General features: G+C 62.2%; 44 protein-coding genes and 2 pseudogenes. 9 read left to right on the top strand and 37 right to left on the bottom strand.

Annotation, left to right across the window (positions count from 1 at the left end):
• The 4 genes from P7F60_RS27530 to P7F60_RS27515 form a co-directional block, all read right to left on the bottom strand.
• Positions 1-989, bottom strand: a 989-nt coding sequence (locus tag P7F60_RS27530) for a DUF4158 domain-containing protein (protein ID WP_277920798.1), incomplete at its 3' end; no start/stop codon positions are given.
• A 15-nt stretch (positions 990-1,004) separates the two neighbouring features.
• Positions 1,005-1,610, bottom strand: coding sequence for a recombinase family protein (locus P7F60_RS27525; protein ID WP_055971942.1), 606 nt, complete (start codon positions 1,608-1,610; stop codon positions 1,005-1,007).
• A gap of 254 nt (positions 1,611-1,864) precedes the next feature.
• The gene (locus P7F60_RS27520) at positions 1,865-2,842 is read right to left on the bottom strand and encodes an agmatinase (protein ID WP_259030773.1); all 978 of its coding nucleotides are present in this window, start codon (positions 2,840-2,842) and stop codon (positions 1,865-1,867) included.
• Positions 2,843-2,888: 46 nt separating this feature from the next.
• Complete coding sequence (locus P7F60_RS27515) at positions 2,889-3,053, bottom strand: hypothetical protein (RefSeq protein ID WP_259030772.1); 165 nt, start codon at positions 3,051-3,053, stop codon at positions 2,889-2,891.
• A 444-nt stretch (positions 3,054-3,497) separates the two neighbouring features.
• Between P7F60_RS27515 and traR the strand changes: the two genes are divergently transcribed.
• Positions 3,498-4,202, top strand: coding sequence for a transcriptional regulator TraR (gene traR / locus P7F60_RS27510; RefSeq protein ID WP_277920797.1), 705 nt, complete (start codon positions 3,498-3,500; stop codon positions 4,200-4,202).
• A gap of 3 nt (positions 4,203-4,205) precedes the next feature.
• On the opposite strand, the gene P7F60_RS27505 is transcribed toward traR, so the two are convergent.
• From P7F60_RS27505 to traA, 5 genes are all read right to left on the bottom strand, one after another.
• Positions 4,206-4,514, bottom strand: a complete 309-nt coding sequence (locus tag P7F60_RS27505) for a transcriptional repressor TraM (RefSeq protein WP_064334958.1) — start codon at positions 4,512-4,514, stop codon at positions 4,206-4,208.
• A gap of 321 nt (positions 4,515-4,835) precedes the next feature.
• Positions 4,836-5,456: a TraH family protein gene (locus P7F60_RS27500; RefSeq protein ID WP_064334956.1), complete on the bottom strand. Its 621-nt coding sequence runs from the start codon at positions 5,454-5,456 to the stop codon at positions 4,836-4,838.
• Positions 5,457-5,469: 13 nt separating this feature from the next.
• Positions 5,470-6,717: a conjugal transfer protein TraB gene (locus P7F60_RS27495; RefSeq protein WP_084438771.1), complete on the bottom strand. Its 1,248-nt coding sequence runs from the start codon at positions 6,715-6,717 to the stop codon at positions 5,470-5,472.
• A complete protein-coding gene (traF, locus tag P7F60_RS27490; protein ID WP_277920796.1) occupies positions 6,638-7,147 on the bottom strand; it encodes a conjugative transfer signal peptidase TraF in 510 nt (169 codons plus the stop codon). The genes P7F60_RS27495 and traF overlap by 80 nt, the downstream gene beginning before the upstream one ends.
• A gap of 17 nt (positions 7,148-7,164) precedes the next feature.
• Positions 7,165-10,467 (bottom strand): Ti-type conjugative transfer relaxase TraA, encoded by a 3,303-nt coding sequence (gene traA / locus P7F60_RS27485; protein WP_277920795.1) that lies wholly within the window; start codon positions 10,465-10,467, stop codon positions 7,165-7,167.
• Positions 10,468-10,714: 247 nt separating this feature from the next.
• On the opposite strand from traA, the gene traC reads away from it, so the two are divergent.
• The 5 genes from traC (at position 10,715) to P7F60_RS27460 (ending at position 14,072) form a co-directional block, all read left to right on the top strand.
• Positions 10,715-11,011 (top strand): conjugal transfer protein TraC, encoded by a 297-nt coding sequence (traC, locus tag P7F60_RS27480; protein WP_064334954.1) that lies wholly within the window; start codon positions 10,715-10,717, stop codon positions 11,009-11,011.
• Positions 11,012-11,015: 4 nt separating this feature from the next.
• Positions 11,016-11,231, top strand: coding sequence for a type IV conjugative transfer system coupling protein TraD (locus tag P7F60_RS27475; protein WP_064334953.1), 216 nt, complete (start codon positions 11,016-11,018; stop codon positions 11,229-11,231).
• On the top strand, positions 11,218-13,146 hold the full coding sequence (gene traG / locus P7F60_RS27470) for a Ti-type conjugative transfer system protein TraG (protein ID WP_064334952.1): 1,929 nt from the start codon (positions 11,218-11,220) through the stop codon (positions 13,144-13,146). The genes P7F60_RS27475 and traG overlap by 14 nt, the downstream gene beginning before the upstream one ends.
• A gap of 249 nt (positions 13,147-13,395) precedes the next feature.
• On the top strand, positions 13,396-13,653 hold the full coding sequence (locus P7F60_RS27465; RefSeq protein ID WP_064334951.1) for a WGR domain-containing protein: 258 nt from the start codon (positions 13,396-13,398) through the stop codon (positions 13,651-13,653).
• Between the two features lie 140 nt (positions 13,654-13,793).
• Positions 13,794-14,072 carry an HU family DNA-binding protein gene (locus P7F60_RS27460; RefSeq protein WP_064334950.1) on the top strand — a complete coding sequence of 93 codons (279 nt, stop codon included), beginning with the start codon at positions 13,794-13,796 and terminating at the stop codon, positions 14,070-14,072.
• Between the two features lie 41 nt (positions 14,073-14,113).
• Here the strand turns inward: P7F60_RS27460 and P7F60_RS27455 are convergent, their stop codons facing one another.
• The 7 genes and pseudogenes from P7F60_RS27455 to P7F60_RS27425 all read right to left on the bottom strand — a co-directional run bounded on the left by P7F60_RS27455 (position 14,114) and on the right by P7F60_RS27425 (position 18,341).
• Positions 14,114-14,284, bottom strand: coding sequence for a hypothetical protein (locus P7F60_RS27455; RefSeq protein WP_168169028.1), 171 nt, complete (start codon positions 14,282-14,284; stop codon positions 14,114-14,116).
• A 301-nt stretch (positions 14,285-14,585) separates the two neighbouring features.
• Complete coding sequence (locus tag P7F60_RS27450; protein ID WP_064334949.1) at positions 14,586-14,903, bottom strand: DUF736 domain-containing protein; 318 nt, start codon at positions 14,901-14,903, stop codon at positions 14,586-14,588.
• Positions 14,904-15,564: 661 nt separating this feature from the next.
• Positions 15,565-15,702: pseudogene (locus P7F60_RS27445) on the bottom strand (type II toxin-antitoxin system RelB/DinJ family antitoxin); the annotation flags it as partial.
• Positions 15,703-15,712: 10 nt separating this feature from the next.
• Positions 15,713-16,117 carry a type II toxin-antitoxin system VapC family toxin gene (locus tag P7F60_RS27440; RefSeq protein ID WP_064334948.1) on the bottom strand — a complete coding sequence of 135 codons (405 nt, stop codon included), beginning with the start codon at positions 16,115-16,117 and terminating at the stop codon, positions 15,713-15,715.
• Positions 16,117-16,359 (bottom strand): type II toxin-antitoxin system VapB family antitoxin, encoded by a 243-nt coding sequence (locus tag P7F60_RS27435; protein ID WP_064334947.1) that lies wholly within the window; start codon positions 16,357-16,359, stop codon positions 16,117-16,119. The genes P7F60_RS27440 and P7F60_RS27435 overlap by 1 nt, the downstream gene beginning before the upstream one ends.
• Positions 16,360-16,504: 145 nt before the next feature.
• A complete protein-coding gene (locus tag P7F60_RS27430) occupies positions 16,505-17,431 on the bottom strand; it encodes a zincin-like metallopeptidase domain-containing protein (RefSeq protein WP_277920794.1) in 927 nt (308 codons plus the stop codon).
• 322 nt (positions 17,432-17,753) lie between these two features.
• Positions 17,754-18,341 carry a hypothetical protein gene (locus tag P7F60_RS27425; RefSeq protein WP_064334945.1) on the bottom strand — a complete coding sequence of 196 codons (588 nt, stop codon included), beginning with the start codon at positions 18,339-18,341 and terminating at the stop codon, positions 17,754-17,756.
• A gap of 527 nt (positions 18,342-18,868) precedes the next feature.
• Here P7F60_RS27425 and P7F60_RS27420 point away from each other — a divergent pair.
• Positions 18,869-19,174: an alkylphosphonate utilization protein gene (locus tag P7F60_RS27420; RefSeq protein ID WP_064334944.1), complete on the top strand. Its 306-nt coding sequence runs from the start codon at positions 18,869-18,871 to the stop codon at positions 19,172-19,174.
• 9 nt (positions 19,175-19,183) lie between these two features.
• Here the strand turns inward: P7F60_RS27420 and P7F60_RS27415 are convergent, their stop codons facing one another.
• From P7F60_RS27415 to P7F60_RS27395, 5 genes are all read right to left on the bottom strand, one after another.
• On the bottom strand, positions 19,184-19,399 hold the full coding sequence (locus P7F60_RS27415; RefSeq protein WP_084438770.1) for a hypothetical protein: 216 nt from the start codon (positions 19,397-19,399) through the stop codon (positions 19,184-19,186).
• Positions 19,396-19,770, bottom strand: coding sequence for a hypothetical protein (locus tag P7F60_RS27410; protein ID WP_064334943.1), 375 nt, complete (start codon positions 19,768-19,770; stop codon positions 19,396-19,398). The genes P7F60_RS27415 and P7F60_RS27410 overlap by 4 nt, the downstream gene beginning before the upstream one ends.
• Positions 19,767-20,654, bottom strand: a complete 888-nt coding sequence (locus P7F60_RS27405) for a hypothetical protein (protein ID WP_064334942.1) — start codon at positions 20,652-20,654, stop codon at positions 19,767-19,769. The genes P7F60_RS27410 and P7F60_RS27405 overlap by 4 nt, the downstream gene beginning before the upstream one ends.
• Positions 20,651-21,124, bottom strand: a complete 474-nt coding sequence (locus P7F60_RS27400; protein ID WP_064334941.1) for a hypothetical protein — start codon at positions 21,122-21,124, stop codon at positions 20,651-20,653. The genes P7F60_RS27405 and P7F60_RS27400 overlap by 4 nt, the downstream gene beginning before the upstream one ends.
• A 101-nt stretch (positions 21,125-21,225) precedes the next feature.
• Entirely contained in the window at positions 21,226-23,070 is a 1,845-nt protein-coding gene (locus P7F60_RS27395; protein WP_064334940.1) for a ParB N-terminal domain-containing protein, read from the bottom strand.
• 354 nt (positions 23,071-23,424) lie between these two features.
• On the opposite strand from P7F60_RS27395, the gene P7F60_RS27390 reads away from it, so the two are divergent.
• Positions 23,425-24,537: a Fic family protein gene (locus tag P7F60_RS27390; protein WP_064334939.1), complete on the top strand. Its 1,113-nt coding sequence runs from the start codon at positions 23,425-23,427 to the stop codon at positions 24,535-24,537.
• A 30-nt stretch (positions 24,538-24,567) separates the two neighbouring features.
• On the opposite strand, the gene P7F60_RS27385 is transcribed toward P7F60_RS27390, so the two are convergent.
• From P7F60_RS27385 to P7F60_RS27360, 6 genes are all read right to left on the bottom strand, one after another.
• Complete coding sequence (locus P7F60_RS27385; protein WP_064334938.1) at positions 24,568-29,709, bottom strand: DEAD/DEAH box helicase family protein; 5,142 nt, start codon at positions 29,707-29,709, stop codon at positions 24,568-24,570.
• Positions 29,710-29,814: 105 nt separating this feature from the next.
• Positions 29,815-30,213 (bottom strand): DUF3085 domain-containing protein, encoded by a 399-nt coding sequence (locus tag P7F60_RS27380; protein WP_064334937.1) that lies wholly within the window; start codon positions 30,211-30,213, stop codon positions 29,815-29,817.
• A gap of 11 nt (positions 30,214-30,224) precedes the next feature.
• On the bottom strand, positions 30,225-30,827 hold the full coding sequence (locus P7F60_RS27375; RefSeq protein ID WP_064334936.1) for a DUF1419 domain-containing protein: 603 nt from the start codon (positions 30,825-30,827) through the stop codon (positions 30,225-30,227).
• A gap of 145 nt (positions 30,828-30,972) precedes the next feature.
• Complete coding sequence (locus P7F60_RS27370; RefSeq protein ID WP_277920793.1) at positions 30,973-31,932, bottom strand: DUF3991 and toprim domain-containing protein; 960 nt, start codon at positions 31,930-31,932, stop codon at positions 30,973-30,975.
• 218 nt (positions 31,933-32,150) lie between these two features.
• Positions 32,151-32,333 carry a hypothetical protein gene (locus P7F60_RS27365; protein WP_064334934.1) on the bottom strand — a complete coding sequence of 61 codons (183 nt, stop codon included), beginning with the start codon at positions 32,331-32,333 and terminating at the stop codon, positions 32,151-32,153.
• Positions 32,334-32,616: 283 nt separating this feature from the next.
• On the bottom strand, positions 32,617-32,883 hold the full coding sequence (locus tag P7F60_RS27360; protein WP_245337580.1) for a hypothetical protein: 267 nt from the start codon (positions 32,881-32,883) through the stop codon (positions 32,617-32,619).
• A 256-nt stretch (positions 32,884-33,139) separates the two neighbouring features.
• Here P7F60_RS27360 and P7F60_RS27355 point away from each other — a divergent pair, with 256 nt between their 5' ends.
• On the top strand, positions 33,140-34,678 hold the full coding sequence (locus P7F60_RS27355) for a Fic family protein (protein WP_064334933.1): 1,539 nt from the start codon (positions 33,140-33,142) through the stop codon (positions 34,676-34,678).
• A 333-nt stretch (positions 34,679-35,011) separates the two neighbouring features.
• Here P7F60_RS27355 and trbI read toward each other — a convergent pair whose 3' ends face one another.
• The 10 genes and pseudogenes from trbI to P7F60_RS27305 all read right to left on the bottom strand — a co-directional run.
• Complete coding sequence (gene trbI, locus P7F60_RS27350) at positions 35,012-36,322, bottom strand: IncP-type conjugal transfer protein TrbI (RefSeq protein WP_064334932.1); 1,311 nt, start codon at positions 36,320-36,322, stop codon at positions 35,012-35,014.
• Between the two features lie 11 nt (positions 36,323-36,333).
• A complete protein-coding gene (gene trbH / locus P7F60_RS27345; protein WP_064334968.1) occupies positions 36,334-36,807 on the bottom strand; it encodes a conjugal transfer protein TrbH in 474 nt (157 codons plus the stop codon).
• The gene (gene trbG / locus P7F60_RS27340; protein ID WP_064334931.1) at positions 36,807-37,661 is read right to left on the bottom strand and encodes a P-type conjugative transfer protein TrbG; all 855 of its coding nucleotides are present in this window, start codon (positions 37,659-37,661) and stop codon (positions 36,807-36,809) included. Before trbG ends, trbH begins: the two co-directional genes overlap by 1 nt.
• Before the next feature lie 16 nt (positions 37,662-37,677).
• Entirely contained in the window at positions 37,678-38,355 is a 678-nt protein-coding gene (locus tag P7F60_RS27335) for a conjugal transfer protein TrbF (RefSeq protein WP_064334930.1), read from the bottom strand.
• Between the two features lie 17 nt (positions 38,356-38,372).
• Positions 38,373-39,563: a P-type conjugative transfer protein TrbL gene (trbL, locus tag P7F60_RS27330; RefSeq protein WP_277920792.1), complete on the bottom strand. Its 1,191-nt coding sequence runs from the start codon at positions 39,561-39,563 to the stop codon at positions 38,373-38,375.
• On the bottom strand, positions 39,557-39,787 hold the full coding sequence (gene trbK, locus P7F60_RS27325; protein WP_084438769.1) for an entry exclusion protein TrbK: 231 nt from the start codon (positions 39,785-39,787) through the stop codon (positions 39,557-39,559). The genes trbL and trbK overlap by 7 nt, the downstream gene beginning before the upstream one ends.
• On the bottom strand, positions 39,784-40,593 hold the full coding sequence (gene trbJ, locus P7F60_RS27320; RefSeq protein WP_064334927.1) for a P-type conjugative transfer protein TrbJ: 810 nt from the start codon (positions 40,591-40,593) through the stop codon (positions 39,784-39,786). The genes trbK and trbJ overlap by 4 nt, the downstream gene beginning before the upstream one ends.
• Complete coding sequence (locus P7F60_RS27315) at positions 40,565-43,033, bottom strand: conjugal transfer protein TrbE (protein WP_064334926.1); 2,469 nt, start codon at positions 43,031-43,033, stop codon at positions 40,565-40,567. The genes trbJ and P7F60_RS27315 overlap by 29 nt, the downstream gene beginning before the upstream one ends.
• A 9-nt stretch (positions 43,034-43,042) precedes the next feature.
• Entirely contained in the window at positions 43,043-43,342 is a 300-nt protein-coding gene (locus tag P7F60_RS27310) for a conjugal transfer protein TrbD (RefSeq protein ID WP_064334925.1), read from the bottom strand.
• Positions 43,335-43,521: pseudogene (locus P7F60_RS27305) on the bottom strand (conjugal transfer protein TrbC); the annotation flags it as partial. The pseudogene P7F60_RS27305 and the gene P7F60_RS27310, both read right to left, overlap by 8 nt.

The following is a 43,521-nucleotide window of genomic DNA, read 5'->3' as shown; positions in this document are numbered from 1 at the left end:
ATGCTGGCCGGAATGAAATCGGAATGGGTGGCCGGCTTCGTTTCGGAATCAATGGCCGGCTTCATCGGAATACGCACAGCCTTGCGCCGGGTGCTGCCGATCAGTTTGCAGAACATGTCGATCGCAAGGTCGGTGATTGCCGCCTGCCTCTCGATGACGAACGCCGTCAGCGTGGCGTAGCGGCGCTCGGATGTAAGGCGTCGTATCTCACGGGCATGCAGAATGCGGGCGTCCCGGGCGATGATGCCATAGCGGTTGGCATGGATCGTTTTACGTCGCTCATCGGAAATCGCCGCCGAACGCAGAACCTCAAGCCGGGCAATCAGGCCCTTGAGGTTTTTCAGTTTCGTCCCCTCCGGCGCTTCCGCAATCCAGCCGAGATGGCTCCGATCACCGGACCGATCGATGAGAAGCTGATCAAGCGCCTCGATGGACGGTTGCTCCATGCCCCGGATCAAGCCGCGATAAGCCTGTCGTCGCGCTGCCGCCCGGCCCGCCATCGCCAGACGTATCAGCAGTTCCGGCACAGGAACGAGCAGCTTCCTCTCCTTCAGGGCTTCGATCACGGCCTTGGTGATCGGCTCGCCTTGTTCGGTAGCGGCTGCCTCGCGTGCCGCCGCGGTGATCAGGGATCGATAATCGCTCGCCCGGACGGGCCGGAGATCCAGTGCGACGACAATCTCCCGCGTATGTTCTCGACGGGTTTCCTCCCGCTGGGCATAGAGTGCGAACACCGCAGCGTCGATGCCCAACTGGTCGGCGACAACGGAGACGACTGCCTGAGGCGGAACTTCCCCAGCGCGGAGCGGACGACCGAGATCACGCACCAGGGCGAGTTGGATGGCAAAACCCAGACGATTATGCGATCGGCGATGCGCCCTGCCGAAAGCGATGTCCTCAGCGGACAGCGCATAGCGCGCGAGGGCCTCTTCATAAACATCGGGTGGGTCGAACAGAACGGTGCGCGACTGCGCGTCGAGGAAGGCCATCGGTCACACCCGCTCTCAAACTGGGGGAGCAGGCTCATCTTCTTTGCCCGGTCCGGTCCATCCGGTTCGCCGCAATGTATCGATGAGAGTCGAGCGCGGCACCTTGAATGTCCGACACACCGACGCCTTGCTGGCGCCGGCTTCCAGCGCCGCCAGAATCTGCTCAACCTTTTCGGTGTCAATCGTCGGTGGCCTACCGCCCTTGCGACCGCGCCGGCGTGCCGCCGCCAGTCCAGCGTTGACCCGCTCCGTGATCAGCACTCTCTCGTATTCGGCGAGCGTGCCAAACAGGTTGAACAGGAACGCACCGTGCGAATTCGTCGTGTCGATAGCTTCCGTCAAAGAGCGGAAAGCGACCCCGCGCATCTTCAGATCCTCAACGATTCTGATCAGGTGGGAGAGTGATCGGCCCAGACGGTCGAGCTTCCAAACGACCAGCACGTCACCCTCGCACAATTCCGCAAGGCAAGCCTTCAGCCCCGGCCGATCGTCGCGCGCGCCCGAAGCGCGATCCTGATGCAGGTGACGCTGATCGACCCCGGCCGCGAGCAGGGCGTCGCGCTGCAAGGCAACCGACTGCCGCTCATCACCGCTCGATACCCGCATGTAACCGATCAACATGCACGACAAACCTCAAATTCCGTGTTGCCGCACAGTCTCACATTCCGACAGGGTTTGTCGCGCAAATAATTGCCCAGTCACCCCGTCGATTTCGACCCGCCGAACCGCTACGCGGAAATCATCCGTTTTCCGTCACGCCAAAAATCTCTTAGCGGGTAATATTGCAGAGATTCCCACGGAGCCCCGCTATGGCCGCATTGTCCTTCCCGGAATCGCCGGAGTTCGGGCCCAAGGTCGTTTCGAGGTTCGTTGGCTCAGTCATGGTCATCGATCGAAGGCCGCGAGGCGTCGTTCAGGAAACGTGGGCTTCGGGCGAGAGCGCCCACTATCATGTTTATCACGCGGCCTGCCGCGATCGCGGTGACGTCGTTGACATCGCGGGAAGGTGTCATCTCCACGATGTCCATTCCCACGACACGCCCCTTGCGGACAAGGCCCTGCAACAGGGCACGAAGCTGATGGTAAAGCACGCCACCGGGCGCGGGAAAGGCGACAGCGGGCATTACCGAAGGGTCCATGCCATCGGCGTCCAGCGTGATATAGTAGTTCCCGCCATCGGGAATACGGTCGAGTACGCCCTGCATACCGACTTCGTGCAGATCGTACGCCGATACGATGTGGGCACCGTATTCGGTCGCGGCCCGAACCTCGCTGGCACCCGCGCTGCCTTGACCGCGAATGCCGATCTGGAACATCTCCCCGACATGCGCCATCTCCGAAGCGCGACGCATCGGACTGGAATAGCCGTCCGTCACGCCGTGAACCTCGTCGCGCCAGTCGATGTGGGCGTCGATCTGGATGATCGTCAGCTGGCCGTCATGCCCGGAATAGGCCTTGAGGACCGGTATCGGTATCGAGTGATCCCCGCCGAGAACGATCGGCACCGCCCCGGCGTTCAGGATTTTACGGATGGCGTTTTCGATGCGTACCGATGTACCCGCCAGATCCTCGCGATCCACGGTGACGTTACCGCAGTCGACGACCTTGATTTCCCTCCCGTCGAGTACCGTGCCGCCGACGTCGAAATCGAACCGCTCGTCCATGGACTGAAACCGTCCCGACGCTGCCCTGATGGCATCGGGAGCGTTCGCCTGGTCGCAATCTAAAGCTTCGGCGCTGTAAGGCCGCCCGATCGGTGCGCCGATGACCGCGACATGTGCGTCGAGCTGATCGAGGTCGGAGACCTTCGGGCATGAAAATATCGTCCCAACGTCGCTGTACTCGGTTGGCATAATCCGTTCTCCAATGTGCATGATGGACCACTTCCCTCGGAAGGTGTCAGGGTGAAACAGGGTCTCCGGCGGAGGGGGTGAATTGCGGGAGGTCGTGCCGCTGGATGACTTCGTCAACCGGAGCGTCGCGTAGGACGCGGCCTTTATCGAGAAGAATGGCGCGGTCTGCTACCCGCCGCGCGAAACCGAAATCGTGGGTCACGATGGCCATCGTCGTTCCCTGGGACGCGAGTTCCCTGAGGTAGATGCCTGCATTCGACGCATAGCGTTTTCAGCTAAAAGGCGAGAACGGTACTCTAGAAGGTTTTGAAAACAAAAAAACGCGGGGCCTCGTCGAGGATACTGTATTTGTATGGCAATAACGAATTCATTATCTCATTTAATACTTTGATATAAGCAGATAGAATGCTGTTTCGCAAGGAATACGCTAGGATAAATTTTTTCTAGGAGGAAATGCCTATTTTGTATTTAGGTCACATTGGTGAATTTGGGACATGTTTTGCTGATTTCCACAAGTATCGCGAAATCAACGTGCTTCTCGGCGGTGTCGTAGTTCCATAATTTTGCTTATGCAATCAAAGGTTGCATTAAAGAATGCCTACATATAAAGGGATCACATGATCTGTTCTAACTGATGATCCACAAGGAATTTTAAATGCGACACTGGCTGGACAAGCTGACCGACCTCGCCGCCATTCCTGGCGATGAAAGCATATTGAAGGACGCGCTAGCAAACTTTACCGAACAGATCGGTTTTATAGGCTATGCCTATCTGAACATCAAGCCAGGACGCTCACTCGCAATCTCGAACTATCGTCGTGAGTTTCAATCCGACTACTTCGCGCGAGGCTATCTTGCGGTCGACCCAGTCATTCGACGCGCCAAGTCCCTGAAACGAGCCTTCACCTGGAGCGGTAAACAGGAGAGTCCACGGCTAACCAAAGCGGAACGCTTGTTCTTTGCGCATGCAGCCGATTTCGGAATTCGCTCCGGCATCACGGTGCCCATCAAGGCCGCACACGGTTCCATGGCGATGTTCACGCTTGCCTCGGAGAAGCCGGCAATCGACATGGACCGCGAGATGGACCCTGTCGAAGCTGCATCCGCGGTCGCGCAACTTCATGCCCGCATCAATCTCGCTGATCCGACCCCAAGTGTCGAAGAGCCGATTGGTCTCGATCCCAAAGGGGCCGCCTATCTCAGCTGGATCGCTGTCGGCAAAACGATGGAGGAAGCGGCGGACCTCGAGGGCGTCAAGTACAACAGCGTGCGCGTCAAGATCGCCGAAACAAAGAAACGTTTCGACGTGCACACCCTGACCCACCTGACCGCCGTCGCTATCCGCCGAAAACTGATCTGAGCCTCAGTTCACCGACACTTTCGGAATATGACCAAGAATGGTGACCAGCGTGTTCACCACATACATCTGCGCATGCATCTCCATGCAGGACTGGATGTAAGTGAGGTGCTGCGCGCCGCCCGCCTCCTTACCGGATTTGTAGGTGTCGGGCAGTGCCTGGAACAGCCGATCTGCAGTATCGACCAGACGCCGATGGGTCCTGATAGCATCGACCGTCAAGCTCTCCAGGTCAGACTTGGGCAGACCCTGCGTCAGCCCGTACACGGGACGCATTTCCAGTTTGTCTTCCGATGTCGGCGCGTCCGGTGTCATTCGATCCAATCTCCGGCTTGTCCGCGGTGCGCCCCCGCAAACGTTAATCCCTGATCCCAAGCCGGGGGTTGGAAACTGTACTCGGACAGTCCTGCGACCTTTAGTACCGAGGCACCTGGACATACGTCACAGGCCCCCGGCCAAATGGCCAGAGGATTCTGATGTCGAAACGGCCGACACCAACCACCGAGTAGAGGTTTCCACACCCCGAGGCAGCGCGTACTGCCCTGCCCGCCCTTATAGAGGGCGGACGCTGAATTCGCCAGTGCAAACATGCACATGATCACGTAAGTGGCATAGTGACCTTCGCGAGCATCAATGTCATTTGGCACCGATCCCCGAGAGATCTACACGAATACCCGCCTTGTTGGGATCGTCGCTCCGGGCTCCGTTCGTGACAGGATCGCTCACTTCCTCCCCGGCAGAATCTGCGGACGCGTCGATCGTGGACTCGTCCCCACCAGGTTCAGGGGCCTTCACCTCACCAGGGTCCGGCGCGCGGAATACGGCCATTCCCTCGAAATACCCCGTCTGCCAGGCGATGATCGCATCATCGAATACCTGTGGCAGCACTTCCTTCGCCGTCGGGTCGCCATACCATTTCATGACGATCCGGTAGACCTTGGCGAAGAGCGCCGAGCCCATGCGGAGATTTTCACAAGGATCGACCAGGTCCGGTTTCAGCGCTCCGGCCTCCATGATGCCAAGACCCGCCGGATATTGGGTGACGCCGACACGCACGATGTTGCGGCCGACATGCTGGCGGATCAGTTCCATCGCCTCGCCGGACGTGGCGGGCTTCGGCACCAGAACAATGCGGTTCCCGGATCGAACCGTGATCGCGAGTGGTTCCTGCGACCCCGCCCGCTCGATGAACTGTTCGACAATCGCGGGCTTTAAGCCCGGATCGGCGCATTGCTTGATGAGGGCAGCATCGACCATCTGGCGATCTCCATTATGTGTTGAAGGCCATGACGACGGGCAGGTCGAAGAGCTTAGCCCAGGCGGTCACGCTCGCCTTCTGGATAGCAACGATCGAGGTGCCTTCGGTCCACCAGCCGTTACCCGTTGCGACGATGACGCCAGGGGAATGCAGCATCGACTGCAGGACCGGCCAGAGGATGAGTTGCTCGTAGCAGATGAGCGGCGCAATCCTCGTTGTCCCAACCTCCACGACCGGGTTCGCGAACAGGTGCGCCTTGGCGCCGCCGCCCTGCCCTGTCCATCGCAACCATGGCTGCCACATGGAAACCGGAACCGGCATGCGCTCCTTGTAGAGGATGCCAGCGGCGCCGGAACCAACCGCCACTATGACGTTGTCGTAGCCTTGCGCATCGATGACGGCTGCGCCGGCGACGACCGTGAGGTCGAGCCCGTTCAACCCCTCCCGCCAAAGGCGAGCGACCGTCGGCGTCCAGAAGCCGAGCGCGCTCTCCGGAAAAACGACAACTTGCGCGCCCTTACTTGCGGATATGCGCGCTGTGGCGATCAGGCCACGGTGATGCTCGAGCGACCCGTCCCGGCCAAGGCTTCGTCCCAATTCAAGGTCTACGCCCATCCATCCTTCCGGTAGATTCGGCCCTGTCCACGTGGCAGTGGACCAGAGCCAGAAGCCTGCGAGGCCAATGGCGGCAGCCGACCAAAATCTCGTCACCATGACGAGCAAGCCGGCCGCAGCCGCAGCTAGGCCCCACCATCCCCATCCGGGAAACAGTACGCCGGCTGCGGTCAGCGGATGCGCCCATCCGGTGATGCCGAAGGGCGGTAGCCCCGTCAGCACCGCTGCCGCCAGATAACGCACCGCCCTTCCCTTTCCCGGTCGCCTTGTCCACGCCGCCGCATGCACGGCGACGAAGGAGGCCGAGGCCGCCATCCACAGCAGAAGGCCCGGCCAAAGATCGGATGAATAGAAGTTTGCAACTCCCTGAGGCAAACCGCGCGAGGCGGCCAGAAAATAGCAGGCTGACACGAGCGCCGCGACCCTGCGCGATGGCGACATCGCCCACAGCGCCGGGAAGAGCATCGCAACCGGAAGGGCGAGCACATTGCCGCTCCAGCCGAGTGAGCTGCAAGCGACGGATGCGACGATGAGCAAGGCGGATCGCCAACGATCCGAAATATGATCACGGATCGAAGGTGATGACCGGCCGGGCAAGGCCGAGAAGGCCGCTGTCGGGGACCGACCCGAAGTATCGGGAGTCATAGGAGCTCGCAAAAGAAGAGTAGAGATAGAGATGTCCTGATGGCACGATGCCACCAGGATATGGCGTGATCGTCCTGTCCTCCCCGTCCGTCTTCCGGACGACAGATGCGGCAAGGGAACCGCCGTCGATCACGACGTGATCCGTGATTTCGACATGCTGTCCGGGAAGTGCTGCGATCATCTTGATCAGCGGCGCGAACCCACCGGCGCACAAGCCTCGTCGGAGATACCCTCGCCGTCGTGCCTCCTCGAATATTGCGGTCGGGGGCGGGCAGATGAAGACGAGATCTCCGGCCTCGAGCGGACGATTGAGTTTCTCGATGCGCCAGAGCCCGAGCGGCTCGCTCGGCGTCAGGTTCAGTCGATAGCCACCGACGACCGCAGCCGTGACGAGGCCCGCGATAGCAACCAGCGACGTGCTCAACAGCATGATCGCACCGCGTCGCCTCATTGCTTCACAACCGGGCTCTGGCGTTGCGCGAGACGCAATTCCTCGACCTGCCGCAGGGTCTCGGTCGTACGCTCATGGGCGGCGAGCTGCTGGGCCGTGCGCATGACTGGCCAAGCTTCCTTCAGGCGTTCCTTCTCCTGTGGCTGCATTCCCTCGGAGAGCTTGTCGAAGAGTTTGCCCGATGGCTCACGTGCGGCATTGGTCAGCAGGGTGCGTTCGCCAAACCGTTGGGCCACAGCCTTGTTGAACTCGTCAATCTCCAGCTTCGTCTCGCGATTGCTCAGCGCATATGCAAGTGCGGCCGGCAGATCGTTCCTGTCGATCGCGTCGCGTACGCGCTCCAGCACGGCGCGCGCGGCCGGAGACAGCGCCGGTATGTCGATCGAGACACGCTGGCGCAGCGTGTTCTCTTCGGCTTCATGCCGTTGCACCGCGCTCTCGCGCATCTGCAGATAGCGTTCGAGGTCACGCCTGAGCGCCGGCACATTGATCTCGGCGATACGGCGCGCCTCGCGCTCCGCCTTGCTGGCGAGAATGCCGGTCTTGCCCCTGAGAGGACCGATCGACGCCGGCTCGGCCTCAAGCTTCTGAAGCGCCTGTCGCGCCATGTCCTTATCCGCCAGCACGGCGTCAAAGTTCATCGCCCGGAAGGCAGTTTCGGGATCGGCGAACACATAGCGGAACCGGATCGAAACCTCCTCCCAGTGCCTCTTCAATGCGGGATCAACGTCGAGCTTTTGCCCGACCGCGTCCGCAACGGAATTCTCGAACCGAGTTATGCCGGCGACCATGGGTTTCGACTCCTTAGCTGATTGGGTTGGCGGGGATTGCCGCAAGCCGAGCCGTTCGCCGAGAGCGCGAAGGCGGCTCGCGAGATCGGTGAGCTTGCTTTTCTGGCGCAGCGTCCAGTCGAGCCGGTCGCGCAGCAATGTTCGCGCCACCTGCAAGATGCGCAGCCCTCGGTTTTCGGCGAAGGCGAGCGCCTCGCGGTAGAGCGTACCGCGCTCGTAGTCGAGCGTCGTCTCCTTGGCGTTTCGCCGCGATAGGATCTTGGCCAGCCCGCCGTTCATCTCGAAGGAGCGGCGACCGAAATAGACCTGAAGGTCCTCTCGATGGCGCGTCATCGCGACATAGGTCAGGTGGCGATCCAGAGAAAGGGAAGCCAGTACCTTCACCCTATCGACGGTGGCGCCCTGGCTCTTGTGGATCGTGGTGGCATAACCGTGGTCGAGATTGTTGTAGAACCGCTGCTCGACCCTCACCTGCCGGCGCTGATCGCCCTCGCCCACCACCGCGACGATGCGGTTGGGCGCGGCCTCGATCACACGGCCGATCATCCCGTTCTTGACGTCGAGCGAACCCTCGTTCTTCAGGAAAACGATCTGGTCGCCGGCGTCGAACTGGCGGGTGCCGTCGGCGGTCCTGAAGACGTGTCCCTCTCCGACGATACCGCGCTCGACCAGCTTTGCGCGCGCCATCATGTTCAGCATGCGGACGTCGCGGCGCAGATGCGCCAGCATCAGCATCGACCTGGCGGGATCGTAGTCGTGGTTCCAGGCCGAGATGAGGCTCTCGACGGCTTCCGATTTCAGGTTTTCTCCAACGACATGACCGCGAGTGCGATAGGCCAGCAACCCCTGTTCGATGTTGCCGCGCGCGAGATCGAGCGAGGCATGCCGCATCCACTCCTCGCGCTGGCGGTAGATCGTCTCGAGCTCGGCGTAACCGATGCGATCGACGATGGCGCGGAAGGCAGCACCCGCCTCGATCGGCTGCAGTTGCTCGGGATCGCCGACGAGCACGATCTTCGCCCCCGCCCTGACGACGGCTTCGACGAATCCCGCCATCTGTTTCGAGGCGACCATGCCAGCCTCGTCCATGACGAAAACGGTCCTGGCATCGAGCGTGTCACGCCCCTGTTGCCACCGCAGCTCCCAGGAGGCGAGTGTGCGGGAGACGATGCCCGCCTCCTTCTCCAGTCCCTCGGCCGCCTTGCCGGCAAGGGCACCACCGACCACGCGATATCCGGCGAGTTCCCACGCCTCACGGGCCGCCTTCATCATGGTGGTCTTGCCAGCACCTGCGCGGCCGACCACGGCCGCGATGCGCGCGGAACCCGCAACATGCTCGATGGCAGTCCGCTGTTCTTCCGACAGACGCGAATGACGGGCGAAGGTGGCCTCCAGCACCTTGTCAGAGACGCCATGCGACGCGCTTGCCGCGAGCCAGCTCGATCGACGCGCCATCTCCGCCTCGAGCCGAATCAGCTCGCGCGTCGTGTAACGGGCCGGCACTCTTTCGCCGGTCGCGAAGTCGATTGTGTCGCGCTGGAGACGCAGCACCTCCGGGCTCTGTATGATCCGAGCCAGAAGCTGCTGGAACACGGCCGGATCGTCGACATACCGGTTCAAAACCTTCGCGACATCCCGGCTGTCGAAGACGCTTTTCTCCCGCGTGATCAGGTCGAGCACGATCGCGGGATTGCGCAGAATACGGCGGGTATTTTCGCTGCGGCGTTTCTCGTTCAGCTCGATCCGTGCCAGCTCCGCCCGGACGCCTTGCCTCTCCGCCTTGCGCTCGATGGCCTTTGCCCCGACGCCGAGATGGATGGTCGGCTCAAGATCGATGCCCTGCTTCTCGTAGGAGCGGCCGTCGACGCGCAGCGAGATCCCGTTCAGCGCCAGGTGATGGTTGAGACGCTCGAACCAGGCGTCACGAAAAGCACTGAAGTCATCCGTCCCGCCGGCCCAGAGCTCGTAGACGATCTTTCCCGCCTTGTTGCGCAACGGTTGCCCGTCTTCGCCGAGAACCGGCATCTTCTTCGCGCCAAATCCGTCCTCGGTGAGCGGCCGCAATGTCGTCATCAGGTGGATATGCGGATTACCGGGGTTGTCATGATAGACCCAGTCCGCGACCATGCCCTTGGCGAGGATATGTTTCTCCACGAAATCCCGTATGAGCGCGATGTTCTGCTCGGGCGTCAGTTCCAGTGGCAGCGCGATGGTCAGGTCCTTGGCGAGTTGCGCATCGGAGCGCTTCTCGAAGGCCTCGACCTTGTTCCAGAAGGCTTCGGAGGCTCCCGGAATCGAGCGATCGGCTAACAGCATCCGCGCCCATTTCGGGGCGTCGACGGGCAAGACAAACTCCTCGTGCAGGAGCCCCTGTTTGCGGGTGTAGTCGATCGTGCGGGCCTCGCGCTCGTATTCCATCCTGGCGCAGTGCCGGTAGGCCGCCGACAGCACGGCGCTGCGGCCGTCGCCGCGGCTGACGATGCTGACGGAGAAGTGGGCAATGGCCACGGCGACAAAAGCTCCTGGTTCGAACCTCGTTCGTCGGAGCTGGCCAGGCCATTCAGAGCCCAACGCAAGGCGTCGCGTCAGCGACGTATAATTGCGCCCTTGGAACCGCTCCTTCGGAACGGCCGGGATCATCCTCCAAAGTGTAGGCCTTGCCGACGTGCAAATCTGCACATTTCCTTCCAAGGGCATCCGGAGGAGTTTTGGCGTCGCGCATGCAACGCCAAGACAGCCAGGGAGTGCCACCGGCATGAAGAAACCGTCATCGAAGATCAGGGAAGAAATCGCCAGGCTCCAGGAGCAGCTCAAAGCAGCAGAAACACGCGAGGCCGAGCGCATCGGCAGAATCGCGCTGAAGGCCGGTCTCGGCGAGATCGAGATCGAGGAAGCCGCACTTCAGGCGGCGTTCGAGGACATCGCCGGACGGTTTCGCGGAGGCAAGGGACAGACGACCGGAAAGAAGAATGCCGGCGACGGCAGGACCGGCGGCGACACGTCCACGGCGGTCGCGTCTGGCGCGGATGCGGGCGGCTCTGGCGAGGCTTGAGCGGATGCGGCGAACGACATCGACCGATGCCCGTAAGAAGGACACGCGCGAAAAAATCGAGCTGGGCGGCCTGATTGTGAAGGCCGGCCTGCGCTACGAAAAACGGGCGCTGCTGCTGGGGCTGCTGATCGATGCTGCCGGGCGTATCCGCGGTGACGAAACGGAGCGCTCGCGCCTGACCGCAATCGGTGCGGAGTCGTTTGGTCATGACGGTGAATAGGCTCCTTCTTGCGACCCTGCCCGCGGCATTGATGATCACCACCATGTTGGCAATGCTGGGCATTGAGACCTGGCTCTCGGAGTTCGGAGCATCGCCTCAGGCGAAACTGATGCTCGGGCGGATCGGTCTCGCCCTGCCCTACGCGGCCGCGGCCGCGATCGGCGTGATTGCCCTGTTCGCGACGGCGGGCGCGGCCAACATCAAGACTGCCGGTTTGAACGTATTGGCTGGTGCTTCCGTCGTCTGCATCGCAGCGATCGCACGCGAGGGGTGGCGGCTGCACGCTCTCGTCGATCGGGTGCCTCACGGCCAGTCGGTGTTCGCCTACACTGATCCATCGGCGATGCTTGGCGCATGCGCGGCCGTCTTCACAGGGATTTTCGCACTGCGCGTCGCGATCAGGGGGAACGGCGCCTTCGCGAAAGCAACGCCGCGGCGGATCGCGGGGAAGCGGGCCGTGCACGGCGAGGCCGACTGGATGAAGATGGCTGACGCCGCCAGGCTGTTTCCCGATGCCGGCGGCATCGTGATCGGTGAACGCTACCGTGTCGACAAGGACAGCGTAGCGGCCATGCCGTTCCGGGCCGATGAGGCGCGGAGCTGGGGCGCCGGCGGCAAGTCTCCACTTTTGTGCTTCGACGGCTCGTTCGGTTCGTCGCACGGTATCGTCTTCGCCGGCTCGGGCGGCTTCAAGACGACATCCGTGACGATCCCGACCGCGCTCAAATGGGGCGGCGGCCTCGTCGTGCTCGACCCGTCGAGCGAGGTTGCGCCGATGGTTGTCGATCACCGGCGCAAGGCTGGACGCAACGTGATCGTGCTCGATCCCGCCACGCCCGCGATCGGTTTCAACGCGCTCGACTGGATCGGCCGTCACGGCAACACGAAGGAAGAGGATATTGTCGCGGTCGCGACCTGGATCATGACCGACAATGCGCGCACCGCGTCGGCCCGCGACGACTTCTTCCGGGCATCCGCCATGCAGCTCTTGACGGCGCTGATCGCCGACGTCTGCCTTTCCGGCCACACGGACGAGAAGGACCAGACGCTGCGCCGAGTCAGGGCCAATCTTTCCGAGCCGGAGCCGAAGCTGCGCGAGCGCCTGACGCGGATCTACGAGCAGTCGGAATCCGAGTTCGTGAAGGAGAACGTTGCCGTGTTCGTCAACATGACACCGGAGACATTTTCCGGCGTCTACGCCAATGCGGTGAAGGAAACACACTGGCTCTCCTATCCGAACTATGCGGCGCTCGTGTCGGGCGACAGTTTCTCGACCGATGATCTCGCCGGAGGCGAAGCGGACCTGTTCATCGCGCTCGATCTCAAGGTGCTGGAGGCACATCCTGGTCTGGCGCGCGTCGTCATCGGCTCGCTGCTGAACGCGATCTACAATAGCAATGGCAAGGTCAAGGGACGCACGCTCTTCCTGCTCGACGAGGTCGCCCGCCTCGGCTATCTGCGCATCCTCGAAACCGCGCGCGACGCCGGCCGGAAATATGGCATCACGCTCACCATGATTTTCCAGTCGATCGGCCAGATGCGCGAAGCCTACGGCGGCCGTGACGCGACCAGCAAATGGTTCGAGTCCGCGTCGTGGATCTCGTTCGCGGCGATCAACGATCCGGACACGGCGGATTATATTTCGAAGCGCTGCGGCGACACCACGGTCGAGGTCGACCAGACAAATCGCTCGATGGGGATGAAGGGATCGTCGCGCTCGCGATCGAAGCAGCTCAGCCGCCGGCCACTGATTATGCCGCACGAGGTCCTGCGCATGCGCAGCGACGAACAGATCGTCTTCACATCAGGCAATCCGCCGCTCAGATGCGGTCGCGCCATCTGGTTCCGGCGCGACGACATGAAGGCCTGTGTCGGGCAGAACAGGTTCCATCGCGAAGAAGAGAGAGGTGGATGAGAGCCGCGCTCGAACGAGCTTTGTCTGATGCCGGCGGAAAGCCGGTCCGCGAGAGGATCGCAACCCGCATGGGACGAAACCGCTTGGCGGGTTCGGTGCGCTCCAGCGCATAGAGCCGTGCGGCAAAGCCGCCTCGCCCACGCCCCTCTTCCTCCGGAAGGGAAAACCATCAGCGAGATGAATCGATCACACCGCACCGATTCATGGAAGTCGTTGGACGCGGGCTCGCAAAGACGCGAGAATCCGGGCATGCAAAACGAGGAAACACGCCTGGTTCATCTTCACCGTATCGACGCTACACAGAATATGCGGCGCTTCTATATGCTCGCGATCCAGCCGACCCTGTTTGGTGGCGCCTCCGTCATCCGCAACTGGGGCCGGATCGGATCTAACGGTCAGACGATGATGGAAACCTTCGACTCTCAAGAAGATGCGGATACAGCGCTGTCGCGCCTCGAACGTACGAAACGAAAGCGGGGTTATCGCAACGTTCGCTGCGCCGAATGACACACCTTCAACATCCCGAGCCTGCTGTTTCCTGTGGTTTTCTCGCATCTGGCAACACTTCCAGCATTCGGACCTCTATCGGCGCCACACCTTCATCGTCATAGCTGAAGGACATCCACAAGCAGAGGAGACTGTCCTTCATGACCACCACCAATGAAATCGCCGACAAGATTGCATCCGAGCAGAACCTGACCAAGGCACAGGCCAAGGCCATCGTCGAAAGCGTGTTTAGCCAGATCGCCGAGGCAGCAAAGAGCGGCGCGGAAACATCCATCCCATCCTTCGGCAAGTTCAAGATCAAAGACACGCCGGAACGCGAGGGCCGCAATCCCGCAACCGGTGCAACGATCAAGATCGCCGCTTCGAAGAAGCTGACGTTCACGCCGGGCAAGGCGGTCAAGGACGCACTGAACGGGTGAGGCGAGTGGGCTGCTGAGATCGGCACCCCTATGGAAGGCTCCTAGAAAGGAGGCTCCCCGCTGATGCGGCCGTCCTGTTCGGCCTCAACGGCGGCAAGCTCGGCCTGGGCCTGTTCCAGCTCCACCGCGATCTGGCGGCGCTCGCTCGCGTCCAGAACGGCCCTGAGTTCAGCTTTCAGTTCCTCGATTTGCATTTCGAGAGAAATCGTCATCGTCGTCTCCTTGACGTTTGTGAAAGACGACGTCGCGCGTCATGGCGGAGCGGAGGAGTCCAGGAGCGCGGAACGCGACCGCCGGAGGCGGCGAGCGGGGGAGCCGAAATGCGCCAGCATTTTGGGGGTACCGCTCGTGCTGGACGCCGTCGGTCCGCCATGGCATTCTCGGACGAACTGAGCAGACCCCCAGCTCTCCGTATGGCACCGAAAAGCCGGAAGCGGGTTCGAGGCCCGCGACCGGCTTCCTCATCCGGGAGAGGGAGAGCCCCGCCTGCCGGCGGAGCTCCTCGGGTTCGGATCAGGCTTCCCGCTTCGGGCGGTTCCAGATGAGGGCGTATTCCCCTTCCTTCTCGCTCGGCCAAAGCGCCGCGGTGATCGGGGCGTTGAAGCTCGGGTCGTCCAGCTTGACCGAGATATATTCCTCGCCGTCGTTGGAGACCGCCTTCCAGCCCGCGCCGACCTCGACGCCGTTGCCGGCGGTGATGCGGAAGTCCGGGGCGTCGCGCGAGACGCGCTCGATGGGGTTCAGGCGGGCCTTCATGCTGACCGTGAGCGTGCGGACGTTGCCGATAATCGAGTTGTTGCCGTTGGTGGTGAATTCGCCGATGACTGCCATTGTCGTGATCCTTTCCGGTTTGCTCGAGCCGCGCCCACCGCGGCCTCGATGGCGGTGTAAGGACCGATGGCGATCGACGCCGCACCCCGGGGGGCCGGAACGTGAGTGGAGGACGGCCGGGAGCGGCTTTCTTGGTTACCGCGAGGAATGCGAACGCAGTTCGCAGGGGAAGAAAGTTGCGGACGGCCGTTGCGGGATGGCGATCGAGACGAAGTCGTCCTTCGGTCACACCAGATCCATCGAGGTCTGCGTGGGTGTGGCCCGCTTCAATCGAGCAAGGAACACCGATCATGGCCCGGAGTTCATCGGCGATCCCCGACGGCGACCGCGGTGATGGCACCGCTCTCTCACGATGGCTCCCGTCCGCACGGCTCGCCGTGTCCGTCGATCCCTCACCGACGCCCCATCCGCATCATGTCCATGACGAATGCGCTGGTCGGCGCCGATCTTATGGCGGCTCTTCCATCGCGCGCGTATCCTCGGACAAGCGGGCAACCCGGGTTTCACGGCACCTCCCTGGAGGGCGGTCGAGAGGAAGGAATGGGAGCGCTTCGAAACCAACAGGCTCGCGGCATGCCTATATCGACCACACCAGATCCGCCGTCGCGCGGCGGGGCTCGTTCCGCGTGCCTGCCGACTTCGCCCGCCCGATCAGAAGGGCCTACACGTGACGATCGCCGACACTGCACCGCGCCGTTAGACGTCGCTCGGCGAAATGAGCTTCGGCCCTCTCGTCGGGAGTGTCGGCCCGGGAATCTTCCAAGGCCTCCTGCACCTTCGCCCGAAACCAGCCATCATGGCCGGCCGCGTCAGGGTACGGTGTCGACGTCTGTCTGTCTGAACTCATCTGCCGTCGCCAGAATGGGTACGTTATAATATTTGGCGCATGCATAATGCAGGCAGTCACCGAGATTGAGGCCCCGGCGGCCCGCGCGATAGCGATGCGCGGCGGAAAGAGCGATCCGGGTCGTCGCGTCCGCAGGCGGGAGATCGCGGATTTCGATTCCGCGCTCATCGAGGAACTCGATGACGATCGGTTCTACCTCCGCCACGGCGAGGCCGAACTTGTCGGAGCGGGCAAGGCCGAGCACCGCTTCAAGCACGGCAACCGGGGATGTGAAGGCGACCTTCGCGGACGCGATCGCATTGGAGACACGCTCCGCTTCCGGCTCGTCGGAGAGGAGCGCTATGATGGCGCAGGCATCGACGAACATCAGCTTTCCCACAGTTCGTCGTAGGCTTCGTGCGGAAGCGGCTGTCTCGCAGCGGCATCGAGTTTGACGCCATGTTGTTCGCGGAGCCGGGCAGCGGTTTGCAGCGGCGTCTCCTCGTGACGGCGGCGTTCGATCGCCTCTTTCATGGCAATCACGATCGCATCAGTAATGCTGACGCCAGCCATATGCGCGAACTTGCGCGTGAGCGCGTCCGCTTCAGGATTGTTGACGTTGATCGGCATGGGTCACTCCATGTAGATAAATTCAGGAAGTAATGTAGATCGCCTCGCCCATATCTGCAAGGTTTCTCCAACGGGTGACACGAAGGTCGCGCGGCCGACGGGGAAGGCGTCTCGCCCTCCCCGTCGATCTCCGAGGCGGAAAGCATCAGGCGGCCTGCCGCCCGGTCTCCGCATTCGGCTGGAGGTCATGAAGATAGGCGACAGCGCGTTGCGCATGTGCGGCCGCCTGGAAGATTGCCCGGCGGTCACCGTCGAGCAGCTTCAACCACGAGGCCACATAGCTCGCGTGATCCGGCCGCGGCTCCAGTTCCGGGACGATCCCGAGATCGGCGCAGAGGAAACATGCCCCTATGTCGGCACAAAGCTCTTCGCGCGCGCGATCCGTGCGATCCTTATGGTAGCGGCTCAAATCCCGATTCAGCCGGTGGCTTGCGCCGACCCAGTGGGTGACCTCATGTCCGAGGACGGCGTAATAACTCTCGGCATCCCGGAACGTCTCGAAACCCGGCATCTGAATGCTATCGCTGGATGGCTGATAGAAGGCCTGTGACCCACCATGCCGGATCACCGCGCCCGTGTTGGCGAAGAAGCGGTCCGCGTACTCGATGCGCCCGAGCGGCTCTGCGCCCGGTTCCGGGCGGTGATAGTAGTGATCCGGAAGCCCCTCGATTTGATCACAATTGAACACCGTGTACGCCTTGAGGAACGGTATGTCGCGCTCGACTTCACCGCCGTCGGCATCCTTCTCGGTCTTCGTGAAGCGGCTGGCGTAGACGACGGTCGCGCCGCTCTCGCCCTTGCGAACATGGGCGCCAAGTTCGTTCGCCTGGCGCAGCGTCATCCAAGTCGCCGACATGAACCCGCTGGCGATACTCTCGGACCAGAGCAGGAGGACATTCAGCCCCGTATATGGCTGGCCGTTATGGCGCAGCGGCCGGGTGATCCGGCCGGACATGTTGCCGGCACTCCAGGGCTGCACCCACGGGCGCACGCCCTTCTCCAGATCGGCGACAATGCGCTCCGTGATCCGCGCATAGATGTCAATCCTCGGACTTTCTGATTTCCTGCTCATTCTTCTGACCTCCGTGTGAGGCCGCGCCCATCGCGGCCCCGTCGCGGAGGGCCGATGGCAGGAGCGGTGAGGCGGCATGCGCACCGGACCGGCCGGAACGAAGAGAAGGACGGCGTAGCCGTTGCGCCTGCCGTCGGCTCCTGCAGGACCGACAGAAGGGACGGGCCGCGATGGCGCCTGTCTCTCGCCCCGATTTCTTTCTCTCTCACCTCTCCTGATGCGACTTCGCCGCGACGTCGAAACACGAAAAGCCGCCCCCCGTGAGGAGACGGCTTCTTCCTGGATACGATGAAGGCGGAGCCGAAGCTCCACCAGGTCGGCCTCAATCGAAGGCCGACATCTGCGCGGCAGCCGCCTTGCGGTCGAGGGACTGGCCCGGATTATCAACCGGCCGGTCGAAGGGCTTCCATGCTTCGCCAACGATCTGCTCGTAAGCGGAGACGGCACCTTCGGCGGCCGTCCTGAGCGCGTGGGCCTGGATCCCCATGTCGGCGGCGAACTCGCGCTTGCGCTGGGCGGCGCTGTCATAGCCGACTGGACCGTCAAGATCCTCGTCGCGGGCGTCGGCGGCTCCCTTGGCGGTGGCGTCACGCGCCTCGCTGACGGCGCGGGAGTAGAACTGGCCCGCGCCATGAGCGGATCCGACATACGCTCCAACGATGCGCTGCAGATGGATCTGCATCGCCCGTTCGCTTAAGCCCTCGGAGAGTCCTGTGGCGGTTTCGATGATCAGGCGCTCGTGCATGTCGCGGATGCCGTCGCTGTCGAGAATGGCGGTCCCGAAGCTCTCGGCGATCCGGAGCGCCTGCGCTTCATCGGGGCATGTGAGGCGGACCATTTCGATGGTGGCGCCCTTGCGGAGCTGGACGACTCGGGCGGATTGGCGGGACTGGGTTGCGGACTTTGTCATGGTGGTTTCCTTCCGGTTTCCCCGAAGCGGTTCGGCCCCCTTGGCCGATCTGCCCTTCGGTGCGGTCAAGAGGAGCCGGCGCAAGCCGGGCGTTTCAGGGTCCGGTCAGGCCAGATCGAGCGGAGCCGGTGCGCGGGCAAGCGGGTCTTTGAGACCTGCGAGGCCCGCGTTCCTGCTCTGCGACAAGCGGCATGACCGGCCGCCCCGCGGCGCGACAGCGGCCTTGAAACGACCGGCAGCCGGTTCAGACCGCAACGAAAGCGAAGGGCAGATCGGCAAAGGGATAGACATCGGATGCCAGAGCCGAAGAGGAAATCAGGCAAGGCGCGCGCCAAACCAGTTCCCATCTGCCGGAAGAGCTTCGATCACCAGGTTCGGAATGCTTTGCCGCCCTCCTGATGTCCGCTGGTCTGCGAGGCGCTCTCGATGGGAAAGCGGCGGCGGTTTGCTCTCGGCGGCTTTCCGCGATAGATGCGCTCCTGACATGCGGGGCCGTTGCAAGGTCTCCTACGGAAGGGGCACAACAGATGAGCGACCAGAGCAACGACGATTACGTCTATGACGAAGCAACCGGGGAATGGCGGCCGGCCTCCGAACTTGCCGCGGAGAAGGCGAAGGCAGCCGAAGTCCGCGATGCCTCCGGCAATGTTCTCGCCGACGGCGACTCCGTCGTGCTGATCAAGGACCTGAAGGTCAAGGGCGCCGGCCAGACGCTGAAGCAGGGCACCGTCATCAGGTCGATCCGGCTCACCGATAATCCGGAAGAGATCGATTGCCGCCACGACGCGATCAAGGGGCTGGTCCTGCGCACGGAATTCGTGCGCAAGCGTTGACGGGGTGCGCTACCGTTTGGGCAAGCGGTAACGATCAAGCCAGGTGGGGCCGTGCGTGTTGCGAAGTCGGCGTAATATCCCGACATCGTCATGGGGCGCTTCGCCCATCCAGGCGTGGTTCAGGATGCGCTTCCACGAGCGGCCGTGTCTGGCGGCATAATCCTGAAGGGCATTCACCTCTTCCTCGGTCAGAGGTGGAAGCGGCTCGGCGTCAACGCGCCTCATGGCGCGCTCCTCTCACGACGGTGATGACGACATTCTCGTTCCGGGCCCCGGGCGGAAGCATTGAATTCCGGTCGCGCCTGGAAAGCGGCGATGGCCGCCTCCTGGCGCGCGAGCTTGCGGGCAAGAGCATCGATCTCCGGCTGCCGTTCCGCGGTGATCGCCGCCAGACTGGAGCGATAGCGGGCGAGGAAGGCTTCCGGCGCGGGCGGTTTACCCCGCCGGTATCCGCTTCGGCGCCGCCCGAGCGACGGGACGAGAGCCGTCATCTTGGCGGTAATCTGCCGGTCGATCATGTCGAGCTGGCGTTGAGTCTGGCGGCGGGCCTCTTCCATCCGGAAAAGCAACGCCTGACGTTCCGGGGACCGGGTCATGATGTCTCCCTCCCCTGCCAGACGACAAAGCTCGACGGCCCGTCATAGGACCGATGACGATCGACATCGATGACGAAGCCGAAACGGCCCGGTTCGTATTCGGCAGACGGCACGAGAAAACGTCGTTCCCCGGTATTGTGCTCCCGCTTCCCGCCGCGCGTGGCGATCACTTCGGTCATGCCGGGATGATGATCAGAGCGAAGGGCGGAGATGACGATCCAGTCACCGGCATGGGCCGCCTCGAAAGCGCGACGGTCCTTCACATGAGATTCACCGGGCGCCAGGGTCGTGCCGAAGATGGTTTCCCAGGCGTCGGGCCACCAATCCTTGATCGACCGTTCCGCGCAGCGGCGTTCGAACGCGGTGAACAGGAAGGGGAAGGTGATCGCGACGATCGCCCAAGCGGAGTCCTCCTCATAGAAGCCGTCTTTCGACCGCAGCAGCGGGTGAACCTTTCGGTTGCGCTCAGCCGAGAGCTTGAAGCCGCCGTGCCCGGCGGTGGAATGGCACTCGACGCCCTCCGCATAGACGATCGTGCGCTGCGACATTCCCCAGGGCGTATGGACACGGGTGAAGATCTCGCAGCGGCCAAGTGCCTGCCGTTCGCGTTGATGTTCGGCGTTCTCGATCACGCGTGCACGAAACGCCGCCTCGTCGGCGAGTTCGCCGGAATGACCGTAGAAGTCGGATCGCCGCCACTCGGCGAACGGCCGGGCGATCTTCCAGCCAGTGGCAAGATAGTGCCGGCCTTCACGGCTAGGCAACATCGCGAACGCCGTGTCGTGCAAGCGGGCGACCGGAAACCCGTCGGCGGATCGCCCAAAAGAGACCTCCGGATATCGGGAGGTATCATTGGCTTCGGTCATGACAGGGCTGGTGTTCATGCTGCCGCCCTCCCTTCCACGACGGCGGCTGCGACCTCATCCGCAGTGACGACCTCCAGCACGGCATGAGGATAACCATGTCGGGACAGCCATTCCTCTGCGACTTGGCGGTTCGCTGCGAGATGGACGAGCTCGGCATTGTCGCCGGCGCGGTCGAAGACCCGGCAACTGCCGATGGCAGGCCGTTCGACGATCGTGAACGTCAGACTTGTTTCCAGCGAAAAGCTGCGGTGGACGCGGATGGCGATGACGCCACCAGCGCCGTGGTCGGCCTCATGAAGCGTAAAATTAGCTGGCAGGATGATGTTGCCGGCGGCTCGTTCGTCCTGCTTGCGGATCAACCGGCCGCTGCTGTTATTGCTCTGCCATGCAGACAGCTTCCTGCGATGGCGTTCGGGTGGCTGCGGCGTGCCATCCGACCAGGCGATGAAGGAGCCGATGGGTGCCATAAATGCGATATGCGCTGACATGCAAGTTCTCCCTGAGTTTCGAGGGGTTGCGAAAACGAAACCGCCGCCGCTGGAGATCACCGGCGGCGGAACATCATTCGGAAGGAAAGTGGGGCGTGCGGCTATTCCGCCGCGACGCGATAGGCGGCCTGCTCATCGTCGGGATCGGTTGTCGCCGGAGCATCGTCGAAGGTGTCGGGCAGATCGTCCCCGCCTTCGAACGGACCGAGACCGTCACCTTCAGCGGCGGGGCGGCCACCGCCCGGAGCGCCTTCACCAGTATCTCCACCCGTCTCCGTATCGACCGCGGCGCCCTCAACGGGCGCGTCGAGGCCATCCTCTGCGGCGTCAACCTGGGCTTCCTCGTCGTCGAGGGTGTCGGCATGCTTGATCAGATCGGCGACATCATTCGGATCGGGCGCGAAAAGCGCCGACGAATGAACGAAATGACCTTCCTTGAAGTGGTCGACCAGGGCCGCACGGGTTTCCCGCACCTTCTGGCGGGGGAGCACATTGGCCTCCTTCGCCGCCGCTTCCAGTGCCTGCCGCGACAGGCACAACAGGAAATCTTCCGAGCCCATGTTCGTGAGATACCCGTCGGCGCCGATGGCTTCACCGGCGATGCGGGAAACGACACCGCTGTTCGACATGCCGCGCCTGCACGACAGGACGTCGATCAACATGGAGCGGGCGGCGACGCGCACCGTCTCCGTATCGAAGGCGAGCTTTCCGTCCTGGGAAAACAGACGTGCGGCATGGCGCCGGAAACGCTTCGGTCCGAACACGGTGTCGTTGGCGCCGGAGTCGACGCGGACGTTCTGGCCGGCAAGTGAGAGAACCAGCAACGCCATCAGCATGTCGTCCTCGATCGGCGCGCGGCCGAGCGCCTCGTGAAGCGCGTCGGTGCGGAAATCGCCGATCATGTCATGGCCCTTCTGCGTGACGTCGGGGCGCGGCTTCGGCGTGTCGATGATCCTGCCGTCATGGACATCGCCCTGCCCGCCTGTCGTGGAGACGCCGGATTTGCCTTTCGCTTGTCTGTCCTCCGGCATCCGGAAAGCAACCGACTGCACCTTGCCGTCACGGTCGAGATACATGGCTACATGATCGGACTTCGACGGCTTGCCGTAGACGCGTTCCGCCTTCTTCGGCAGTTCCGGCTGACCCCAGTTGTTGACCTCGACGATCGCACCCTTCTTCGGAAGGTTGCTGGTCATCCATTCCTGTTGGGCGCCAAGAAAAGCCTCGACGTTGGTGGTATAGCGCGTGTCTTCGTCAGCCGGCGAAAACAGGTCCTCGACCCACCCGATGCCGTAAGCCGCGGCGAGGTCGTCACCGAAGCTCGCATCCTTCGCATACATGCGGGTTTTCGAGAGCGCACGGGAGATATTGTACCAGTCCGCCCGCTCGTTCTTCTTCGGCTTGTGCGCCTTCCACACCTCTTTCTGTTCGTCGAGCGACGCCGCGGCGACGGTGCGGAGCTGCTGCTCGTTGGGCATGTCGCCGAGCGCCATGTGGTCGAGCATGGCCGGCAGCACGTTGGCGAGTAGCCTGAGTTTCCTGATCTGGCGAACCGGCAGGGCGAGCGCAACGCCGATCCCTTCCTCCGTCCAGCCCAGCGCAACGAGCCGTTCTATGCCGCGCCACTGGTCCACCCCGTTGAGAGGTTCTCTCGCGATGTTCTCGACCATCGAGCGCATGGCGCCGTTATCGTTGGCCGCCTCGCGGACGATCACCTCGATTTCCTCGAGGCCGGCGGCGATTGCCTGCCGGACGCGGCGGTGGCCGGCCTGAATGATATAGCCGTTCCCGCCATCCGTCTGCGGTGACACGACCGGGGGCTGGATGATGCCGACCGCCTTCACCGTCGCCAGAAGCAGTGCGTCAGCCTGCGGCGACGATTTGGACCGGCGCGCATCGTCGGGATTGTCCTTCAGCGCACGGGGATCGAGTTTGAGGATCTGCATGGGATTTGCTCCTTCCGGGGTTTCGGAGCGGTGCTGCCCGCTCTTGTCCGCCTTCAGTTCTTTCCGAAGACATCTCCCGGACCGCAGGGCGGGCAGACTGGCGCAACTGCGCCCGAGCGGCCCTGCCGGTATGGGCGAGCGGGGCAAAGCCTTGCGAGAACGACCGGCAGGGGTGAGGAGGGGGCGGTTGAGCGCAAGCGGCGACGGGTCGACCGGTCTGCGACCGGTTTTCCCTTTTCTTCTTTCCTTTGCCCCTGCCCCGTTTAACCGCCCTATGGCGATGAGTTAAACAAATCGCTTTTATCGCCCACTTTAATGCGGCATTATGGGCGATAAATATGGGATTTATCGCTTATGGCATGGAATTGGGAACTGGCGGAGTGGCCGGATTTCGAATGGAACCCGGAGCTGCTGCGGGTCAGGGAGCAGGCATTCGTCGAGAATGCGGCTATCGCCGTCGGCACCATACGCCATCTGGGGAAAGACGACCGTGAGGAGGTCGTGATCGAGCTGCTCAGCTCCGATGCTTTGAGCACATCGGCAATCGAGGGTGAAGTCCTTGATCGCGACAGTGTGCAAACGTCCCTTCGGCGGCAACTCGGAATGTCCGCTGCAGCTTTCCGCAGCAGGCCGGCCGAAGCTGGCATTGCCGAGATGATGGCGGACCTCTATCGACACCCGCTTGACCCCATCACCGAGGAGCGGCTGTTCGAATGGCACCGAATGGTCATGAACGGCCGCCGCGACATCGCCGATATCGGCAGCTATCGCGGCCATGACGAACCGATGCAGATCGTCTCAGGCGCATTCGGCCGCCAGCGCGTGCACTTCGAAGCACCTCCATCCAATCGCCTGGCGGCCGAGATGGGCAGGCTTCTGGAATGGCTTGAACAGACCTCTCCCGAAGGACCCGACCCGCTTGCCGCTCTCACCCGTGCCGGCATCGCCCATCTGTGGTTCGAGAGCATCCATCCTTTCGAGGACGGGAATGGCCGTATCGGCCGAGCGATCGCCGAAAGCGCGCTTGCACGGGCAATTTCGACGCCAACCTTCAGTGCCTTGTCGAAATCGCTGCTGCGACACCGCAAGGACTATTACGCGATGCTGGAGGCGGCTAGTTCCACACTTGTTATCGATGACTGGCTCTCGTGGTTCGCGGACCGGGCGCTCGAAGCCCAGAAATCCGCGGACGAACTGGTCCGCTTCCTGATCGAAAAGACGCGGTTCATGGACAGGCTGCGTGGTGCACTGAATGAACGACAGGAGAAAGTCCTTCTTCGCATGCTGGCCGAAGGTCCCGAAGGTTTCGCTGGAGGCTTGAGCGCCGGCAACTACGCCACGATCACCGGCGCTCCGCCTTCGACCGTAACCCGCGACCTTGCCGACTTGGTCGACAAGGGCGCATTGCTGCGCACCGGCGAGCGCAAGGCGACGCGCTACCGGCTGTATCTCGAAAACGACACATAGGCGACCTGGTCGAGGACGCCAGTGAGCGGATTAAGCCGCGATACCTTGCTTTTCGTCATCATCGCAAGCGGATTTGGCGAGCACCTCCTCGACCTCACGCAGCTTCTGGCGCTTCTCAGCCAGTTCGTCGGCAAAGGCAAAGGTGCCACCCTGACGCGACTGGTAGGAGGAAAGCCGCCGCTGGTACTCAGCCAACCTCAGGCGATAACGTTCCCGCTCCTCTTCGAACCCGCTGAGTGCATGCTCGAGGCGGGAGATGGCACCAAGCGGCGTGACGGTCACCGGCAGATCGATCTCTTGGGTCCCGCCGGTGCGCTGGAGCAGGGTCTGATAGTGGTAGTTGTCACCCCGGCCGAAGCGCTCGCCTTCATAGACGAGATCGAAGCCGCCGATGCGGGCGAGACGGACTTCACCCTCCTGCTGGAACTGGACGACGGTGAGGATCTCCTTCATCAACGCCCGACCGGCATCCTTCCGCTCCGTGTATGGCTTGCCCATCACGGTCATGGTGAAGGTGTCGCCGGAGGTCGGAACCAGCCGTTCGATGTCCTGGCCGATTTCGCCGATACGGCGGGTTGCCGTCTCGATCTCGCGCTCGGCATCGCGGAGCTGCCGGCGAACAGCAAAGAGATCGTCGTCATGAGCGGCGCGCAGGCGCTCAAGTCGGGCAATATCGGCTTCCAGGCCCGCTTTCTGCATCAGGCGCTCATCGCCACTGGCAATAGCCTTGGCCATGGCGAACTGGTTGGCCTGGCCTTCGTTCAGGTCCTCCAGCCTGCGAATCGAGGTATCGCCGGAGAGTGCCGCTGCTATGAAGCGCGCTTTGCGCTCGTTCTGCTGCCACATCGTCGCGTCGAGGCTTCCCTGCGTGGCGTAAGCATAGATATCGACCTCGTCGTGCTGGTTGCCCTGACGCACGATGCGGCCCTCCCGCTGCTCGATCTGTGACGGAAGCCACGGCACGTCGAGATGGTGCAGGGCCTTCAGGCGAAGCTGGGCGTTGACGCCGGTGCCCATCGTTTCGGAACTGCCGATCAGGAAGCGGACCTTGCCGGCGCGGACGTCGCCGAACAGGCGCTGCTTCGCTTCGGTCTTCTTGTAATCCTGCATGAAGGCGATTTCTGACGGCGGCACGCCCATGCGGATGAGCTCGTCGCGGATCCAGCGGTAGGCTGAGAAGCCGCGGCTCTTCTCGACATTGATCGTCCCGAGATCGGAGAAGATCATCTGCGCCGCACCGGGCAGCTCGTAGACTTTGCCGTCCGGGCGGCGATAGCTGTTCTCCGAAGTTTCCCTCCAGATACGGAAAGCGTTACGGACCAGCAGATTGAGCTTGTTCTCCGGCTCGTCATCTATTGCCGGCATGACCAGGCGCAGATCGATCGCGGCATGGCGGCCATCAGTGATAACGGACAGCAGGATGTCGTCACCGGGTTGCGCCGGCCCCTCGCGCATCTCGATCGCCTTGATGCGGGTTTCGAGGATCTGCTGGTAGGCTTTGAAGGCAGGCGTTGGCGCGGCGGTCAGGATTTGCCGCTTGCCCGTCGCGATCTCCGGCACCCTGACGTGCGCTTTAAGATCCTCCGGCATCACCACGTCGGCGAAGGCCCGAAACATAGCAATCAGTTCGGGGACGTTGACGAAACTGGCGAAGCGGCTGACCGGCTTGTATTTGCCGGATGGCTGAAGCTCCAGTTCGGTGCGTTCATCCCCGAAATTGCTCGCCCAGGCGTCGAACTCGTGAAGCCCGCGCTCACGCAAGGCCTCGTAGCCGAGCAGGCGCTGGATCGAAAACATCTCGCCGAGCGTGTTGGTGATCGGGGTGCCGGAGGCAAGCACGAGCGGCCGGCCCGGATTCTTCGTCTCGATGTAACGGGATTTCACATAGAGGTCCCAGGCCTTCTGCGAACCGTTTGGATCGATGCCCTTCAGCGTCGACATATTGGTTGCGAAGCTGAGTTTTCGGAACTCCTGCGCCTCGTCGACGACGATCTGGTCGACGCCGATTTCAGAGATGGTCAGAAGATCGTCCTTGCGGGTGGAGAGAGATTCCAGCCGCTCCTGCAAGGCCTCTTTCAGCCGCTCGAGCCGCTTGCGGGAGACCCGGTCCTCGTCATCAACTTTGGTCAGCAGGTCCTCGTAGAGCTGCAGCTCGTCGTGGATCATCTGTTGTTCGAAGGCGGATGGCACGCCGATGAACCTGAACGCGGAGTGCGTGATGATGATCGCATCCCAGACAGCCGTCGCAGCCCGCGACAGGAAACGTTGACGCTTGTCTTTGGTGAAGTTGGTCTCATCGGCGACGAGGATGTTCGCCGAGGGATAGAGCGCCAGGAACTCGCGTGCCGCCTGTGCGAGGCAGTGGCCGGGAACGACCAGCATCGCCTTGGCGATCAGGCCCAACCTCCGCTGCTCCATGATGGCGGCTGCCATGGTCATCGTCTTGCCGGCACCCACGGCATGGGCGAGATAGGTGGAGCCGGAGGAGATGATCCGCCAGATGCCGCGTTTCTGATGCCCATAAAGAACGAAGGCGCCAGAGGCGCCGGGTAAATTCAGATGGGAGCCGTCGAATTTGCGCGGCGCGATGTTGTTGAAGCGGTCATTATAGACCCGCGCCAACCGGTCGGTGCGATCCGGGTCTGACCAGACCCAATTCTGGAACGCCTCCTTCATCCGCTGAAGTTTGTCACGGGCGGCTTCCGTGTCGACGACATTCAGCACCCGCCGCTCTCCATCGGCGTCCTTCAAGGTGTCGAATATCTGCGGCACGCGGCTGTTCAGCGCATCCGCCAATAGTTCGCCGGCATGGCGGCGGCTGGTCCCCCATTCCGATGTGCCGGCGGCGCTGTAACCAAGCTGACGAGCCTCGACCGTCCATGAACCAAGCTCGGGCATATGGTGGATCCTGATCTCGGCACCCATCGTTTCCTTGACGAAGGTCACAACGTCGGAGGCCGGAATCCAGGGCGCCCCGAGCCGAGCGGTAATATCCGACGGACGCAGATCGGCGGGCTGGACTTGCCTGAGTGCCACGACATTACGCTGGAAGACGGGATCAAGCGCAGCGGCAGCCTCCGCCGCCGCAAGCTTGGTGCGGACCGGACCGGAGAGATAGGCGTCCGAGGTCTGCCACGAACTGTCGGTCGGATCGCGGAAGATGGCATCACCGAGTTCGGCAATCACCGCCTCGGAGTCGCGGTGCAGGAGTTCGGCGATATGGTCGATATCGACGCGGCCGCACTCGTTGAGCACCACGGCGAGCGCATCCGCCGCGGACGTGATCACCGGGGCCGCGGGAGGTGAGATCACCCTTTCGGAGAAGATCGGACCGGGACGGGCGGTATCGGTTTCGAGATCATAATCCTCGATGGAGGCGACCAACCAGCAATCGGGATCGTCACGGAAGGGCTGAAGGTTCGGCTGCCGATGGGTCTCCCGCACCTCGCCAGTCTCGGTATCCTCCGAGATCGAAACCGTGGTGTGATTGATCGGGCCGAAATCACGGACGAACGAGGACCAGGCGATACGCAGGCGCACCTGAAGATCCTTCCACGGGTGGTCCTGTTCCTGGGCCTTCAGCACCTCCCGCACGGCATCCCGGACCGGGATCAGCTTTCGGATGATACGGACATGCTTTTCCGGAATGCCTTCCGCGGAGCGGCCCTTGCGGACCTTGATCTCGACCGGAGAGCCGTCGACCATCTGCATCAGGCCGTGCCTGGCGTCGATGAAGAAGCTGCCCTCGCGGACCTTCTCGTCCCTGGGGCGGAGATCGACGATCTCGCCAAGCTCGTCCTCCAGGTCGATGTCGATTTCGGTCGACTCGCCGTCGTAACGATCTTCCGGGAGGAGAGAAATGGCGGCATTCAGCGCCGCTTCGAGATCGACGCCAGCGCGACCACGGCACGTATAGGTCTCGCCGAACGGACCGGCCGTCAGCGCGTGGTCACCGAGCACGAAATCCGGATGCTTCGCAAACCAGCGATTGACGCGGATAGCGCCTTCGTCTTCTGTTGCAGGGCGGACTTCATCCACGTCGAGCCAGGTCTGGTCGCCCTCAGCTTCTCCAGCCTTGCGCTTGCGGAAGAACAGGATGTCAACGACGGCGTCCGTGCCGGCATCGCGGCGGAAGCTGCCTTCGGGCAGACGAATGGCCGCGATCAGGTCGGCCGATCTGGCGATATGCTCGCGGGCTGTCGCATCCGCCTTGTCCATCGTGCCGGAACTGGTGACGAAGGCCGCGAAGGCGCCGGGCTTCAGCAGATCAATGGACCTCGCGATGAAGTAGTCGTGCAGTCTGAGACCAAGTGACCGATATTGCCGGTCCGAACGCACGGTACGATCGGAAAACGGTGGATTGCCAATGGCGAGATCGTAGATCGGCGAGAGATCGGTGCGCGCGAAATCCCCTTCGATGATCCGGGCCTTCGGCTGCAGGAGCTTGACGATCCGCACTGTCACCGGATCGAGCTCGACGCCGGTGACATAGCTGCTGTCGCGATACGCCTTCGGCATCAGCGCTGGAAACAGGCCCGTGCCGATGCCGGGTTCCAGCACGCGACCACCGCGCCAGCCCATGCGCTGCAATCCTGACCAGATCGCCCGGATGATGAACTCCGGCGTGAAATGCGCATACTGCGTGCAACGCGACAGGCTGGAATAGTCGCTCTCCGAGACCGCACTTTCGAGCGACGAGCCGAGATCGTCCCAGCCCTCCCGAAAATCCACCTCGCCCGGACGGCGGAACATGCCGTTCGCCAGTTCGGAGGCGCCGAAGCCGGTGAAGCGGATCAACCGCTGCTGATGCTCGCGCGTGACCGGAATGTTGTGCCGCTCGATCTCGTTCGCGGTCAAAATGGCCGCCACACTCAATCTCGCGCGCTCTTTCCACGACGCAGCAAGGCCGCGATCCTCGCCGTCATCGAGGTAGAAGTTCGCACGATCGCCCTGCCGGCGTGGTGCTGACCTCTGGGGCAGCGCGATCGGCAGCGCCGGTGCGGGCGCCGGCGGCGTCGGATCGGGATCGTCGTCATTCGCAGGTTCGGGGGCCGTCTCGGGCGCAAAATCACCGAAGGCCGTGACGCCAAGGCCGACCCCCGACGACAGGGCTGTGTTCCCGAACATGTCGAGGGTGCCAGAAGGATCAAGTGAAAAAGGATCGTTGGGCATGAAAATGCTCTCCTTGGAAAAGGGGCGAGCGCCATCGTTCCGCTGGAGATGAGCCTCTGGGCGGGGCGGTCGCAAAGTTGTTGGAAGGGTGCGGCAAGCGCCGCGTCAGCGGCGGATCAGGCTGATGGATATGGACGTGTCGTCCATCACGATCCGCAGATGCGTCGCGTCGGGCTGAGCCGGGACGAGCTTTTCGAGTTCGACGGCGTCGATGAATTCGACCCCGTCATCGCCCCCGAAATATCGTCGCTTGTAATGCCAGTAATCCGGATTGGTCTTCGGATCGCACTCCTCGGCATAGATGACGAGCGGACGCTGTCCCTCGGCGAGTTGCCCGTTCGAGAGAACATATACGCTCTCGTCACCGACCAGCCACAGGCCGGCTCTGGCCTCGGCTTCAGGGGATATTCCCTGATACGGAAGGCGAAATCCGCCGTTTGCGGCCGCGTCGGCCCGACCGCGGGCGAGCACAGCGCCGATGTCGGTGAGGGAGAAGGTGAACATGCCGCTCTCCCTCACGCTGCGATCGCGTCGGGCAGGTAACGCAGATGGACTGGCAGCTTCGCCGCGACCTCCGCGTCGGTCAGATCCTCCAGCACCTTGAGCGTGGTGCCGCCTGGTCTGGCGAAGAACATCACCGTGCGCTTGCCACGATCATCCTCTGGCCAACGCTCGCCGGCATAGCCGCGATAGTCGTCAGCCGTGCTGCTCCAGATGTGCTCCAGACGCTCCTCGCGCGTCATCGCCCGGACAGGACGGGATTCACGCTCGATGATCGCCGTGCGCATGCGCTGGGGCGAGCCCTTGTCGGCGAGGTCGCAATAACCGTGGAAGTGCCGGATTCGCCCGTCGATCGACAGCGTGAAAAAGATGCTGGTGATCGAGCCGGTGAGGAATTCGCGCATGGCGAACATCTCACCCCGCATCCAGAGGGGCGGCAGGATCTCGAACATGTAATCGTGGCAAGCCTCCCCGATCTCGAACCATTCGCCGCGATAAAGCGCACTGTCGTCGCACTCCCATCGGTTCGGGCGCTGCGCATGACGGTCGAACATGCGGAACATCTGGCGGCGATCGGCGATGCCCTGATAGACTTTACGGATGGGAGAGAGGTTCATGAGCGGGCTCCTTTCAGCCTCGTCGGGCTGAAGCGCGGCTCATCGTTGCGATGACTCCATCTTCTCTTCAGCCCTTCCTGACCCCTCCCCCGCGGCCGCCTCTCCGTCCGGTCGGGTCAAGGGCCGGCTTCAGCCGGGCGAAGCTTCACCCTTGACGCGGCCGGCGGGCATGCGGCAGGCCTCCCCTACCCACCCTTCTTTCCTTTTCTTCTCCTTTTCTCTCCTGCAATGCGTCGTTCCAGTCCTCAGCCGGCGGCGTCAGGCGGAACCAGTCGCAGCCGGCATCTTCTGCGATATCGCGCAGGCGGCCGGCAAAGGCCTCGCCCTGACTGTTGGCATCCGTGGCGGCGACGAGCTGCGCGCCGGGGCGCGCGGCGAGCACGCGAACCGCGGCTTCTGTCGTCGGCGACCATCCCCCGCCTGTGCTGAGATAGAGGCTTCCCTCTCGCATTCCTTCGAACGCGGCCAGGCTCATGGCGTCGATCGCCGCCTCGGTGACGCACAGACGCGGAGCATCGAGAGAACCGAGACGGAAGAGCACCTTCGACCCTCCGGTCGAGAATCCACGCCATTCGGGGCCGCGCTCCTCCCAGCCGGTGACACCGCCATCGGCATCGACATGGGCGGCCCACATGCTGCCGTAGGGACCTTCCCGCAGGACGTTGTGACGGATGGCACCGCGGATGATGGCCTCCGACAGATATCTTTCCTCGCGCAGATAGCGCCACGTCATCGATCCCCGCCACGGTTTGCGGCGCTGTTCCCATCGTTCCGGAATGGAACCGTGCGGTGTGGAATCGCGAGTGGGAGGGGTCCAGACCGGCTCTTTCGAGACAAAGCCGACCAATGATGCGATGCGGTGCAGAGCCTCGACGAAGGGTACGTGGTCGAGGCACTCGACAAGGCTGAAGACGTCGCCCTTCGCGTCGGACAGGGGATCGAACCATCCCCGCCCCTCGTGGATGACGATGACGATCTCGGCCCCGCGTCGATACTTGACCGCTTTGCGCGTGCTTTCTTTCACGTCGACCGCAAAGCCGGCCTGCTCAAGCACGACTGTGCAAGGAACACGGTCCCGCATTTCTTCAAGTTCGTTTTTCTCCATTATCCTGCCGGCGCCCTCGCGTCCGCCTTTCTTTCCGGATTCTTCATTTCCCGCAGTTTGCGGGATCGTTTCCGGCGGTCCGCGAAGAGCAAAGGAGGCAAGGGCGCGGCTGGCAACCAGCAGATCTACACCTCGGCACCTGCGGCCGTGCCAGCTGCGGCGAAGCTTCCCTTGCCGCCTGCCGCTCGCAAGCGGCACCTGAAAAGGGGAAGGCCGGCTCAATGAGCCGGCCCGTATTCGAAGGGATCGAATTCGGCGATGGTCTCGACCTCGCCGTCATCGAGTTCGTCGCTCGGAAGAACGCCGAACTCGTTTCCGGACCTGAAGAGCGTGACCGGCACCATGAGGGTGCGGGCAAGTGCGAATGCGTGGCGTTGAGCGAGTGCAAGATCCCGTGCCATGTGAGAAACCTCCGTCCGGAGCGGGCCGATCCCGCTCGATGGCTCCTCGAAGGACCGGGGACGGTCGCGATCACCGCGAAGGCGAAGCCAAGCGGCCGCAGCTTGCTAGCGGACCCTCAACGGGTTGATCGACGGAGATCCGGACCTGGTCCAGGACGCCATCGATGAAGAGCGGGATTGGTTTGCTTCGGAGGGCCAGGCGGTTTTCCGGCACGGGTCGTTCACCTGCACCACAGGTACAGCGTCAACTCGACATTATTTCCGCCACGCACAGTGCAGGTGTTTAGCGGCGACCGGCGCTTTCCTGATCGGCAATCGCCTTGACGACCTCGAAGTCCATCTCGGCATGCGGTTCGATGCGGGCGACTTCGCTGGCAACCTTGGCCCAATGCCAGTATTCACCGACATTACCTTGCGCTCGGCTGCGGGCGGCTCTTCGCTGCGCCTCGTAATAGGCACCAACCGGGTCCGTTGCGGCAAGCCGCCTAGCATCTGCCCGCCAACGGCGGCGGATAGCTCGCCGATGTTCGATCCTGCCGTAAGAATCCAATCACCACCAACTCACCTTTGCATCTTGATGCAGGCTGCTTAGCTCGACACGAAATGCTGTGATGAGTCACGACACCAAAGACGTGTTATGACTCATCATCAAAAACGTTTATTAAATCATCACCTTGAACGTGTATTGAATCGACGTTCAAAACGCGCATATAAACGACATCAAAAACGTGCAATGATGCAGGCATTGCCTTATGAGACGCGGCATTGTGAGTTCGCGCAAGAACACCGAGGTCGTGAGAACCAAAATGGCTACACCAAATGAAAAGTTGGCTGACGCCCTGCAAGCCCTCAAAACATTGCAGGATGGCGGGCGTCGAATATTCAAGTCCGACGAGTTCAGCCGACTACACCGAGAGCGCCTTACACGGAGCGGATTTCTCCAAGAAGTCATCCGCGGATGGCAAATGTCAACGGGACCCCAGTCCCAAGACGGCGACACAACCCTTTGGTACGCTTCATTCTGGGAGTTCTGCTCCCTCTACTGCAACGACCGCTTTGGACGGGAATGGCATCTGTCACCGGAACAATCGATGCTACTCCACGCAGAAGCAACTGCGATTCCGCCCCAGGTGATTGTCAACAGCCCAAAGGCAATGGGCAACAATTTATCACTGCTTTTTGGCACATCCATCTACGATCTCAAGACCAAGCAAATGCCACCGCGCGAGGATCTTGTCGAGAAAAACGGATTGAGGTTCTATACTGCGGACGCCGCCCTGGTAAAAGTTGCTGAAGCGTTTTTCAAAAGATCACCTATCGAAGCCCAGATCGTGCTGAACTCCATGCGCGATGTGTCGGGTGTCCTCGGTCGATTACTCGACGGAGGGCATTCGGCCGTGGCAGGCCGTCTGGCCGGGGCGTTTCGGCGCATAGGAAAAGGCGAGTTCGCCGACGATATCTTGAAAACGATGAAAGGCGCGATGTACGACGTTAGAGAGACCGACCCGTTCGATCAAAACCAGCGAGTATCCACCTTAGCTGTCGGTGGATCTCCCATTGTGGCGCGTCTCAATGCTATATGGGAAAGCCAGCGTCAGGCGGTCCTCGATGTTTTTCCTGCTGCACCCGGACTTCCCTCGGACACCGTCGCTTTCATGAAATCGGTCGAGGACATATACAAGAACGACGCATACCATTCACTTTCGATCGAAGGGTACAGCGTTACTCCGGAACTCATTGATCGCGTGCGCGCTGGTACGTGGGATCCGGATGTGGATCAGCAGGATAGGCAAAACCGGGACGCCCTGGCAGCACGCGGTTATTGGCAGGCATTTCAGAGCGTGAAAGAATCTGTTGCGGAGATTCTCCGCGGTGCACCGGCTGGAGCCGTTATCCGTAAGCAACATAGGGATTGGTACCGCGAACTGTTCGGTCCCTCCGTAGCCGCAGGTATCCTGAAACCCAGCGCCCTCGCGGGCTATCGAAACCACCCTGTATATCTCCGCGGATCATGGCATGTACCACCGCGTTCCGAAGCAGTTCCGGATGGAATGGAGACCCTGTTCGATCTACTGGAGAAGGAAAGCGAGCCGGCGGTTAGGGCAGTCCTTGGCCATTGGTTGATAGGCTATGTTCATCCCTATCCTGACGGCAACGGACGGATGGCGCGCTTCCTGATGAATGCCATGTTCGCCTCGGGTGGTTTTCCATGGGCAGTGGTTAGGGTTGAGGATCGGTCAACTTATTTGGCCGGCCTCGAACAGGCGAGCGTCCATATGAACGTCAAACCGTTCGCGGAATTCATCGCCGAGCGCACCTCTTGGTCGATGAGTAAGGAACTCTAAAATCATCGATCGCCTTGACAGGATTCGAACCACCGACCCGTTCGCCCGCCCCTAAAATCAGCGAACGCTTCGGCTCTTGATTTACTGATTGTCGATAGGTGATCCTTGAGCGCAGCGTTTGGGACGTTTTGCTCGACCCAACGGTTTTGTGAAGACGCTAATCAGGTCGTTTTCAGCGGCGACGCTGGCCGTGGAGCGGGTCGGCTAAAGCGTCCAGCCGCTTGCCGAGGCGCGGCGCATTTTGATAGTCGCCGTGAATGTCTGAACTCGCATAAGGGAACGGTCCTTCCACTTCCGGCCATGGACCACGCACGGCTTGCCGACCGTCGAAGTCTAGGTTCGGTATGTCCCTGGGAATATGATGTCCTGATCTACAAGAACGTTGAACCTGTAGCCGGGCCGAATCTTCAGTGTTGGCTGGACATTGAAATTGCGACTGATTGTTTGCTCCGCGAGGCGACCGAAGCTCTCCGCGAAATTCCGCCTTGCCGCATCTGATGCCGTATCCTGCGTGGCAAGCGTCGAACTTTCGGGTATTGACGCATCGATCCCGGTTCCAATCAGCGCGATCAGCGCCGCTGAGCCGAACGTCCTCCAATAATGGTTGTTCACCTTGTCGTGGAAGCCACCGTACCCTTGCGTGTCCGTGCCCGCCATCCCGCCAATCTGTAGCGTGGATCCATCAGGGAAGATGATATCGGTCCAGACGACGAGAACGCGACTTTGCCCGAACGACACCTTGCTGTCGTAGCGCCCGAAGAGCTTCGCTCCTTGCGGGATCAGCAGGCGATGCCCTGTAGCGCTATCGTAGACATTCTGACTTACCTGGGCTGTGATGCGACCGGGAAGGTCCGAATTGATGCCTGATATGAGCGTCGCCGGAATGACCGAACCGCGCTTGAGTTCATACGGTGATTGCTGAGGCACGACCCGATTGGGGAGATATCCGAGTTCTTTGAGATCGGCGTTGAAAAAGTCCTCTTTGGAGTTCTGCCCGTTCGGATCGACATTCTGCCCGCCGAGACCAGCCCGCAACGCGGCGGCGTAAAGATCTGAGTTGGCGCCGGCGGTTGTCGACGGCGAAGTGTTTGTCGTTGTTCTGGTGGTCTCGTCCGTCCGCGCCGCCAGCGTGCTGCGATCTATCGCGAGCGGTGCGTCGTAGGCCGCATCATTCGCCTGCAGCCGGGCCATGCGTTGTCGATGCCGCTCACGCAGATATTGCTCCCTCTGCTCGCGTTCAAGCCGTGCACGCCAGACCTCCTCGTTTTCCAAATCCTGCCCGCGCTGCTGTTCCTCGTTTTGTCCCGGTTGCGGCGTGAAGGGATTGCTTGACTTTTCCTCGGCCTGCTTCGTCTCGACAGATGTCGGCTGAAACGTGGTTTGCTGCTGTGGCTCACCGATGATGCCATCCGTCACACCACGCTTGATCTGGTCGGCGAAGGTCGATGCCGGATTGCCAGAACTCGTCTCTGGGCCGGTGTCATTGCCAAAGTAGAGTCCGCGGGAAGTGAGCCCATAGAAAATCACGCCAAGGAAAGCGATGACCAGAACGATCACCACGATGATCGGCAGGCGGTTGATCCGCTTGATGCGAGATTCCGCTTCGGCATTTGCTGCGCCGCCAAGTTGCAAGGATTGGACCATGATGCTTCCCTTCAGCCACGTCGCATCAGCGAGAGTGCACTTGCCGGCGCAGCACCGCTTGATGTTACGGTGTAGGCCCGGCCGAGCTCGACGCTGTCAGTCGAAAGACGCGCCAGCACTTGTCCGTCGAAGGGTACGATCACATAGGCGAGTGGGATGATCTTCATTCCGTCGTCCGTCTTCTGGTCGGTGACGACGGCGTAACCCCATCCCTTGAGTGCTGCTTCGAGCGCCTGCCCGAAGGGTGAGGCGTCCGCCTTCAGCGCAACTGTTGCCTTGCCGGGTCCGATCTGCTCGGCAAGACGGCTGACCATATCGCCGGCAATGGCGCTTGCCGCCGGGCCGGAGATTTCCGCCGGCGCGTTGCTGGCGACGAGACCGTCAGTCCCCAACGACTGGCATCCGGAAAGGAGGATGGTGAGGGCGAAGGCTGTGGCAATAGCGCGGATGGGGCGCAAGAGGAGATTGTCGGCAAAGGGTCGCATCATCGCCCTCCCCTTCTGATCGTCACCTTTTCCTGTTTCCATCCGACGCCCGAGACCAGCACCGCGCGATCGATGTGATAATCGACCACCATCATGTCGTTCTTCATTCGGTAGTTGACGATTCGGTTCTGTCCGCCGGACGTCACGAACAGCACCGGCGCATCCTGGCCGGAGATCGAGCGCGGGAACTGGATGTAGGTCTTTTGCCCGTCCGAATAGACCCGTGTCGGCCGCCAGCCGGCCCTGCCTGACACCGAATAGGAGAAGTTCAACTGCTCGGCCGGCACGCCGGCTCCTGGGATCGTACTCGCCTCGAGACGGGCATTGATGTCATCGAGTTTCGCCGAGACGTCTTCCGGATATTCGAAGCCGACGCGGGCCATATATTGGCTCGAATGCGACTTGAGCTGGATATGATAGGTCCGCCGCGACGTCGTCACCACCATCGAGGTGACGAGACCGGGCTCAGACGGTTTGACGATCAGGTGGATCGCCTGGCCACCCGCCGCACCTGATGTCGCAGGTTCGACCTTCCAGCGCACAGTGTCGCCAACGAGTACGTCGCGAACGACCTCGCCTCCCTGAAGCTCGATGTCGCAGACTTGCAGAGGTGAGCAGACGACCGACGGCTGAACCTCGCCGTAAAGAAAGATCACCTTGCCGTCGGCGCCCTTGGTCACGAGACCACGCGATCCGCGCCACTGGCCGGAGATGCTCACGCCCTTCGCCTCATTGGCTGTGACGCCATCGGCCGCAAGGGCATCGAGAGGTGCAAGGGCGGAGAACGCCAGCGCCGCTGATATGATGGCGCCGGCAGTCAGCATGGCCGAATAGTTCTCAAGACGGATGTTCATGTTCGGGCCATGCCTTTCAAAGCTGTGCAGTCCAGTCGAAGTCTCTGACATAGAGACCGATGGGGTTGAGACGGATGACGCCTTCGTCCTGCGGCGGTGTGAGGGTCACAGTTGCGATGCCGCGGAAGCGGCGTGTGGCCGTCTCCTTGCCGCGGCGGTCGCGCTCGAACTCGGTCCAGTCGAGCTGATAGGACTGGTTCGACAGAGCGACGATGTTGTTGACCTCGACCGCCACCGTCGCAGTCTTCGCTTTCTCGAAGGGCGAATTGGAACGGAACCAGGCATTGACCTTCTCTGTCGCCGGATCCGAGGTCCGGAGCAGGCCGTAGGTCCGGTCGATATATTGCTTTTGCACGACCGCATCCGGCGTCACGCTCCGGAAATTCGAGACGAAGCTGCCGAGCGTGGCGCGCACCACGCGCGGATCGGCATATTCGATCTGCTGCGGGAAGCCGGCATTGGAGGCCGTTCCGAGCTTGTCGACCTCGACGATATAGGGAACGAGTTTCACCTGCGTGCTTTGGTAGAGCGCGTAAGTGAAACCGATCACTGCCATCACTATGCCGGTGACGCCGACGATGCGCCAGGCCGCGACCGCCTTCACATAGGAGCCATAGCGCTCGTTCCACTCGTTGCGCGCCGCGAGATAGGGATTGGCGATAGGGGAATTCTCTGGCGGATTGCGTCCGGCCATGGGTGATCATCCTCCAGCTACTTGTTCTCGTTGATGGGTGGTGGCGGCGGCGTTGGTCGGCCTGATTGCCGCGTCTGGTCGAGCTTGGCGTTGGCAAGCCCGAGCAGCGATCCGGCATAGGCGCCGGGTGAGGCGATCGCCTTCTCCTTTGCTGCCGATCCGGCAGCCCATCCAGCACTTCCAATACCGGACGCCATGCCGCGAAGTGCCGCTCCCGCCATCGAAGAGCCCCCTGCCCGCGCCGAGCTTGCCGTCTGCGCCCCTTTCGTTGCAGCACTTGCGCCGAGGAACGCCCCGCCGGCTGCAAAGGTCGCGGCCTGGCCGCCGTGGCGGATTGCTTCCATGCCGCCGGCGATGGAGGCGCCTTGGACCACGCCCTGCAGGATCGGCGGGACATACATGGCGATCACGAAGACCACGACCGAGATGCCGGCGATGGCAAGTGTGGTGATGAATTGTTCGGATGTTGCGGTCGGCGCTTCGGCGAGTCCGAGCAGGATGTCGGATCCGATCTTGGCGATCATCACCAGAGCCATCAGCTTCATGCCGACGGAGAAGGCGTAGACCAGATACTTGACCGCGAAATCCTTGGTGAAGGACGAGCCGCCAAGACCGAGCATGATCATGCCTGCGAGCAGGCCGACATACATCTCGACCATCACGGCGACGAAGATCGCCGCGACGAGCGAAAAGGAGACGACGACCACGACCATCGCGAAGACTGCGGCGATCGCCAGCGCATTATCTTCCCACAAACCGAACTTCGCCTGTTCGGACATCTTGGTCGCGACCCGGAGGCCCGCGTCGAAGATGTTTGCGGGCGATGCCGAGCCACCTCCGGCGCCGATCTGGTAGAGGCTGTCGACAACGGCCTTCGCGAAGGACGGTCCCTGGTCGAGAATGAAGGCGAAGAGTCCGATGAACATGATCCGCCGCACGAGCTCGGTAAACCAGCTGTCGAGCGAGGCGGCGTTGATCGCCAGCCATACCGCGGCAATCCCGATCTCGATGCCGGCGAGGATCCAGAACAGCGAACGCGCCGCGTTCATCACAGTCGTCTCCCAGCCTTTCGCGGCCGTGACGACGGAATTTTCCAGTGTGGTCAGAACCGAACCCTGTTGGGCAAGGGCCGGTGTCGTCGCCAGCAGGATGATGCAGATCGAAATGAACGAAAGCTCCAGCTTCCGGGAAGGACGAACGATTACCATCGCGGTTTCATCTCCTGCCCGCCACGGACGTTGCGATCCGGATCACTGCTGAAGAATTTTTCCCGATGTTCACGGCGTTCCACATCGGAGGTGGTTCGCGTAGCGGCTGCGCCGGATCCGGACACGGGGGCCGGGCGGAGTTGGACCATGTTCCAGGTGACGGTGCCGGCGCCGAGTGCGGCCAGCCCCGCCAAGACGAGGATGATAATCAGACGCGGGCTCACCAGCGTGGCTCCATGGTCTGGCCCCCGCGTATGTCACGCTCGGTCCCGTTGAAGAACTGCTCGCGACGCGCCTGGGCCAAGTCCTTCTGTGCCTGCTCGGACTGAAACCACGTTCCCATCATGGTCATCTGCTGTGAGACGAGGCCCCGCAACTTCTGCATCTGCGCAACCTGTTGGGCGGCGATCTGGTGTCCGACCTGCAGCGCCTTCATCTGGCCGTCTGACGACTCCGACATCGAGCGCAGCGACGACATCGTGCTCTCCTCGCTCGAGAACTGGTCGGCGGTCAGGTTCGCTGCCTTCAGCGTTCCGGCGATCGTGTCGCGGTTCGTGTCGGACCAGGTCTGGTAGGTCGTGGAAAAGCTCGCGCCATCTGGCAGATTGCTCTTCATCCCGGCAAAACTCTGGAAGCGCTGCTTCAGCACGTCATCGATATTGCCCATCGAGAAGGCGACGCCCTGTCCTTGCGCGACGACGTTCTGCAGGCTCTTCAGGTCGCTTTCGACCTGCCCCCAGATGTGGTGCGGGAGCTGGGCGGTGTTCTGCAGGAGATTGTTGTAGATGTTGAGCTGGTTCTGGATCTGCTCTGCAAGCTGGGAGATCTGGGTGATCTGATTGTTCACCTGCTCCGCGGACTTGCCGACCAGCGAGACGAGCTCGGCATTGTTGGCGAGCTGCGTCCATTCGGTCGCTTGGCCTGTCACGCCACCGGCCTGAACGGGGAGTGGCAATGTGGCAGAGAGGGCGATCGCCGCGACGAACACGGTGCGGGCTGTCTCAAGAGGTCGGGAAGAGTGTTTCGGCATGGGCGATCCCCCTTTGCTGGAGCCAGTGGAGAGGCCAACCGGCCCCGTATTCGGAATGCAGGGCGCGAATGCGCTTCAGATCTTCTTTGCCGGACGCGCCGACAAACGAGAGCGCGACGGGACCGAGCGCCATGTCGAAGAGCCTGCGGCCCTCGGGCGAGACGACGTAGTATTCGCGCTTTGGAAGCGCCTTCGCGACGATCTCGATCTGCCGTTCGTTGAAGCCGATGCGCTCATAGAACTCGCGCGTGCCGGGCTCGCGGGCAGCTCCATTCGGCAGGCAAATCTTGGTCGGGCAACTCTCCTTCAGCACATCGATGAGGCCGGAGCGCTCCGCATCCGAGATCGACTGGGTGGCCAGAACCACGGCGCAATTGGCCTTGCGCAGAACCTTCAGCCATTCGCGGATCTTGTCGCGGAAGACGGGATGGCCGAGCATGAGCCAGGCCTCATCGAGGATGATCAGGCTGGGTGCGCCGGTCAGGCGTTTCTCGATGCGACGGAACAGGTAGGTCAGCACCGGCACGAGATTGCGCTCGCCCATGTTCATCAGTTCCTCGATCTCGAAGCACTGGAACGCGCCGAGCGCCAGACCATCCTCTTCGGCATCGAGAAGCTGACCCATGGGGCCGTCGACGGTGCAGTGATGCAGCGCGTCCTTGATCTCGCGCATCTGGACGCCGGATACAAAATCGGAGAGCGACCGGCCGCGCGATTCCGCCATCAGCCCGATCTGCCGGGAGATGGCGTTGCGATAGTCTGGTGTGATGGTCACACCCTGCAGCGCCACCAGGGTCTCGATCCATTCCGACGCCCAGGCGCGGTCGCCATCAGTCGAAAGTTCGGCGAGCGGGCAGAAGGCAAGCGCCCTCACTTCGCCTTCTGCCGAAGGACCGATATCGCCGCCGATCTGGTAGTGATCGCCATCGAGCCCCAGCGTCAGCGGAAGCATCGAGCTGCCCTTGTCGAAGGCAAAGACCTGCGCGCCGGCGTAGCGCCGAAACTGCGCGGCGATCAGTGCCAGCAAGGTGGATTTGCCTGAACCGGTCGGCCCGAAGATCAGCGTGTGCCCGACATCATCGACATGCAGGTTCAGCCGGAACGGCGTCGAGCCACTGGCCACCTGCATCAGCGGCGGCGAGCGAGCCGGATAGAAGGGGCAAGGCGCCGTTGGGCTTCCCGACCAGACGCTATTGAGAGGGATGAGATCGGCGAGATTGCGGGTATTAATCAGCGGCTCGCGGATGTTGGCATAGGAAACACCCGGCAGGCTGCCGAGAAAGGCGTCGGTTGCATTCAGCGTTTCGATCCGTGCGCCGAAACCTTCCGCCTGGATCAGCCGGCGGATCGCCTCGCACTTCTCTTGGCAACGAGACTGGTCCTCGTCGAAGAGGACGATGACCGGGGTGTAGTAGCCATAGGCAACGAGTTGTGATGACGCTTCGGCGATCGCGTCCTCGGTCTCCGCCACCATCTGCATGGCGTCCTGATCGACGGAGCGGGATTGGGTCTGGAAGAGCTGATCGAAGAAGGGCCTGACTTTCTGCTGCCATTTCTTGCGGGTGCGTTCCAGCTTCGCCCTCGCCTCCTCGGCATCGAGGAAGACGAAACGCGACGACCAGCGATAGGTGAGCGGCATCAGGTCGAGGCTGTTGAGGATCCCCGGCCAGCTCTCGGCCGGCAGGCCATCGATCGCCACGACGCCGAGAAAACGGTTCTCGACGAGCGGTGTCAGCCCGTGCTGCAACTCGGCCGTCACCAGCCAGTCGAGATACATCGGGATGTCCGGAAGACGGACCGGGTGGTTCTCGCCGGTAATGCAAAAGCGGATGAACTGGAAGAGCTCGTCATAGCGAGCGACCCGGAAGCCGCCGCGTTCTTCGGTCTCGCGCGTCATCATCCGGCGGACCGACACGACATTGGCGAGATATTGTTCGACCTCGCGGATTGAGGCCAGGAAGCTATCGAGCGCCTTATCGGCATAGGTCGCGGAACGGCTGGTCGCATCGGAATAGACATAGCGCGTCAGCCCCGAGCGCCGCGGCTCCGGCGGCCGCCAGGTCAGGATCATTGCGTGCCGGCTCTCGAAATGCCCCCTCTCCTTCTGGAAATGGGCTCGCCGTTCGGCGTCGATCGCCCGCGTGACCGGATCGGGGAAGTGGCAATCGTCCTCGGCCGGATAGTCTCCGGTCGGAACCCTGATGGCCTCAACCTGGATCATCCAGCCGGAGCCGAGCCGTGACAGGATCGCGTTGATCTGCCGCGAGACTTCGTTTCGCTCGGCGTCGGTCGAACTCTCGCTGTCCGGCCCCGCGAAATACCAGCCGGCCATCAGCGAGCCGTCCTTGAGCAGGATCACGCCATTGTCGACCAGGCCGGCATAGGGCACCAGATCGGCAAAGGACGGACCAGAATGACGGAATGACTTGACGGCAACCATCGAGAACCCTCAGAACTTGCGCCAGGGCGAGGACGTTGCTCGATAGAACGCCTTGTAGGAGATATGGCGGACATAGACCCGCCGCATCAAAGGATCGGCCTTTGCCATCATGCGCAGTGCCGCGAGAGCGATCAGCCAGATCGCGAGGCCGAAGAGCGCTGCGTACCAGGTCAGCACAACGAAGATCAGGATGATGGCGGCAAGTGCCGTCAGCAGCACCAGCTCGCGGTCGGCGCCCATCAGCAGGTTCGGACGCGATAGCGCCCTGTGTACAGGCGAGCGGGAAAGGTTGGAGCCGGGCTCAGCCATGCGCTCCCTCCCCTTCTCTTGAAGGTTCGCGCGGCCGCGTAGCGATGTCGGTCGCTGACGGTGTGTCGGCCGCCCCGATCGACGCACCGGTCGCGCCGAACAAGGCGACGATCTGTGTTGAGCCAAGCAGGACCCCGCCGACAAGGGCGATGAAGCAAAGCCGCCGCGCGAAATCATTC

The sequence above is a fragment of the Rhizobium sp. YJ-22 genome (assembly GCF_029601685.1).
In the GTDB taxonomy this organism is placed as follows: Bacteria; Pseudomonadota; Alphaproteobacteria; order Rhizobiales; family Rhizobiaceae; genus Metarhizobium.
This window is presented reverse-complemented; position numbering and strand designations above follow the sequence as displayed.

Coding starts and splice junctions, on each gene's coding strand:
- P7F60_RS27525 (WP_055971942.1), bottom strand. CDS start 1,610: ATGTTGATCGGTTACATGCGGGTATCGAGCGGTGATGAGCGGCAGTCG.
- P7F60_RS27520 (WP_259030773.1), bottom strand. CDS start 2,842: ATGCCAACCGAGTACAGCGACGTTGGGACGATATTTTCATGCCCGAAG.
- P7F60_RS27515 (WP_259030772.1), bottom strand. CDS start 3,053: ATGGCCATCGTGACCCACGATTTCGGTTTCGCGCGGCGGGTAGCAGAC.
- traR (WP_277920797.1), top strand. CDS start 3,498: ATGCGACACTGGCTGGACAAGCTGACCGACCTCGCCGCCATTCCTGGC.
- P7F60_RS27505 (WP_064334958.1), bottom strand. CDS start 4,514: ATGACACCGGACGCGCCGACATCGGAAGACAAACTGGAAATGCGTCCC.
- P7F60_RS27500 (WP_064334956.1), bottom strand. CDS start 5,456: ATGGTCGATGCTGCCCTCATCAAGCAATGCGCCGATCCGGGCTTAAAG.
- P7F60_RS27495 (WP_084438771.1), bottom strand. CDS start 6,717: ATGACTCCCGATACTTCGGGTCGGTCCCCGACAGCGGCCTTCTCGGCC.
- traF (WP_277920796.1), bottom strand. CDS start 7,147: ATGCTGTTGAGCACGTCGCTGGTTGCTATCGCGGGCCTCGTCACGGCT.
- traC (WP_064334954.1), top strand. CDS start 10,715: ATGAAGAAACCGTCATCGAAGATCAGGGAAGAAATCGCCAGGCTCCAG.
- P7F60_RS27475 (WP_064334953.1), top strand. CDS start 11,016: ATGCGGCGAACGACATCGACCGATGCCCGTAAGAAGGACACGCGCGAA.
- traG (WP_064334952.1), top strand. CDS start 11,218: ATGACGGTGAATAGGCTCCTTCTTGCGACCCTGCCCGCGGCATTGATG.
- P7F60_RS27465 (WP_064334951.1), top strand. CDS start 13,396: ATGCAAAACGAGGAAACACGCCTGGTTCATCTTCACCGTATCGACGCT.
- P7F60_RS27460 (WP_064334950.1), top strand. CDS start 13,794: ATGACCACCACCAATGAAATCGCCGACAAGATTGCATCCGAGCAGAAC.
- P7F60_RS27455 (WP_168169028.1), bottom strand. CDS start 14,284: ATGACGATTTCTCTCGAAATGCAAATCGAGGAACTGAAAGCTGAACTC.
- P7F60_RS27450 (WP_064334949.1), bottom strand. CDS start 14,903: ATGGCAGTCATCGGCGAATTCACCACCAACGGCAACAACTCGATTATC.
- P7F60_RS27440 (WP_064334948.1), bottom strand. CDS start 16,117: ATGTTCGTCGATGCCTGCGCCATCATAGCGCTCCTCTCCGACGAGCCG.
- P7F60_RS27435 (WP_064334947.1), bottom strand. CDS start 16,359: ATGCCGATCAACGTCAACAATCCTGAAGCGGACGCGCTCACGCGCAAG.
- P7F60_RS27430 (WP_277920794.1), bottom strand. CDS start 17,431: ATGAGCAGGAAATCAGAAAGTCCGAGGATTGACATCTATGCGCGGATC.
- P7F60_RS27425 (WP_064334945.1), bottom strand. CDS start 18,341: ATGACAAAGTCCGCAACCCAGTCCCGCCAATCCGCCCGAGTCGTCCAG.
- P7F60_RS27420 (WP_064334944.1), top strand. CDS start 18,869: ATGAGCGACCAGAGCAACGACGATTACGTCTATGACGAAGCAACCGGG.
- P7F60_RS27415 (WP_084438770.1), bottom strand. CDS start 19,399: ATGAGGCGCGTTGACGCCGAGCCGCTTCCACCTCTGACCGAGGAAGAG.
- P7F60_RS27410 (WP_064334943.1), bottom strand. CDS start 19,770: ATGACCCGGTCCCCGGAACGTCAGGCGTTGCTTTTCCGGATGGAAGAG.
- P7F60_RS27405 (WP_064334942.1), bottom strand. CDS start 20,654: ATGAACACCAGCCCTGTCATGACCGAAGCCAATGATACCTCCCGATAT.
- P7F60_RS27400 (WP_064334941.1), bottom strand. CDS start 21,124: ATGTCAGCGCATATCGCATTTATGGCACCCATCGGCTCCTTCATCGCC.
- P7F60_RS27395 (WP_064334940.1), bottom strand. CDS start 23,070: ATGCAGATCCTCAAACTCGATCCCCGTGCGCTGAAGGACAATCCCGAC.
- P7F60_RS27390 (WP_064334939.1), top strand. CDS start 23,425: ATGGCATGGAATTGGGAACTGGCGGAGTGGCCGGATTTCGAATGGAAC.
- P7F60_RS27385 (WP_064334938.1), bottom strand. CDS start 29,709: ATGCCCAACGATCCTTTTTCACTTGATCCTTCTGGCACCCTCGACATG.
- P7F60_RS27380 (WP_064334937.1), bottom strand. CDS start 30,213: ATGTTCACCTTCTCCCTCACCGACATCGGCGCTGTGCTCGCCCGCGGT.
- P7F60_RS27375 (WP_064334936.1), bottom strand. CDS start 30,827: ATGAACCTCTCTCCCATCCGTAAAGTCTATCAGGGCATCGCCGATCGC.
- P7F60_RS27370 (WP_277920793.1), bottom strand. CDS start 31,932: ATGGAGAAAAACGAACTTGAAGAAATGCGGGACCGTGTTCCTTGCACA.
- P7F60_RS27365 (WP_064334934.1), bottom strand. CDS start 32,333: ATGGCACGGGATCTTGCACTCGCTCAACGCCACGCATTCGCACTTGCC.
- P7F60_RS27355 (WP_064334933.1), top strand. CDS start 33,140: ATGGCTACACCAAATGAAAAGTTGGCTGACGCCCTGCAAGCCCTCAAA.
- trbI (WP_064334932.1), bottom strand. CDS start 36,322: ATGGTCCAATCCTTGCAACTTGGCGGCGCAGCAAATGCCGAAGCGGAA.
- trbH (WP_064334968.1), bottom strand. CDS start 36,807: ATGCGACCCTTTGCCGACAATCTCCTCTTGCGCCCCATCCGCGCTATT.
- trbG (WP_064334931.1), bottom strand. CDS start 37,661: ATGAACATCCGTCTTGAGAACTATTCGGCCATGCTGACTGCCGGCGCC.
- P7F60_RS27335 (WP_064334930.1), bottom strand. CDS start 38,355: ATGGCCGGACGCAATCCGCCAGAGAATTCCCCTATCGCCAATCCCTAT.
- trbL (WP_277920792.1), bottom strand. CDS start 39,563: ATGGTAATCGTTCGTCCTTCCCGGAAGCTGGAGCTTTCGTTCATTTCG.
- trbJ (WP_064334927.1), bottom strand. CDS start 40,593: ATGCCGAAACACTCTTCCCGACCTCTTGAGACAGCCCGCACCGTGTTC.
- P7F60_RS27315 (WP_064334926.1), bottom strand. CDS start 43,033: ATGGTTGCCGTCAAGTCATTCCGTCATTCTGGTCCGTCCTTTGCCGAT.
- P7F60_RS27310 (WP_064334925.1), bottom strand. CDS start 43,342: ATGGCTGAGCCCGGCTCCAACCTTTCCCGCTCGCCTGTACACAGGGCG.